This is a genomic window from Oceanispirochaeta sp. M1, assembly GCF_003346715.1.
In the GTDB taxonomy this organism is placed as follows: Bacteria; Spirochaetota; Spirochaetia; order DSM-2461; family DSM-2461; genus Oceanispirochaeta.
The window spans coordinates 230,686-288,356 of sequence record NZ_QQPQ01000001.1 but is presented as its reverse complement, the minus strand read 5'-3'; the positions used below and the strand labels follow the sequence as shown (position 1 = coordinate 288,356).

Sequence of the window (57,671 nt, the reverse complement as noted above, 5' to 3'; positions counted from 1 at the left end):
CTTAAAATCTTTCAATTATGAAGGAATTTAAGAGGCTGTGGGGCAGAAGGGTTCTTACCGATTCCCTTGAACTCCCTGGTATTCAGCAGTTGAGGAAAAGTAGTAAAAAATAGAGGTAGAATCTCATTGTCCCTATGGAGCAGAAGAGATTCTGCCTCATACTGAATCTTTTCCCTGGCAGCCCCCTCAGGGAGAAGCTCTGCTTCAAGTATCAATTTATCAAAATCATTATTTCCTGAACCCGGATATCTGAAAAGACTCCCTGTCAGAAACAGGGATAGAAAGCTGTGGGGATCATTGTACTGAGCAGTCCAGCCGCCCAGAGCGATATCATATTCCCCACGGTCTCTTGCCTGGAGAAAATCCAGCCAGTCCATAGACCTGCCCTCGACTGGTATACCGCTCTTCTCGTACCAGAGAGCTATCAGATACTCTGCAACTTTCCGGTGCCCCTCTTCTACCGGATAAATAAAAATCAGGGGACTCTCCTTCCCTGCAGCTTCAAATTCCTCCTCAGGCTCCACAGGCCATCTGAGAGAACTGGCTTCTTTCTTATAAAAAGAGCCTGGAATGAGTGAATAGGCTGGCTGCTGCGGCCCCCTGAGCAGATCCTGTACCAGAAGCTCTGTATCCACAACTTCAACCAGCTCTCTCCTCAATCCAGAATTACCCAGGGGAGAGTGCATCCTGTTCAGTATATAAAAATAGGATGTCCTCCCTGAGGGAGCCGAAAAATCATACCTGTATTCCAGTTCAGAGAGTTTCTGCACAGGGAATACATAAGATGTTAACCATTGAGCCTTAGCGGCAGTATAGAGAGACAGGGCCTCTTCTGAGGAACACTCAGTAAATTTCAGGGTCTCAGGCCCTCTGTTCTCGTGATAATTTTTCCGTTTTGTGAGAAGAAAACTCTTATCATCAGAAAAGGAAGGCTTAAGAGTATATGCCGATGAGGAAGGTATTGTTGCCAGCAACTGGGGGCTGTAGTTTTCTAATTCAAAAAAAGAGGAAGGATAAAGAAAGAAAGAGGGTTCACAAAGCAGGCGGAGAGCGAAGGGGTACGGTCTGTTGAACTCAATCTCCAGAGTATTATCAGACAGAACACGAAGAGCTTCAGACCCCTTATCTTTAATAAATAAGGAGATAAAAGGTTTAGCTGTTTTCTCTTCCAGCTCCAGCATTCTAAGCCATGAAGTTCTGAAATCTTCAGCAGTGACAGGAGTGCCATCACTCCAGAGTACTGTTTTCAGCCTGAATCTTATAACCTGCCCCTCCTCAAGAAACTCCCAGTCCTCTGCAAGAGCGGTTTCAATCTCACAGCTCTCCGGGTTCTCCACTACAAGCCCTTCAAACAATTGATAAAACACCATCATTTCAGGATCATCCCTGCCGGGAAAAAACTCTGTTTCTTCAGGTATTTCGGATATAAGGATTGAGAATTGAGGAATATTGACAGTAGTTTCAGATTTCTGAGAAAGCTTATCCTCTGCTCCATCTCTCTGCCCCTTTGAGAAAAGAGATAAGGTGAGCAGCATAAAAACCGGAATTAACAATTGTATTCGCTGATATTTCATAGATATATAATAGACTTCCCTGTGTGAAATCTCCAATGGATTTGTACCTTTATATCAAATTGAACTGCCTACCCCCAACAGAAGAGAGTTATACTGTTTTCCACTTGATAAAAGTGATAAAATGGGAGCATTATAATCTTATATGAACATATCCATAGATCAATTTCAAAAAATGGTGTCTTTTCTTCAGAGTAATCTGAAAGGAGACTTTGAAGCTCGTCCTGATAATGTATATATGGAAGGCGTGAAAATAAACCGGGATACAATCGGTGACTTAGTAGAAAAGCTGATGAAACCGGGCAGTGCAATCAGAGGTTCAGAGAACCTCAAACAGTTGAGTGAGTATTCCCTCAAGGGAAAATCCTGCCTCCTCCTTTTAGAACATTATAGTAATTTTGATTATCCGGCTCTCTTCAGACTTATTGAAAAAACTGAAGGCCTAGGCCCGGAGGTTGCCGAACGCCTGCTGCCCATACAGGGGATGAAACTGTCAGCATCAGGTGGTCTGACCGCAGCGTTTACTAATTCCTATACAACCATTGTTATCTATCCCAGCCGAAGCATTGATTCCGAGACTGATCCTGAGAAACTGGCTGAAATCAAAAAAGTCAGCCTGCCTATCAACCATGCTGCCATGAGAGAAATGACTCATAGAAAGTATCACAGCAATATTGTGGTCGTCTTTCCGGCAGGAACCAGATATAGACCATGGGACCCGGAGTCAAAAAAAGGTGTCAGGGAAATTCATTCCTACCTTAAAGCCTTTGACTATGTTTCTTTTGTCAGCATCAACGGGAACCTATTGATTCCCAATAGAGAGAACAACATGGAAAAAGATACTCTGCACGAAGATATCATCCTTTTCAGCGTATCAGAACCTGTAAGGGGAAAAGATTTCCGTAAGGAAAAAATAGCCGAAACTCCGGCAGGCCGGGACCCTAAACAATACGTAGTAGATCAGGTGATGGCTGTACTTGAAAGAAACAATCTCAAGACAGAAGAATACAGAAAAACCCTGCTTTAAAACCTGGATTCAGGATATATTCTGCTGCTCATAGAACCACTGCTCCAGATTGAGCAGCAGACAGGGTCCAATGGCTTTAAATCCCCGCCTTTCCAATGTTTTTCCAAGGACTTCCCCTTCGGGAGGAAGGATGAGAAGGAGAGTCTCTACCCTGTTGTGATAGCAGTGATCCAGTAGATAATCCAGCAGACCTGCTGCAATCCCCGCACCACGATATTCAGGAAGAACATACAGACAGTCCAGAGCAGCATAGATCTTATCCTTTTCAGTATCCAGATAAATAGAAATAAATCCGCAACTGCTACCCTCTGGACTCATGGCCTTTACGGCAAGATCGGCACTCCGCTGAGGATGATAATGGTGTCGGAGAAGCATAGTTTTAAGCCCTTCAGGACTCTCCTTGTAAAGTTCTTCCCGGAAAGATACCCGGACCTGCTCAAACATCTCATCATCCGCTGAAAAAAGTTCCATAGAAAACTCATCCAGAAACAGGTCATCCGTCTCTTCAGGTTCTTCACCAAGAGACTCAATACCCCAGTAATCACAAAGATCGGAATACCAGTTCCGAACCCTTTTTTTCATCTCACGGTCTTTATGCAGAAACCAGGCGTTCTCAAGGTCATCGCGTTCTTTCAGTACATTCTTGAATCCTCTGAAAACTCCTCTTCCCGAATTCAGTATTTCATGGAGACGTTCCCTGTAAATCGGATTTTTCAGAGTCCCTGCGAAGCTATCCATCAGATGATAACCGTCGCTTGGTGTCCAGTCAGGAACAGGGAGAAGAAAGTCTTTGCGGGACTCATCCGCCGAAGACCTGGTGGACAATATAAGAGTCTCAGTATCCAGGAGAAAGGATTCCTTCTGGTTCTCCATGGCAAAAATGATCTGATCAATAAGCTCCGATGTCAGTTTGAACTGTTCAGCCACGTTTTTTTCTCCATACCTTCAGTTCTTTTGCCAGATTTTCTCTGGGAATAAACCATTTTTCACCGCTTTTTCTGTCTTTCAATTCAAGCTCATTATTCTCTAAATACCGCCGGCCTACAACTATACGCAGAGGAATACCCAGAATATCAGCATCCCGGAATTTAACCCCGATAGATTCAACCCTGTCATCAATGATGACATCCTTTTCTCCCAGTTCCAAAGCAAGTTCATCCACTGCCTTAGAAATTCTCATGGAGTGGCCTATACCCATAATATAAAAAGTATAGGGAGCCAGTTCCAGGGGCCAGATCAGACCTCGGTCATCCCGGTTATTCTCGGCAATGCAGGCCATCAGGCGGCCAAGTCCCATCCCGTAAGCCCCCATATACGGATATGATTTCCGCCCTTTGTCATTTTCGAAGGAAAAGCCCATCCGTCTGGTATAAAAGTCATCAAGTTTGAAAATATTGCCCATCTCAATGGCCTTATGAGATTCGAGGGGCTTACCGCAGTCAAAGCAGAGATCTCCCGGATTCAACTGGGCGATATCCGCGCTGGGAGGAATATCAAAGTCTCTGCCGAAATTAGCATTAATATAATGAAAGCCCTCCTGATTTACCCCCATTACAAGATTGGGAGTGTTCACCACAGCATCATCTACAATGACTCTTACTCCTTCAGGGAGTGCTACCGGGGACATATAGCCCGGAATAAGATTGTATTTTTTCAGAGTCTCATCTCCCGCAGGTTTCCCGACAGAAAAACCGAGAATGGCATTCAGTTTATCCAGGGAGATATCATAATCCCCCAGGACAACCGCCATGACAGGCCCCTCTTCGGATTCATAGACTCTGGGTTTGATCAGCTTTGAAAATGGAAGATTAAACTGACGGGACAGACATTCCAGATCGAAACAGCCTTTTGTCTCCACCCGGGATAATCCCATTGGGATTTCCGGTGTACTGCTTTTCACACCCACAGCCACCGAGCGGTTTGCCCTGTATCCGCATGAGGGGCAGACCATAACATAATCCCGTCCCTGTTCATGGAGATATAAAAACTCATAAGCCTTTGAGCCGCCCATAATCCCGACACCCGATTCTGCAGGGATAACCGGCAAAGAACATTTTTCAAAAATACGGACATAGGCATTGAATATTTTCGGAAAAAAGTTATTTAGATCGACCTGGCTGCGATGAAAGGAATAAGCATCTTTCATAACAAATTCCTTCACTCTCACAAGTCCCAGACGTGTACGGGATTCATCGCGGAACTTACTCTGAAATTGATATATAAATAGCGGGAAGTCCCTGTAGGAAGTGACCGCAGATCTTGCAAGTTCAACGGCGGCCTCTTCATGGGTAGGAGAGAGAACCAGTGTCCTCCCCTTTTTATCCTTAAAAGTGACAAGAGGATTATCCTTCATCCTGCTTCGGCCCGACTTATTCCAGATAGCAATAGGATTCACAAGGGGAGCCAGGAACTCTTCCCCTCCCAGATCCTGCATTTCTTCGGCAATAAGGGTTTTCAGGTTTTCCATCACCTTTTTCCCTAAGGGGAGGTAAGAGATCAGGCCCTGCCCCAGAACGTGTACAAAACCGGCGCGCAGCAGAAGGGAATAACCTTCAAGTGTCACATTTGACTGCTGCCTGACCGAACCTGCTCTGCTTGTCTTTCCTATGAGTCTGGAATATTTCATTTAAGTATTTTAGTGCGCATGGTTCATAGAGGTCAAGGAAAGTATTCAATTAGCATTGACAACCCAACTTAGTTTATCATAATTTTAATCATATAAATTTTAGCACTGCAGATTTGACTTTTAATCCTGCAGTCACCATATTTTAATAAAGGAAAGAGGTTTTCACCGGTCTATAATTATACCGGGTTGAAAAATACCAAGCCCTTTTCAAGTCAAGGAGACACATATGGACACGATTGAATATGTTGAGGCCCGTGAAATTCTCGATTCAAGAGGAAACCCCACACTGGAAGTAGATGTAATGCTGGGAGACGGCTCATTCGGTAGAGCGGCTGTCCCTTCAGGAGCCTCCACAGGAATTCATGAAGCTGTTGAACTGAGAGACGGTGATAAAAAACGATACCTTGGTAAGGGAGTTCTGAAAGCTGTTGAAAATGTGAATACAGTTATTGCAGACGCAGTTATCGGACTGAGTGCCCTGAACCAGGTAGATGTAGATAAAACAATGATTGAGCTGGATGGTACAGATAATAAGGCTAAACTTGGTGCCAATGCGATTCTAGGAGTCTCCATGGCAACAGCCCGTGCCGCCGCACAGCATCTTGAAATAGACCTGTTCAAATATCTTGGAACATTCCATGCCAACGTACTGCCCGTACCTATGGCAAATATTATCAACGGCGGAAGCCATGCGGATAACTCCGTAGACTTCCAGGAATTTATGGTTATGCCCGTGGGTGCCGATTCAATCCGGGAAGCAGTTCGCTGGATCGCAGAAATTTTTCACAATCTGAAGGCTCTTCTCAAAGAAGCCGGTCTCTCCACAGCAGTTGGTGATGAAGGTGGTTTTGCACCGAACTTTAAATCAAACGAAGAAGCCCTGACATTTATCATGAAGGCTATTGAGAAAGCAGGTCTTAAACCCGGAAAAGAAGTAATGATTGCTCTGGACCCCGCATCTTCCGAATTCTCTGAAAAACAGGCTGACGGTTCCTATATCTACGAACTGAAATGGTCTACAGGTGAAAAGCTGACCAGCACACAGATGGCCGACTTCTGGGCAGACTGGAGTGAGCGCTACCCCATTATTTCTATCGAAGACGGTATGAATGAAGATGACTGGGACGGTTGGAAGGTTCTTACCGATAAAATTGGAGACAAGGTTCAGCTTGTGGGAGACGACCTGTTCGTTACCAATACTGTCAGATTGAAAGAAGGTATTGATAGAGGTATCGCTAACTCGATCCTGATCAAAGTAAACCAGATCGGAACACTGACAGAAACCTACGAAGCAGTAGAGATGGCTAAAAGAGCCGGATACACAGCAATCATTTCACACCGTTCCGGAGAAACCTCCGATACAACGATTGCAGACCTGGTAGTTGCCCTTGAAACCGGACAGATTAAGACCGGTTCCATGAGCCGCTCAGACAGAGTTGCAAAATACAATCAGCTCATGCGGATTGAAGATGACCTGGAAGGACGCTCCACCTATGCAGGCTGGGATGCTTTCTACAGTATTAAAAGATAGTTAACAGGGAAGCAATACCTTGTAAAACTAATAAGAGCCCGGAGCAATCCGGGCTTTTTTACGATCAGCTCCAATGAAGAAGACGTTCCAGGATTCTCTCTTCCTCTTCATCAGAATCTGCACCGACCCAGAGACAAATCCCCTCGGGTCTGACAGCTGCCATAAAATCTTCAAGTTCACTTACAGCGACATCGGCAATAACCGGCATACCCGCATCCTGCAGCTTCTTGAAAAACGGTACCCATTGCATGATCGGCTGATCATCCCCCACTCCCTGAACCCACTGTATGGCATCAATCTCCGGTACAGTCAGAATGGAATCAATATGATTGGCAACACCTCTTCCATCCAGATGAAAGATATTGGTATCCATGGTCTTCACTTCTTTCTGAAGAATGGGGAGGCAGTATTCATCAAAGAGTTCGTTTCCGATAAGGGCTGAAAAGTCATTACTGGGAATATGAAGTTTACCTGCCGACGGGATTCCCATCCAGTTGGCAGAGGGCTGCCCGGCAGCACTGAGGATATTATGGAAATGATCAAAGATATCCTGAAACCCCTCTGTTCCCAGACGGATCATCTGCTTCAGTAGATCAGGATCGAGGTAAAAATCCATACAGACCTTGTCATTTCCTCTCCATGATGCCAGAAAATCCATCCCCGGATGGAGGTCTGTGTAGCCAACAATGAATTTACCATCACATTGCTGAAGAGCATAATCTGTCATCTCTTCTATCTTTTTTAAATATAGATTCTCTTTATCAAATTTTATCTTTGAAAGATCCTCTGCTGTCTCTATCTTTGGATGTGTCCATGAAGTCACTTCTCCGAATTCAAGGTCCTGACCATAGAATGCCTGAAAAATATCCGGCCCCAAATTAGGATCAAAAATAGGAAATGTCTCTCCCCTGAAAGTCTTTCCTTCAATACTCTTAACAAAGGAATCTACCTGATACTCGCTGTCAAACCAGCGATCTTTCAGACTGGGCCATGACTTACCAACCACAGATTCATTATCAAACTGGGCATTATGCCGATGGAATCGGACCGGAACCCTGTCGATAATCCGGTTTTCATACCAGGCTTCTATCCTCTGCATTGATTTTTCAAAATCGGGCTTTCCTTCCAGCTGAAAATCAGACCAGTTTCCTTTTTTCATTATTGATTCCTCTCTATCTCGTTTGCGTTCATTTGCACGCACATAGAATACAACAGCCTTTTCATACGGTCAAGAATAAAAGAATCCAAAATTATATAAAAAAATCTGATCTGGAAAACTGTTCTGGTTTAAGTTCTTTGAAATATATTTCGGTTGGAGTCACAAAGCAATCATTTTTCAGCTTGTGATTATTCATGAGAATACTGTACATCAGTTTGAAGGCATAAGCTCCCTGAAGCTCAGGATTCTGTCCTATAAGAGCATCACAGAATCCGTCATCCAGAGCTTTAGAAAGCTCTTCATTAAAGTCAAAACCGACAAGTGGAATCCGATTGTCGGATCCCATGGATTCAATTGCATGGACCGCACCTAAAGTAGCGGCTGCAGTAAGAGAAAGGACCGCCCTGAGATCCCTGTCTGAAGCAAAGGCATCTTTCACAAGCTCTGCGGCCATCCCAATATCATCATCACAGTAGACCACTGTCTTATTCTGTCCTGTGCTTATATCCTGTAGAACATCCACTGCACCCTGCACCCTCTGGTCATGAGCCCATAATCCTTTATATCCACTGAGAACAAGCAGTTTTCCTTCAGAGCAGAATTTGTGAATAAGTTCACCCCCTAAACGGCCGCTCTGATAAAGATCCTGACCGATAAAACAGCTTCTCTTAGTTCCTGGAAGATCAGTATTAATGGTGAGATAAGGGATTTTTGCAGATCCGGGGAGAGTAATTGAGGGATCAAAATGACCGGAAGGAACAAGAAGGACGCCCTTCAGATCATCTTCCTGCACTGAAGATTTCAATATATCTAGAAAACCGTCTGAATTTTCAGGATTATAATCAATAATTTTCAGCTCAAGCAAAGAATCATTCTGCTCTTTCAGAGCAGAAAACAAGCCTGTTTTCATCATGTCATAAAAAAATGAGGGACTCTCAGGGAAAAGAGCCAGAATCTGAATCTTCTTTTTCAAAGTTGTAAAACGGGTTATTTTATCATCGATATAACCCATTGCTGAGGCTTTATCAAGAATTTCTCTGCGGGTTTTTTCACTGATACGTCCCCGGCTGTGAATAGCCCGGTCCACAGTCCCTCTGGAAATTCCAAGTGCATCGGCTATATTCTGAAGAGTAATTCGACTGTTTTTTTTGGAAGACACTCAGATATTATACAATCAGCTGAAAAGACCGGCAAGCGGCTATGATGGAGTATTCAGTCCTGCCCCTGAGTCAGGGGTAGATAGACCAGAAAAGATGTATTCTCACCGGGGATACTTTCGGCAGTAATTTTACCATTGTAAGATTCGGCAATATGCTGACAGATAGATAGTCCCAATCCGGTATTTGTCTTAGTCATTTTTGTACTGTAAAAAGGAGAAAATATTTGATCAAGAATCTCACCGGGGATGCCGTGACCATTATCAATGAAACTGATCACAGCCTGTGGAACACCCTCAGCCGATTGACATAGAGATGTCCTGACAATAATCTTCCCCCCCTTAAGAACTGCCTCAAGAGCATTACTCAGAAGGTTTAGAAATAATTGCTTCAGCTTATTCTCATGTGCATCAAGCAGGATCTGCCCCGAACGGTAATCTTTCTCAAGAGTGATTTTTCTCTCTTTGAATTTATGTCCCATCAGTATGCTTACTTCATCAAGGAGCAGATGCAGATCCAGAGACTTGATAGGGCGAACCCCTACACGTGAAAAAGAGAGCAGACTGCTGATGATCTCTACAATTCTAGTCAGTTCCGACTGAATATGCTGAACACAGTCCTGAGAATTTTCAGGAAGCTCATCCAGCTGCATCAGGTCAAGATAATTCTGAATAATTCCCAGAGGATTATTCACTTCATGAGCCACACCGGCCGCCATTTCGGCTGTAGAAACAAACTTTTCGGCCTGTTGCAGATACTCTTTCGTCTCATAGTCAGAAGAAATATCTTCCAGAAAAACCAGCATTCCATGCCTGGAGTCCCCTTCTTCTCCCAAAGGACTGACCCTGATCTTAAGCAGTTTATTCCTGACAAATTTCAATTTTTGCCACAGACCGGCTTTCCGTTCAACAATAACCTTCTCAATTTCATCCAGCTTCTCAAGTTGAAGATCCCTGAAATACTCATTTAAGGGCTGCCCTTTGATTTCTACTGGATCACATTCCAGTATTCTTGACGCTGCTGTATTAAGATCCTGAATCTCATCATTAGGAGATATTATAATAAGGCCTTGAGGTATATCGTTAATGATTCTCTGATCATAACGGGACATAAGAAGAACCTCATGATCAACCTGAGTAGGACTCTCATCACGATCAATGGCAAAACTGAAGGCAAGGTTTACCAGTCTGGTTCTGTCAACACGGCTCACCTCTTCCGTTCCGCGTCTATGACCGTCCTTAAGAATTGTTACTCTGTCAGAGATTCTGAATATCTCATCAATATTGGAACTGACATAAATTATTCCCTTGTTCTGGGCCCGGCACATCCTGAGCATCCGATATATATGCTGCTGCTCCTCTGGAGTTGTTTTTTGGGCAATTTCATCCAGAATCAGGATTTTTGCCTCCTGAGCCAGAACACGGAGAAACGACAATACCTGCCGTCTGGCAGGAGATAGGGCCGTAACCCTTGTCATGGGATCTTCGTCAAATCCATAAATGTCAAAAAGCTCCTGACAATGTTTTAACAACTCCTTTCTTCGTCTGCTGAATATAAATTGGGGAAAGCGTCCCAGATATACATTGTCAAAAAGGGTTCCTGAAGGGATAAGAGTTTCACTCTGATAAACCATGCCTATTCCCTGCTGGACAGAAGCAGAAGGATTAAAACCATAGAAGCTCTGCCCATTGACACGAATACTGCCTCCCTGAAGTAGAAGAGAACCGCTTAATATTTTTACAAGACTTGTTTTTCCTGAGCCGTGATCGCCGGTTAATGCATGGATCTCGCCAGGGTAAAGGTCAAAATCGATCCCTTTCAGTGCAGGGACATGTCCATAATTAAAACGGATATTCCGCATCTCAAGCAGCGGGGAATCCATCAGACCTCAATATCCAGTTTTTTCATTTTGTTATACAGGGTTCTTCTGGTAATCCCCAGATAATCCGCAGCCCTGCTCCTGTTCCCCCCGGTCTTATCAAGGGCATCCAGTATGATATCTCTTGATATACTGTTAGAGGCAGTCTTCAGAAATACGGTTTTATCAGTCGCGGAATAATTTTTGTACTGCTCTGGTAAAAACTCTGTACTGATGATCTCTTCATCACAGAAAATAACCATTCTCTCAATTGTATTCTTCAGCTCACGAATATTTCCCGGCCAGTCATGCTTTAAAAACAGGACTTCTGTCTCCTGATCAAAGCCTGAAATATTCTTCCCGTATTTTTGATTAAAATCAGACAGAAACAACCTGGTCAGAGGAAGAATATCTTCCTTCCTGGATCTCAGGGCAGGCAGTTCAATCTGAATGACAGACAGGCGGTAAAAAAGGTCTTCCCTGAAGAGTCCCTCGCGGATTCTGTCTTTAAGCTTTCTATTGGTAGCCGCAACAATACGTCCTTCCATCCTGCGGGTCTTATGCGAACCGATACGTTCAAACTCTTTCTCCTGAAGAACCCGTAGTAATTTTGCCTGGGTTTTCAGACTGATCTCTCCTATTTCATCAAGAAAAAGGGTTCCTTCCCCCACAACTTCAAACTTTCCGGATCTTGCTTCTACCGCATCCGTAAAAGCTCCTTTCTCATGGCCGAAAAGTTCTGACTCAAGAAGAGTTTCAGGTATGGCTGCACAGTTGAGTTTGATAAAGGGTTTATCAAAACGGGAACATTCAGCATGTATCATAGAGGCCGCCAGCTCCTTTCCTGTTCCCGACTCTCCTGTGATCAGAACCGGAGCATCCGTGGGAGCTGCTTTTTTCAGTAAATTAATTTTTTCCTGCATTGAAGGATTAAAGGTCAAAATTGACGAATCACTGCCATCATATCGGGAGTTCTGCCATTTTTGATTCTTTAAACTGCTCTTCATAACTGTTTTAGGTAGAAGACGATCAATTTCAACTGCCATTTCTGAAAAACGGACAGGTTTTTCAAAGAAGTTTACAGCTCCGTAACGCATGGCCTTAACAACATTATCAACCGAGGCATACCCTGATACCATAATAATAGGAAGTTCGGAGTATTCAGTTCTGATCAGGCGGATAAGATCTATCCCGGACATACCGGGCATCTTTAAATCTGTGATCACAAGAGAGACTTTTTCGACCTTCAGGATTCCCATAACTTTTTCAGATTCTGTAGTAAATATTGGAGAATAGCCCCTGGCTTTAAGAAGCTTGGATAGACTGATACAGAGCTGTGCTTCATCATCAACAATCAGGATCTTGGCAATCATATATTCGATAGTACAGGGTATGTATAGAATATTACAAGATAAAAAGACAATATCATAAACAGAAGGATGGAAGTGGGAACATATTTTCCCACTTCACTGGGAAATGTGTGTAGTATTTTCCCATATCTTTCCCATTTTCCACTTTTGTAATATTTTCTGAATATTTGTATAATTTTATCTATTACAACGAATTAAAGTAAAACTATGTTCATGAAAGTTACATTGGCACGCATTTTGTGTAAGCAGTGGTAAATACTTAAGAGGAGTTTCTATTATGAAAAAAGGCTTAATTGCAGCCCTGTGTCTTACAGTTTTTCTAAGCGGATTTGCATTTGCGAACGGTGCTCAGGAAGCTGGATCGGATGAAGTGAAAATCGGTTTTCTGGTGAAAATGCCCGAAGAACCCTGGTTTCAGAATGAGTGGAAATTTGCCCAGGAAGCTGCCGCAAAATACGGATTTAAGGTTCTGGAAATCGGAACACCCGATGGAGAGAAAGTTCTTTCTGCAATCGACAACATCGCAGCTCAGGGAGCTCAGGGATTTGTAATCTGTACCCCCGATGTAAAACTGGGACCCGCTATTATGGCAAAAGCAAAAGCCAACGGTCTTAAGGTGATGACAGTTGATGACCGCCTTGTCGGTGCTGACGGATCTCCCATGGAAGAAGTACCTCATATGGGAATTTCTGCATACGAAATTGGTAAACAGGTAGGATATACTCTTAAAGGTCAGATGGATGCCAGAGGCTGGAAACAGGAAGACACTGGTTTTCTCAGAATCAGCTTTAACGAGCTTCCCACTGCAGTAGATAGAACAACTGGTATGACTGATGCTCTTATCGAAAAAGGTTTTGATGAAGCTAATATCTACGAATCTCCCGAAAAGACAACAGATACTGAAGGTGGATTCAACGCTGCAAGTATCACAATCACAAAGAATCCCCAGATCAAACATTGGTTGATCGGTGGACTGAATGACGAAGCTGGAATGGGTGGAACAAGAGCCTGTGAAGGTAACGGATTTGCAGCAGAAGACATCTGTGCAGTTGGTATAGGCGGTTCTGGAACAGCTACTGCGGAATTTGCAAAATCTGAAGTTACAGGTTTTTACGCAACTGCTCTGATCAGTCCTAAAAGACATGGTTATGAAACATCAGAATTGGTTTACAAATGGATTACAGAGGGAACAACTCCTCCTGCAACAACATGGACAACAGCAGTCATGATGGACAGAGATAATTACAAGGCAAAACTAAAAGAAAACGGACTGGATTAATTCTAATCTGATATAAAAAACCTCCTTCCACAGACAATGTGGGGGGAGGCTTTTAATACAAAAAAAGAGAAAAGAAATGACAGCATATTTAGAATTCAAATCTGTTTCAAAACAGTTTCCCGGAGTCAAGGCTCTGGACGATGTTTCATTCTCTGTTCAGTCTGGTGAAGTTCACGGGCTGATTGGTGAAAATGGAGCTGGAAAATCTACTCTCCTTAAAATCCTGAGCGGTGCCTACTTTCCCAGTGAAGGATCAGTCTATATAAACAGCCAGGCCATGGATTTTCAGGGAACAAAAGATGCCCTTGATGCGGGAGTTGCCATTATATATCAGGAACTGAATCTGGTCCCTGAAATGACTGTTGCCGAAAATCTTCTTCTGGGACATTTCCCACGGAAGAAAAGCGGATTCATCGACTTTAAAAAAATGAAAGAAATCGCCGGTAAAGAGCTCAGCTATATACTGGAAGAAATAAACCCTGATCAAAAAATCAAAAACCTGTCCATCGGACAGAGACAGATGATAGAAATTGCCAAGGCTCTTCTGCACAATGCGGATATTATCGCCTTTGATGAACCTACAAGTTCCTTATCTGATAAAGAGACAATCAGACTGTTTGAAATTATCAGAAATCTTCAAAAAGCAGGAAAAGCAATCATCTATGTGTCTCACAGAATGGAAGAGATTTTTAAGATCTGTTCCACTGTAACCGTATTCAGAGATGGTAAGAAAATTGAAACATTCACAGATATGAGCAAAGTGAATCATGATATTCTGGTAAGCCGCATGGTCGGCCGGGATATCAAAGATGTATACAGCTATAGAAGTAGAGAACAGGGCGAAACTATACTTGAAGTGAATGACATTATGGGTCCCGGAATATCAAAACCGGCCAGTTTCTCACTCAAAAAAGGTGAGATCCTTGGATTTTTCGGTCTTGTGGGAGCCGGTCGTTCAGAACTTATGAGACTGCTCTATGGTGCTGAAAAACATAGCAGCGGGACCTTTTATCTGGAGAATGAGCAGGTAAAAGTTAATTCGCCCAAGGCTGCCATAGAGAGAGGAATGTTCTTCTGTCCTGAAGACCGAAAGGATGATGGTATCATCCCTATCAGATCGGTTAATGAAAATATAAACATTTCTGTACGCCGTCACAGCATGAAGGCAGGGTTCTTTCTTGATAAGAAAAAAGAGAGAGAAACAACTGATTCATTTATCAATAAACTACAGATAAAGACTCCAAACAGAGAGAAAGATGTGGGCAGCCTCTCAGGTGGAAATCAGCAGAAGGTTATTCTGGCACGCTGGCTGGCGGAAGATGTAAAAATCCTGATTATGGATGAACCCACAAGAGGGATTGATGTTGGAACAAAAAACGAGATTTATCAACTGATGTACCAGCTTACTGAAGAGGGGAAATCCATAATATGTGTTTCCAGTGATCTGCCTGAAGTTATGGGAGTATCCGACAGACTCATAGTTATGAGGGACGGAGAACTTGTGACATCATTTGAAAGAGATGAATTCTCAGAAGAGAAGATTCTCAGCAAGGCTCTGCCGGATAAGGCAGAGGAATAAAAAAGGAAGAGGAAACTATGGAAAATACAAAAGCCATGAAGCCGGAACAACACGCTCTTAAAATGATCCGGAATCTGTGGGAAAACTCAGGAATGCTGGTCATCTTCATTCTTCTATTTATTGCACTGTCAATATTTGTACCCTATTTCTTCACATGGAGAAATATGATCGGTCTGGGCCTTTCAGTCTCTATGGTTGGAATGGTTGCCTGTACAATGCTTTTCTGTCTGGCATCCGGAGACTTTGACCTCTCTGTTGAAAATATTGTTGCCTTCTCAGGTGTTACAGCCGCTGTTGTAATCAATGCTACAGGCAGTATTTTTGCCGGTGTTCTGGCAGGAGTTCTCGGGGGCGGCCTTATCGGACTGCTCAATGGAACAATCATTGCCAAAGCCGGCATAAATGCATTGATAACGACCCTGGCAATGGCTCAAATTGTGCGTGGTATGGCCTTTATCGTCTCGGGAGGAAGTGCAGTAGGTATCTCTGATATGCGCTTTTTTGCTCTGGGGAACGGCCAATTCCTGGGACTGCCCAATCCGATCTGGATAACAATCATCTGTTTTGTCGTATTCGGTGTTCTTCTGAACAATACATCCTATGGTAAAAATACTCTGGCCATGGGAGGCAATATGGAAGCAACACGTCTTGCGGGTGTTGCTGTAAACAAGATAAAAATCATGATTTTTACCATTCAGGGAATGATGGCCGGATTTGCGGGAGTCGTTCTGGCATCAAGAATGACAAGCGGACAGCCAAACACATCTATAGGATTCTCTCTGGATGTAATTTCCGCCTGTGTCCTGGGTGGTGTATCACTCTCAGGTGGTGTCGCTCCTATTCAGGGTGCCATAGTAGGTGTACTGATTATGGGTACGGTTCAGAACTCAATGAACCTGATGAGTATACCCACCTTCTATCAGTATGTAGTCAGGGGTCTAATCCTCCTTATTGCCGTACTCATAGACAGATTCAAACAGTCCAATTCAAAAAACTGATAATGATGTGATTTGAAATTAGAGCCGGGTTAACACCCGGCTTTTTTTGAACATAGTGATACATACAGGAGTGTAGATTCAATGAATAATCTCAACAGACTCAGCCTGTCCCTCCAGGGGCAGGAAACCGACAGAATCATGACCTATGACCTATTAGACAATACAGAAGTTCTAAAAGTCTATGGAGGCTATAAGGAAGATAAAAGCTACAGCTCTGAAGAACTTATGGAAATCAATGTTAAAGCTTTTAAGGGAATAGGACTGGATATTACCAGGGGAACCCATGATCCTGTTGAACACTGGATGCGCCACAAGGTTGATAACTGGATTCGCTTTATGGGAGTAGATCCCTCCCACTGGAGCGTGGAACAGGGAGGCGATACGGCCTGGATTTCTGAACGCCCCTTCGACGATCTTGCCGGGCTTGAAAAAAACATGCCCTCTATCCCCAAGTTTGAAGATATCCGGGAATGGTATGATCCTTTCATCAAGAGGGCCACAAATCTGTTCAATTCCTATGACAGAGTTTTGATTGGCGGAGTAGAAGGCCCGTTGTGTGATGCCTATACCTATGTGGATCTGGAGCTGTTCTCACTGGTCCTCTATGACGCCCCTGAACTGATAAATCATATTATGGACTGTACTACAGCCTATTCCAGAGCCATAGCCAAAGTCTACAGCGAGAATGATACGGTACCACTTCAATTTATGGGGGAAGATATTGCAGGCTCCACAGGGCCAATCTTCTCACCTGTTATGATTGAAGAGCTCTGTCTGGAACGCTGGCGTTCCATTGCCGAACCGGTGAGAAGCCGGGATGGTTCTTTTCTGTTTCATACAGACGGACGCTATGGTCCTCTCCTTGATCTCATCCTGGGAAAAGCAAAATTTAACGCAGATGGTCTGAATCCCATCGAGCGTTGTGGATGCAATGATATATTTGAAATACATCAGGCCTGGCCCGATAAGTATCTTTTCGGAAATGTCTGCTGCGAGGAGACCCTTCCCTTCGGGAATGCCTTTGATGTGGAAGATGAAACTCTGGAACTGATCGAAAAGATTGGAGTCGACAGGAAAATATTTATCGGCTCCTCCAGTGAGGTCCATGAGATGATTCCACTGCTGAATATTGAAACCATGTACAACACGGTTCATGAATATGGAAGCTACCCGATCGATGTGGATCGTATCAGAGGGAGAAGAAATAAAATATCAGGAAAAAGAGAATTCAGAAAAGACCATGCTCTCTAAAAATATCCGGAGTCTTATTTCATTATTTTCAGCCTTAGAATTAAGTATTTAAACTTTTAAACTGTAACTGAGTTCCCATTCCCTGATCTCTCCTGCCTTCCAGAGTGCCGGAATACCGAAATCTTCTGAACGTGAAGGACTGTCAAAGGGAGAGGTCGCCGGTTCAGGAGCAATATTATGCTGCCCTCCGAACCCGCCCTTATTGATCCAGAAACCAAGCCAGGGAAGAATTATGGCCGGATAAGACATGGTCATCTGCCCCCTGCTGTCACTGATAACAACTTTCCCCTCAGAAACAGGATCACTGCCGTAGAATTTATAGGCACTCCCCTCTTTCAATGTACCGGGCATCAGCAGTTTACCAGCATGGGGAACCTCTCCCCCGATTCCCCATTCGGTTCTGCTGAGATAGGGTCCCAGCTCTCCACCGTCACCCGCCTGTATGATGGAACTGCAGTCCCAGGGGACGATAATTTCTGTTTCGGGCAGAAAGGAGAACAGGGGATGGGGAGTCCACAAGGCTGGAAAATCCGTATCCGACAGATTGATAACAGTATAACGGCAGATAATTGAATCATCAGACAGTAGAGTATTCCTGACAAAACGATAAGGCAGGAGTTTCCCGTCAAATCTCATCTCAAGAGAATCATCACTCTGTGAAAGAATATCCCACTCACGGCTCCAGAGTTCTCCATGATCAGGTAAATCCACTTCTGAGCCGTTCTTCTGCCGTGATGTTTCTGGAAGAATGGTTGGAAACATCTCATCACTGCCGAAGGCCACTTCCTTTGTAAATGAACCATCAGATGCCAATTTGATATCCTCTGATTCGGATTGAAACAACCATTCACTACCATTTCTTTTATTGAACATGGAGAGGATCTTTCCGCCGAAAGGACTGATCACAACCTGGATAGTCTCGTTTTCAAGTTTAATTTTCTTCATGATCATTTTATTTCTCCTCTACTGCTGCTGATTCATTATTTCTGTAAATAGATTGATTAACCTTCTCTCTGTACTGTGTGGGAGAGAGTCCCATTATTTTCTTAAAAACCCTTGAAAAGTAATATCGATCTTTATAGGCACTTTGATACGCCACTTCCTGTATATCCATATCTGAGATTTCCAGAAGACGACATGATTTCTGCACCCTCATCCTGCTGTAATATTCAATAGGAGAATATCCCTTCGCCTTTTTAAATACATCTGAAAAATGAGGAACAGAGAGTCCCAGAAATGAAGCCATATCATCAAGAGAAAGAGTTTGTCTTTCTTCCAGAGATTTTCTCATTTTCTGTATTATCTTATCGATTCGCCTCAGATTTAATGAACTGATATCCCTGTGAAAATCACGGTTGCCATACAGAAGAGTTGTAAGAATACTACATGCAAGCTGTCCGCTTTGCAGCATGGTTTCCCGTGAGTAACCATCACTCATAGATTCAAGAAGGTATTGGAACAATTGACTGAGCTGTTCCACTGTTCTGCTGCTAAGGGGAATTAATCCCTTATGCCCATCAAGAATTGAGGTATAGGAGTCCAGAAGATCCCCTTTTATATGCATCCAGTACAGACTCCAGGGCTGTGTGTCAGAGGAACCATAGATATGAGGAACTCCAGGTTTTATATAACAAGCCTGTTTTTGTCCAATGAGAAGGGTTGAATCCTGATCAATATGGATAAAACCCTGCCCCTCCAGACAGTATAGAAGAATCCCTTCTTCTATACCCCGGCTTCTGTTTTTCTGATGCCCCGCAGCCCGGGGGAAAAAACCTGCATCTGTCACTATCAGGTTCCGAATCAAAACGGACAGGGAATTACTGCCTGTCACATCCGGAGGAATCACATATAATTCCTGATCTCTGAATCCGTCTTCTTTCCTGATATATTTCAATAATCTATTCCTGACAACTGTATCAGGTCAATTATAGCATGGATCAATCATTCATTAATCATAAAATAATCCATCTGAAGTAAAAATATTCTATTTTTAATTATATCAAATTAAACTAAAATTCTTCAAACGCATCTGTTCCCCGATCCTGTGTATTTAAATTTTCACTTAGGGATATTGGGATTTCCTTTCTGATATGTTTCTCAACCGGCGCTCTTTTTTCGATGGCGAGGTGAGGAGATTCCTTTGTCATTTCCTTAGATTCTACACGAAAGAAAGAAATGATCTGTTTCATTGATGATGCCTGTGAATACAGCTCTTCCGACATTGATGCCAGCTCTTCTGAAGATGTGGCATTCTGCTGAACAACAGTATCAAGCTGAACAATGGCTGAACTGATCTGCTCTGCACCATGATTCTGTTCTTGACTGGATATTGTTATTTCTTCAATAAGTTCGGCTGTTTTTTTCATGGCAGGTACGATCTGTTCTATTTTTTGCTGCGCTGCAACGGCTCTTTGAACACTATTTTGTGTTATATCAGTAATATCCTTGGCGGCAGCACCACTTGACTCAGCCAATTTACGGACTTCTGTAGCCACAACCGCAAACCCCTTTCCTGCCTCACCCGCTCTCGCGGCTTCAATCGCAGCATTAAGAGCAAGCATATTGGTGCTTCGGGCAATCTCTTCAATAACAATTATTTTTTCGGCAATAGTTTTCATTGCCTCAACTGTATCTTTAACGGCGTCATTACCTTCCTGTGAATCATCAGATACTTTTTTTGCCATTAAATTAGATTGTTGAGAATTATCTGTGTTCTGCTGTATGTTTGAGCTCAGCTCCTCAATAGAAGCCGAGACTTCTTCCATATTGGAAGCCTGTTCACTGGTTCCCGAAGAAATTTCCTGGGCGGATGATGAGATCTGCTGACTGCCGATTGCAACTTGATCTGCTGCCGATATTATGCTGTCAACGATACTTGAAAGCTGAACTGACATCTCCTTCATTGACGCATATACCCCGATGAGTTTCCTGTCGGGAAAGTCTATTCGAAGGTCACCCTTGGATATCCTGTCTGTCACTTCGGCAATTTCATAGGGCTCACCGCCAAGCTGCCGGGTTATTGATCTTGTCAGAAAAACGGCAATGAAGATACCAATAACAGCTGCGATGACAGACAGAAGAATCGCCAGTAATTTGTTTGCTTTTGTCACTGCCAGAATTGCCTCGGAAACACCATCTCTGACCTTCAGACCGCTGGCCATAACAGCAAGAGATGTCTCTCTTAACTTTATTTGAATGTCATGCTGTTCTATCTCCAGCGCCCTGTATTCAGTAACATTCGTCCTGTAGATATTGATATTATCAAGACTCTCTTCCAATACTCTGACAGCATCGGGATCAGTAAATATAGTCCGAGCTTTTTCTAGTGATTTAAGTACACTTAGACTCTCGGCATCCCAGGATTTTGCAATCTCAATCTTATCTTCCGCCACAGTCGATATCCGATATTTATATGCTTCGGTACTGAACCTGTTTGTGGCATTTCTGATTTCCTGGAGCATAAATATATTGTTCACAGGGTCTATGGGGATCATATTTGCCGATCGCCTGTGATTCAGATTGTCCTTGGAGGAGGATATTAGATTTTTTACCTCAGACAGGATCGATTCGGCGGCTACCACTCGAATAGAGGCGATACTGTCTATTTCGTTTTGTATTCGTAGAAAATCATTATTGAGAGATTCATACTCAAGCATATCTTTAATCAGATCTTGAATATTTATCTTATTTTTATCACTGAGCATCATATTTTGTGCCTGCCCTGCCTGATTGATCACATTCTGAGCTTCTTCCAGTGACTGAGCCATATAGCTCTCATCTTTATAGAGGATATAACGTAGTGATCCTGCAAGAGCATCCTGTGTATCCACCAGACATCTATTTGTCAGGGCATTGATCTCATTCTGATAGTTTATCTTATTTATACCATTAATACCGACCAAGCCGACTATATCAGCAATTATGATCAGTACTATAAAACCTACCGTCAATTGGGTTCTAACCTTTATTTTCCGGGCCATTTGTAACTCCTTATATCAACTTTAAAATCAACATAATTAATCGCCTTGAGAGTTACCATAGAAAACCCGGAAGTAACAGTTACCTCCGTTTTTCGTATATACATATCAACAGAACTCTTATTAAATTGAAAAAATTGAAAAAATCTTAAAAAAAAACTGATTTTAAACAGATCGTAAACGACAGTCATGGAACAGGAGCGAATAGCATGGATGAAAATCTGGAGATACTGAAACAATATTTGACTTTTACAGTGGATAAAGAGAATTATGCCCTTGCTGTAGTTCATGTAAGAGAGGTTCTTGAATTCCAGCAGGTCACAAGAGTCCCCCGCATGCCGGGGTTTATGCGGGGAATAATCAACCTGAGGGGGAAAGTTGTTCCTGTCATTGATCTTAAAACAAAATTTGATCTTGGTGAGACAGATACAAGCAGAAATGCCAGTGTAATAGTAACAGAGCTGATGCTGGGAAATGATCAGATCATCATAGGCCTCCTCACAGATGCAGTCAGCGAAGTATTGGAAATCGAAGATAATGAAATAGAACCGCCTCCCTGTATCGGTACAGCAATTGAGACTTCATTTATCAAGGGGATCGGAAAAAAAGATGGACACTTTTTCACTATTCTGAGTATTGAAAAAGTCTTAACTGGAAATGAACTATCTGAGTTGAAGAGTGATGAATCTTTTTCAGATGTCTCACAATAAACAGAAAATCAGCAAACTATGAAAATCAGCAAACTATGAAAATCAGCAAACTATGAAAATCAGCAAACTATGAAAATCAGCAAACTATGAAAATCAGCAAACTATGAAAATCAGTAAACTATGAAAACCAGGAAAAAGATAAAAGAGAGCTATTTAAATTATTTCAGCCCTGTCATCGGGGCAGCTGGAGTATTCTCAATACTTACTCTGATTATTGATTATGAGAATTACAGATCCAGCTATGGATTCATTGTGATTATCAATGCTCTTATTCTGCTCTTCATAATCATTGCATATATTATGAGACCTCATATCTCGAGGAAAATCAGAGAGTTGATTTTAATCATCACCGGTCTTTTAATCTCACTGGATTTTTATATGACCTACCTGGTAATTGAAAATAAAAAAATTGATCCGGGTACATACCTTTCTAATCTTATCATCATGATAATTTCCATTTTTTTAATTATTTCCATCGTTTCAATTATAAGAATAGGTCGGATGAATACCCGATTAGAAAGAACGAATAGAATCACGGGGCTGGGAAATATCAGCTGGATATCCGAACATGTAAACACAAGCATCCAGGAAGGGGTGGACTCCGGGATACTGCTGCTTATAGATATTAAAAATTTTCGAATAATAAATTCGATATTCGGCAGAGAGTACGGCAACACCTTAATTCAGATTGTATCTGACTTTTTATCTACAGTAATAGATGAAAACCATTCACTTGCCCACATAGGAGGCATTGAATTCTGTCTGTGGATCAAAAACGAAGATAAGAACAAAATAGAAACTAAATTGAAGAATATGAAGTTGTATTTTAAAAAAGGAATTTACAAGGACGGCAAAAATGTAAATCTTTTTATTCACAGCGCAGGAGTGATCTATCCCGACCATGGACTTGATTTCAACCAGTTATTCTCACGAGCAAATATGGCTATGGAAAAAACCCAGATCAAAGAATATAACACTCATGTCTTCTATAATCCTGAAATCGAAAAAGAATTAACATCGGAAAATATCTTATCCTATGAGATTCAACAATCCATGGAAAAGGGTGAATTTTATATATGTTATCAGGAAAAGTATGATATGGAGGGAACAAAGGTTTTAGGCCTTGAGGCTCTTGCCCGATGTCATTCATCCATATTAGGTTCTTTATCTCCCGACATTTTCATCCCCATCATTCATAAAATGAACCTGACGATTCCCTTTACTGACATGATAATTGAGTATGTTCTTGCTGATATGAATAAAATTGACAGGCAATATGACAGTAATGTTCAGGTCTCAATAAATATTCCTCCCCTATATTTTCAATCTTCTGTTTTTTTAGATTTTATCAGGAAGATTCTTGACATCACCGGGGTCAATCCCAAACGTTTAATATTTGAGATTACGGAAGATATCTTTATTGACGGCTATGAATCTTTTATTAAAATATTGAATGAACTGCAGATTCTGGGTATAAAGATATCTCTAGATGATTTCGGCACCGGTTATTCTTCATTTTCATATATACAGAATCTACCCATTAATGAACTCAAAATTGATAAATCATTTATTGATCATATCTGTGATGATGAAAAAAGCTTTATTCTTGTAAAGGCAATTTGCGACATTGCCCATGCAAATAATTATATTGTGGTTGCCGAAGGAGTAGAGCATGAAGATCAGCTGCGGCTTTTAAAAAAGACTTCATGTGATCTTATACAGGGATTTATTTATTCTAAACCAGCGAGAATCAAAGGGAATGATAATGATGGACCTCAATAGTAGAAGAAAAAGACGAAAGCTCTTTTATACGGCCAGTATCTTTATTCTTATTATTCAGACACTGTGCTTTTCGGTGATATATATATTAGGAATTAAAGATGAATACAATCAGAGGATTAAACAGGTCAGTGCTGGTATTCTGGAGCAAAAAAGAAGCAGGGCCGAATTTGTTGTTAAAGCTAAAATTGCAGAAATCATACATTTAGAGGCATTATTAAAAACACATTTTGATATCACGGCACAGGCATTAATCGATAGAATGTCTTATCTCATTAAGGCTGATAAGCTTAATGAAGTCCTGGCCGAAGGCCCGCTGTGGCTCCCTTTTGGGAAATTAGATTATCAAATAATAGATCTGGAATCCCGATTGATCCTTGCAAGCTCCCTTTCCAACGATGATAAGAGTATCATTCGGAGTGTCACCATTGCTAAAAAGGCAATTGTTTCAGACAGATATGAAATAAAGGTTTTTCTATTATCTGAAAATTTCTATAATTACTTTTTAAAAGAAGTTCGTTCATTCATTTATGATACGGCTTTACCAGAGGATAATAATCTTTGGCTTGATCAAATTCTCAACTATGAGGGTGGTCAAAGTTGTTCACTTCGACTGGTACACCCAGAGATACCTGATATCGAAGGCTCTACTATATCAATATTGACAAACGGTCATGAAGGAAACTTGCAGAGTCTGGTTGAACTGGAAAATTTAAAACATCATGGTGAAGCCTTTACCGACTATAATATAAAAGATCCAGTATCAGAAGAAATTATCAGGAAGCTCAGTTATGCAAAAGTCTATGAGAAATACAACTGGGTGATCTCTACCGGAATCAATCTTGATGAACTGGATAATTATGTAAAAAGTGAAAAGAATCAATTAAAAGACTTATATAGAATAAAGATTTTTCATTTTTTATTCATCTTATTTATTTCACTCCTCCTGGTTATTGTTCTACTTTATTTTTTTGAGAAGAAAGTATCAGAACGCATTAAGGGAGACAACCTTCAGCTGCGGGAAGAAAAAAAGAAGCTATCGAAAGCCTATGATCAGATGAAAGAGCTGGCATTTGTGGATAGCCTGACTGGTCTTTCCAACCGGAGAGCAATGTTTCAGAGATTAGAGGAAGAAAGCTCTCGATACAAAAGAGATAAACAGGATTTTTGCATCATAATGGCAGATATAGATAAATTTAAAAACATCAATGATGCTTATGGTCATGATGCCGGAGATTACATCTTGCAGGAACTGGCAAAAGTATTGAAAGAAAATATCAGATTGGAAGACCGGGCTGCCCGCTGGGGTGGGGAGGAGTTTCTAATTTTTATCAATTCCGCTAATTGTGCTGAGGGTGTCCTGGTTTCTGAAAAATTACGGAAGGCTGTTGAAGAAAAGAGATTCATCTATGACGGCATAGTGATTAAGGTAACAATGACCTTCGGTGTCTCATCTTCGAGAGATGCAAAAGGCTTTGTAGACCAAATCAATATAGCAGATCAACACTTATACATAGGAAAGCGCTCAACCAGAAATTGTGTTGTTTCATAAAAAATTAATAAATGATTTGACAGAAAGAAATTCTTAGTATTGCTTTAAGCATCAAAGTTATATAATTTTAATATTAATATATGGATATATATCAAAAAAGAATTATAAATGAATATCTGTCGAGAATACTGTCACATCCTCTTTTTTGTAGATCAAGCAGGATGAAAGAGTTATTGTCATATATTATTGCGAATTCAGTTTCAGCTGAGGCTCATGATATAAAGGAATTGACTCTCGCCATAGATGTATTCGGCATGAATCCTACTTTTGATACTTCTGATAATTCAATCATCAGAGTCGCTGTATATAAGCTGAAAAATAAATTAAAGACCTATTATGAAACAGATGGAAAAACAGATGCGGTCAAGATAAAAATCCCCAGGGGAAGATATATTGCCGACTTTGATTTCACCCGAATCAAAGAAGCAGCATCAACTGAAGAATTGGCTCCCGAACAAGTGATACAGGTTCAAAAAATACCCTTTATTCGTTTTCCCTTTATTCAATTACACTTTGATCCCCTGAACAAATCGATTTTTCATGACCAGATCTGTAGTAGGCGAGGAAACGCCTTTAACAGATCCATTCTTAATCATTTAAATTATTATCCTACTATTGAAATATGCAATGACATCAAAAAATGCGATTATGACCTGAAGATCTTTTATATTGAAGAATATGAAGAACTAACCATCTTCCTTACCTTAGAAGATCTGATATCCAGAGTTATTATCTGGAACAGGGAAATTAGATTCAAATCATATACTTATTCATTTATTGAATGGATGGACAAGAATACACAGGAGCTGACACAGCAGATTGGAGGTAGTCTTGGATTTCTATTCAGATACAACGTTGAACGCAGTGACAATGAAAAATCTCTCTATCAACAAATTCTGTCAGGTTTTCTCAGGCCCATATACACTTTGGACCCTGATGATTTAAACAATGCAATCAATAATACGTCTTCCCTTGGGAATTCTGGACTCAAGGATCACGGAATAATGGGGGGATTGTCCCATCTTTATTCTCTGAAATATCTGTTTGATAATCAGTTAAATTCAGATTATCTGCGTCAATCCCGGGATTTGTACAAACAGACCCTTCTGTATGAACCCAAGAATCTGTTTGCACTGTTAAGCATGACAAGGCAGCATTACCTTAGAAACGATACTTCTAAACTGAAGGAAGACACAGAACAGATCCTTAAAGTCTATGGGATTTCCAGCATAGTTTCACCCTATGCGGCTTATTACAATGCAATGGCTTCCGGAGAATGGGATAAGCAGATGTCATTAATAAAACAGATTATAAAGAAGAATCCTTATCATCCAAAATCTTTACATACACTCCTGTTTCTTTATGAGATACGGAGAGGCAACCTTGATGGGGCTTTATGTGAATTCAGAAAGATGCCCTATTCAAGTGGACTTCCCTTCCAGATACTGACCATCGCTCTATTTGCAAAATTAGATAGAATGGAGGATGTGCATAGTATCCTTTGCAGAAATAAAGTTGATAATCCGGATTTTGAACTGAATACAGATCGTTATCTGTCACTCATTAAAGGTGACACACAGTTATTCAAATCTATTGAACAGGGATTAAAGAAGGTTTCAAATTTAGAATCCCGGCATTGATATGAGACAGTCTCTTATATCAATGGCCCGGATCACTGCTGCTGAAAACAAAAACCCGGGGATATTCCCCGTAAATAAATCATAAGATAATCCATCCATCGTTAAGATTATCCATTTTAGAATTCCCCGGATCAACTTAAAATAGTTTGAGTATCGAATTGGAATGGAGAATTCAAAAATGAAAACAGAAGTCCGCGAAGAAAAAACAATCATCCCCACCTACCCTGTAGGCCCCAAAGAAAAAAATCCCCTGTTTCTGGAAAAACGAGTGTACCAGGGCTCCAGCGGTTCTGTGTATCCCTACCCTGTAATTGAATCGGTAGGAAGAGAAAAAAGTGATAAAGAATGGAAGGCTCTGATCCTCGAAAATAAATACCTGAAAATCATGATACTCCCTGAACTCGGGGGCCGCGTTCAAATGGCCTTTGATAAAACAAATGACAGCCATTTTGTATATTACAATCAGGTAATAAAACCTGCACTGGTAGGACTTACAGGTCCCTGGATCTCAGGGGGTATTGAGTTCAACTGGCCTCAGCACCATCGCCCGGGAACCTATGATCCTACGGACCACAGAATATGTGAAAATGAAGATGGCAGCGCCACAGTCTGGATCGGAGAAATAGAGAGGATGAGCCGTACCCGCGTTACCACAGCCTTCACTCTCCAGCCCGGAAAGGCAGTACTTGAAATTGAAGCCAGACTCTACAACGGCTCATCCTCTCCCAAAACATTTTTATGGTGGGCCAATCCGGCAGTGAGTGTAGGAGACGATTACCAGTCTATTTTCCCACCGGATGTTCATGCCGTTATGGATCACGGTAAAAGAGATGTATCCACCTTCCCCATTGCCACAGGCACCTATTACAAAATGGACTATTCCGAAGGTGTTGATATAAGCCGGTACAAAAATATCCCTGTCCCCACAAGTTATATGGCCTATCACTCTGACTACGATTTCATGGGCTGTTATGACCATGCAAAAAAGACCGGAATGCTTCATATTGCCAATCACCATCTGGTCCCCGGAAAGAAACAGTGGACCTGGGGTAACGGCGACTTCGGAAAGGCCTGGGATAGAAACCTGACCGATGAAGACGGTCCCTATATTGAGCTGATGACAGGAGCCTTTACGGACAACCAACCCGACTTCAGCTGGCTGCAGCCGGGAGAAGAGAAAGTCTTCCGACAGAATTTCCTTCCCTATAAGGATCTCCCCACTGTCAGCAATGCTTCAACAGAAGCCGCCCTTTCACTGGAAATCGGTGAAGCAGCAATTACCACAGGAGTCTATGTCACATCAGTGCGCCGGGATCTGAACCTCCAACTGTACTGCAGGGATGAACTGATCTGGTCAGAAAAGATGAATATGAATCCTGAAGTTTCAGAATCAAGAACTGTCAAGAGACCCGAAGGATCTGCTGAGGCAGATTTTATCCTTATCCTGAAATCCGGAAATGAAGAGATTCTGAAGGCATGGAAAGAGTGCGGTGAGGCAGATGATATACCGGAGCCTGCATCAGATCCCGGCATGCCTTCTGAAATACAGTCTGTTGAGGAGCTTTATCTTACAGGACTTCATCTGGAACAGTACAGGCATGCCACCCGAAATCCGGAAGACTACTATCTGGAAGGCCTGAAAAGAGATCCCCGAGAGAGCCGTATTCTTACGGCCATGGGAAAAAGAACCTTGGATAAAGGGGATTTCAAGGGAGCCGAAGAGTATTTCAACAAGGCTTTTTCAAGACTCACCCGGCGTAATCCAAATCCTTATGACGGAGAAGCCCTGTATCATCTTGGCTGGACACTGCGTTATCTGGGAAATGATGAGAAAGCATATGAAAAGTTTTACAAGGCATGCTGGAATGGTGCCTGGCAGGGCGCAGCCTATACAGAACTGGCCAAAATATCATGCAGCAGGGGTAATCTGAATCAGGCTCTCCTTGAAACGGATCGTGCACTTGCTGCAGGGGCTCATAACAGAAAAGCCCTCCATTTGAAATCTATCATCCTCAGACTTTCAGGAAAAATCGAAGCTGCCGCAACAGTCCTGGAAGATCTCCTTAAGATTGATCCCCTTGACAATGGAGCATGGTATGAAAAGTATCTCCTGGCCGCACAGGATGCAGAATCTGAAGAGCAGTTCAAAGATGTGATAAGAGAGAACGAACAGTCATGCCTTGAACTGGCACTGGACTACATGCTTTGTGGAGAATATGCACAGGCAGTGACTATCCTTAAAGCCGCCGGGGCGGAATCAGAGGGCTCATACGCCCTTCTCAGATATTACACGGCCTACTGCATCAAAAGAATCTCCGAATCATCTGGCAATGCAGCTGTTGACAACTCAGAGTATTACAGATGGCTTGAGCTGGCGTCTGAGGCTTCACCCGATTATTGTTTCCCCAACCGCTGTGAGACTGTCATGATCCTTGAAGAACTCAGAAAAGATGCTCCCGGTGATGGATATATACCCTACTACCTTGGAAATTTCTATTACTACAGACGTTCCTATAAGAAGGCGATAACACTTTGGAAAGAGGGGGCTGACAAAAAACCTGAGTTCCCGACGGTCAAAAGGAATCTGGCCCTGGCCGCCTACAATAAAGATGGGAACCCTGCCCATGCCGGAAAGTTGCTGGAAGATGCATTTCTGCTGAATATCACTGATGCCCGGATCATGTTTGAGCTGGATCAGTACTATAAGAAAGAGGGCCGCTCCATAGACTTCCGCCTTGAGTTCCTTGATCAGTATCCTGACAATGTTGAAAAACGGGATGATCTCACCATAGAGAAGATTACTCTCCTAAATCTGACTGGACAGTTTGATGAGGCTTTGAACCTATTGACCAGTCGCCAGTTTCAGCCATGGGAAGGGGGTGAAGGTAAAGTCTCGGCTCAGTATGTCAGAGCACTGATTTTAAAAGCCCTGTATAAAATGAACGATTCAAAACACAAGGAAGCAGAAGAGCTGCTGCATCAGGCAGGAATCTATCCCGACAACCTGGGAGAGGGAAAACTCGATACGGTAACAGAGAACGAACTGGACTATTTCCGGGGAGAAGCCCTCAGGGCACAGGAAAAAAATAAAGAGGCGGAAGAGTATTACAAATCCGCCACCCGGGGGGAACAGATTCCTGGTTCAGCGATGTATTACAACGACCAATCAGCAGAACTGATCTACTATCAGGGACTTTCATGGATAAGACTGGGTGAGGATGAAAAAGGGAAGGAAAGATTCAAAACATTGATAGACTGGGCAGAGACCCATAAGGATGATGAGCCTGTCATTGATTATTTTGCTGTTTCACTGCCGGATCTCCTGATCTTTGAAGAAGACCTGACACTCCGTAATAAAACCTACTGTTCCTACCTGAAGGCATTAGGACTCTACGGCCTGGGACTGAAAAAGGAAGCTCTGGATGAGTTGACTGAGGTTCTGGGAGTCAATCCTGTTTATCCGGGAGCTTCCTTCTTTAAAGAGCTGTGGGAGTCGAAAACTAATCTGTGTCTATCCCTATAGTGCTTTATTGAGTTTTCTAAGCTCATCCATCATGGCTTCCTGATTTTCCCATGGAACTTCAGGCTCAAGGACATGGGTGGGACCTACAACGATCCCGCCCTTTTCACCGCAGATATCAACAAGATTCCTGACGGCAGCCCGGACATCCTCCTCACTGCCGAAGGGGAAGGTTGTCTGTGTTCCGATTCCGCCCCAGAAAGAGATCTGATCACCGTATTGATCATGAATCTTTTTAAAATCCATACACTCAGGCTGTATGGGGTTGAGAATATCCACACCTATTTCAATCAGATCAGGAATAAAGGGCTCAATAAAGCCGCATGAATGATAGAACACAAGAATATCCGGTTTTATAGCCTTAGTGGCAGCAATGACCTCCGCCAGTCTTGGCTTGAGCCATTTCCGCCAAAGTTCAGGACTCATCATTACCGTACTCTGCATACCCACATCATCCCCGAAGGCAACAATATCATAACCGGCACGTGCAAAGCTTGTTGATGCCTCTATGGAGTGGGCAGTGACCCTGTCCAACAGACAGACTGCCCGCTCATCATCCATCATCATGTCCATCATCAGATCATTCATTCCGCGGATAAGCCAGGCTCTCTCCCAGATAGTCTGCTCCATCCAGCCGAAAGCGGCAAAGCCGTCCCGGCGGCAATCAGCGGTAAAATCACACCACTTCTCTTCAGATCCCTCTTTAAGAGATGGGAGCTTATATTCCTGAATCTGTTGGAGGCTTGTATTCTCACCTTCAAGAGGACTGTGAAAATGAACCATATGAAAGGCCTCTTCCGACCCCGGTGACATGCCGATTCCAAAATCATCAACCTTAAACCCTTCGGGTATATCCATAAAATCAAAGAGCTGCATCCCATCACCTTCATACCCTGGAATGTATTCCCGCTGGGTGACTCTGTGTGAAAGATCATAATACTCTGGAATACTCTTATCCGTAATTCTCTGATGGAATTCTTCTTCCTTAGGAGGAGTGAACTCCATATCACAGGGAATCTCTTCAAATCCCCGACGTCTCAATGTTCTGAGCATATTTTCTCTTTTATTCATGCTGATCTCCTGAATATCAATATTTATGAAACCTATTTGATTAACTTTAAACCCGTTTTATGGTAATTAAAATCGAATTAATGCTATAAAATGTAGACAATTTGATTATAAAAGGCAGATATGGAAAAAACACAATCAGCCGGACGCATGGCCGGACTGGACATACTGGCGGCGGGAAGAAGAACACAGAATGTCAAAAGCAGACTTAAACACTGGAGAACTCTCAATGCGTTTGCACTGGTTTATATCTGTGAAGGGAGCGGCAGCTTTGAATCGAACGAAACTGCTGAAGTAAATGTCAAAGCAGGTGACTGTTTCTTTCTGTTCCCGGGTGTCAGCCACTTCTACGGCCCCCCCGGACAGACAATATGGAAGGAGATATGGGTTCTTTTCAGGGGAAATCTTGCGGAATATATGCTGAAGGAAAATACATTGAACCCTTCTTTTCCTGTTACAAGCCTTCATGCCACCAGACGTAGTGAATTTCAAAGAAACCTGGAAAGTCTGGTCGAACTGTACAGAAACAAAGCAAATGAGTTCCGACTCCGAAGTACCGCCCTCCTCTACAATTGTCTACTGCAGTCGACCCTGCCCCTGGACAGTCCCCCCCCCATATCAGGAGATTCTATTCTCCTTGATGAAATGAAATTGATACTCCGCCGACATATGGGAAGCAGCAGAAAGATTCCAGGCTATTTTCATAATTCCAGGTATTCCTATAATACCCTGCGTATGGAATTTCAGAGATTGACAGGAGAATCTCCAGGTCAGTATCTGAGGGAACTTAGAATGCAGCATGCCGAAGAACAGCTGCTGTGGAGTGGTCTGAGTATTACAGATATTTGTATGGGACTGGGTTTTACGGATTCCCGCTATTTTTCAAGAGCCTTTAAAAAACATGCGGGGAGTTCTCCCAGGGAATTCAGACAACGTTATCATCTGATAAGATAAGATTAATATGTCACATTAAAATCAATAAGACTTTCATCAAAGGGAGCTGGTATTTCCACTGTACTCTCCACCCTGGCCGATGGCGGCCCTTTCTTAAGCCAGCTGCGAAAATCATCAAGCCCCTCGGAAGAACCCTGTATATGGACAAGAACAGAACCATCCGGCTCATTCCTTACCCAGCCGCAGAGTCCACGGCGACGCCCCTGTCGGCAGGTGTAGTAGCGAAACCCCACACCCTGAACACGGCCTTTGACTTTTATACGGATCACTTCATCCATGAAATTATAACTTTATTTCTCCAGAACGCCGGCAAGAGCCGCTTCCAGATCAGAATAATCGTAGGGTTTGTAGAATACTTTGAAGGGAATAGGGAATTCGGGTCTCAGGAAACCGCTGGTGATAAAAATATCCTTATCACTACAGTAATGATCAAGAAACTTCACCCAGTAGTCACCACCCAGAATATCCATGCGGTAGTCGGTTACAATAATCTGAATATCAGGATTGTCCAGCAGCTGTTTAATCGCCCCAACACCGTCGGAGGCGACACAAACCTTATAACCTTTTCTCAGAAGATAATCTCGTAAAGTAAGTCTGATGGCGTCTTCATCTTCAACAACGAGAACAGCCTTGTTATCTGCCATGTATGTCTCCTAGTTCTGCCAGCTCAAGGCCTGAGGGCCTGAGAGTACACGAGTTTACAGATCATATTATAGACAGAATTACACTTTGTTGTCACGATCTAGTTTATTTTTAATGGAAGAATAGGAAAAGCCGCGGCGCTGAAGTCTCTTAATCAGCTTTTCAACACTTATGACACTGCGGGATGTAAGCTTTTCAATCAGACGTTCAAGACCTGCGTCCACATCCTCGTCACTCACATTTTCAGTAATACAGCTCCTGGCCGTATCGGCAGGAACACCCCGTTTCTGAAGCCCCGCAAGTAGAGAATCCCGCCCCTCGGGGTGTATTCTCATCCTATCCCTGAGCCAGAGGGATGCAAAACGTGTATCATCCAGAAATCCCAAATCAGCGAGATCGGCCACGATTCGTTTCGCAACAGCAGGAGAGTAATCCCGCTGCATCAGCTTCTGCGCCATACGCCCTGAAGAATCCTCTCTCAGAGCCAGACGGGAGGCGGCCCACTCCTTTCCCCTCACATAAGAATCTTGTACCCTGAGGAGAGCTATATCCTCTTCAGTGAGGATATAGCCGGGAACCCAGCTTTCGTTCAGAGCTAAGGGCATAAAAAAAGAGGAGCCGTCTGATAAAGAGACCGTAACAGTCTCTTTTCCAGAGCCCCTCTTCTGCAGAGATGCAATAAAAATATTAACGCTTTGAGAACTGGAACTTTCTACGAGCTCCTCTCTGTCCATATTTCTTTCTCTCTACCATTCTGGAGTCTCTTGTGAGGAATCCATTAGACTTCAATGTAGGTCTGTTGGTTTCATCAAGATCAAGAAGTGCTCTGGAGATACCATGACGACAGGCTCCTGCCTGACCGGTGATACCACCACCTCTTACTGTAATCAGAATGTCATACTTTTCAGCTGCATCAATGACAACAAGGGGTTCCTTGATCATTGTTACCTGCTGCTCAATGGGGAAAAAATCAGAAATTGATTTTCCATTGACTACTATTTCACCTTTTCCCTGTCTTAAATAGACGCGGGCGGTTGCTGTTTTTCTTCTTCCGGTACCGTGTGCAAGATTTTTAATCACTGTTCCTCTCCCTACATCTCAATCTTTACAGGCTGCTGTGCCGCATGGGGATGAACCGCACCGGCATACACTTTGACATTGGAAAGAAGCTTGTTTCCAAGGGTTCCTTTCGGAAGCATCCCCTTGATAGCCTTTTCCATGGGAGCGGTGGGCTTTCTGGAAACCAATTTTTCATAGTTTTCAGTTTTCAGTCCACCAAGGTATCCTGAGTGACGATAATACATCTTGTCCGCTTTCTTATTACCAGAAAGAGTTGCTTCAGTAGCATTGACAACGATCACGTAATCTCCCACTTCCTGGTGGGGAGTATAGAACGGCTTGTTCTTTCCTCTCAAAATGTCCGCTGCCTTCACAGCGACACGACCAAGAGGCTGTCCGGCTGCATCAATGATGAACCATTTTCGCTCTAATTCGAGCGGCTTTACAAATATTGTTTTCATTCTTTTCTTCTGCCTTATTAAAGGGTCTTTTATATAGTCGTAACGGGTTCGCAATTTTCACATAATGGCATAATCTTGTCAATACGGAATTTGATATAATAAAAGAGTTTAGAGAATTTTTATTTAAGGGGATTATGGACGGGGAGAAGCTGATTTACGGCTGCTTCAGTTCTCCCTTATAGAATTTCATAAATATATCCTGAGATGAAAATGCAAAATCAGAAGCGTCGGTTTCTGTAGATATAGAAGCCCAGTCCGAGGGCATAGAAAAGATATGGGAGCAGCTGAAGAACACCCAGCCAGAGGGGAATTTTACCCGTAGGGTCGGCTGTAAATGGGAGGATTCCCAGAGTGGAGAGAATTTCAATAATCAGGACAACAAAAGAGACCAGCACTCCCGTAATAATAAAGAGCCAGGACTCTTCTCTTGTGCGGGACCAGACCCAGATAGCAAGAAATGATGCAATAAAACTTACAGCTGCACGTCCTATGAGCAAAGATGCGGGGCTCATTGAGCAGTTCCTCCCGAAAAGATCTTCTTAAGGAGACCCAGGTCTCCGCTGCTCAGTTCCTGTGGAATTATACAGGGTATTTCTCTGGAAGGCGCCAGCAGGAGTCCTTCCTTCAAAGCAGACTGAAACATTATATCATAATCTTCCGCACTGCCCTGCCAAAAACAATAGGAACCTGTCTGTTTCCAGCCCTCAGTCATTGAAAATAGTGCAGGAGATCCGGCGGACTGTCCTTCCAGATGATTATTCAATGACCATATACAGCGGTTCAGAGCTGCAGCTATAAGGGGAGACGGCAGATCTCCTGGAGGAAGCTCCTTTTCAGATGAAACAATGATTCTTCCGGCATCCAGACCTGGAAGTGGAATCAATAATTCTACTGTTGACGCTTTTAAAGGCCAGGGAAGTCCCGGTCTCCAGAGCACAAAGGAAGCCCCCTCATTCTCAAGGACATCCACAGGCTTCCCTAGTTTTTCTGCTTCTGCTGATCCACATCTATAATAGGCGGTGTTATCAGAGTCGGCACCCAGAGTCTTACAGAGAATTTTTACTGCTTTAATCATCTTTACTTCTTCCGGTGAGGGAAAGGGAGCATAGACTCCCCGGCTGAGTGTATTTTTAAACTGAAGAGAAACGCCATCGGGTCTGTGCCCCAGCCAGGCTCTTCCGCCGTCCTGAAACAGGTCCAGGATACGTCTGCCTGATGCATCGTAGAGATGATAGCCCCGGGCCCTGCGGATTACCGGGAGGAGTCTCAGATTTGTCTGTTCCGCTATTGTCATGACTATGCCTCTTTATACTGCAGTTTCTCTAGCTCAGGGCCTAACGGCCGATTTTTTCCAATTGATAACCCGAAAACTCAGGTAAGAATGTCATTGAATGTCCGGTTTCAAAGGCTACCTGAATAACCAGATGTCCTCCGTTTTCCATATTCCTGATGACCTCGCCTACTCCGTAGTCTTCGTGGTAGATTCTTGTCCCGGGAGGATAGTCGGATTCGGGAACTCCGGCGGCTGAGGGGGGGTCACCTATGGTCTCAATATGATCTTCGGGAAGTTCTTTCAGGAAACGACTGGGAGAGGCCTGTTCTGTCCGGCCGTAGAGCATGCGTCTCCTGCAGGATGTCAGATAGAGCTCTTTCCGGGCACGGGTGATGCTCACATAGAAGAGACGCCTCTCTTCCTCAATTTCCTCTTCATCATCAGATTCTGCACCCCGTGGAAAAAGACCGTCTTCCAGTCCGGTAATAAAGACCCGGTCAAATTCAAGCCCTTTGGTATTGTGCATTGTAATCAGGGTGACCCTGTTGATATCGTGTTCTTCCTCTTCGAGAGAAGCCTGATCCAGTTCAATCAGTTCAAGGAATTCAGCCAGTCCTTCGGGATTGGAGGGATAGTCACTGGCAGCGGAGACAAGCTCTTCAAGGTTTTTAACCCTCTGGGTACTCTCCACCTTATCCTGTTCTCTGTAATGATCAAAGAGTCCTGATTCGGAGATCAGCTCTTTAAGAAACTGCCCCAGATTCTCCTGGGAAGGCATGAGATCCTTCATCTTCTCAAAAAGCTCAATCAAAGATACAACACCTTTGGCGGCCTTTCCCCTGATTCTAGTTCTGGCAGAAGTCAAGGCCTCTTCCAGATTAACAGATAAAAGGGCTGTTCCGTCTCCCTTGAGAATTTTATTCAAAGAGACTGCGCCGATGCCGCGGCTTGGTTTATTGATAAGTCTGCGGAAAGCTATCTCATCCGCCGGATTGCTCAGGAATCCCAGATAGGCCAGTGAGTCTTTGACCTCTTCACGGCTGTAGAAACTTGTGGTTCCCACCAGACGGTAGCTGATATGATGCTTTCTGAATACAGACTCGAATATACGTGATTGTGCATTTGTCCTGTAAAGGATTGCTGAATTTGACAAGTTGCCGTCGGCCAGCTGCCGGGCACAGAACTCGGCTTCTTCATTCTGATCTGCCAGATAGGAGAGCTGAGGTTTAATCCCCTCTTCCTGCCGTGTCCAGAGATTCTTACCAAGGCGTCCTTCGTTATGAGCCACCACATGGGAAGCCACTGCGAGTATATGCCCGGTGGATCGGTAATTCTCTTCGAGTTTGATAACCTTGGTTCCTGGAAAATGATTCTGAAATCCTAGAATATTCTCTACCTCTGCACCTCTGAAACGGTAGATTGACTGATCGTCATCACCGACAACACAGAGCCAGGTACCCGGAGCGACAAGCTCCTGTAACAGTTGAAACTGAGCTTTATTGGAGTCCTGATACTCGTCTACCAGAACTACCTGAAAACGCTGCTGCAGCCTGGTCTTCACCTCGGGATTTTCAGCAAGAAGCTTTCTGGAAAGGTAGATAAGGTCTCCAAAGTCGGCATTACCGATCTGTCTGAGACGCTCTTCATACTCTTTATAATGCCGGGGAAAATCATGATCTGCCGAAATATGTGACAGATTATCCTCAGGACTGAGACACTCATCCTTGGCCCTGGAAATATTTCGGGCAATAAGGCGCAGCTCATTCCGGGGGAGGTGTTCAAAAAGGGTCTTTAAAAGACCTATTGTATCGTCATCATCATAAATACTGAAACTGCTCTTCAGTCCGAGAGGAGCACCGTTGCGTCGCAGCAGCCAGGCTCCGAAGGAGTGAAAGGTTCGGATCATGGCACCTTCGGCGGAAGGAACGAGACTCTCTACCCTCTCCCTCATTTCGGCGGCAGCCTTGTTTGTAAAGGTGACCGCCAGAATAGACCAGGGATTGAATCCCAGTTTCTCAACAAGGTAGGCAATTCTTGTGGTGATAACCCGGGTTTTCCCCGAGCCCGCACCTGCCAGAATCAGCAGGGGTTCTTTTTCATGAAGAACGGCCTCTTTCTGCTCGTTATTGAGAGCCGAAAGCCACTGGGGTTCTTTCACTGGGGGTTAACCAGAACGGCTTCAAGATCTACACCGTTTCTTTTGATTATTCGTGCCCTGACAATATCTCCAGCCTCCAGACCTTCAGCTCTGAGAACAACCAGACCATCCACCTCGGGAGCCTGGAAGTAGGAACGGCTCAGATAAAGGACTTCACCCTCCACCTTCTCCTCAATAATGAGAGTGAGCTCTTTGCCCACAAAACGCTCCATCTGTTCTTCTGTGATCTGCTGCTGCAGGTCTTCCAGTTCAGATCTCTGTTTACCAGACTTTTTAGCCGCCAGTTTTGTTCCCAGGCGGCCTCTGTAATTATAGGCCTCGGTTCCTTCCTCTCTCGAGTAGGTAAAGAATCCGACCCAGTCCAGATGAGCTTCAATAAGAAACCCTCTGAGTTCAGCAAAAGACTTTTTCGTCTCACCAGGAAACCCGCACATTATGGATGAGCGGATAACACCATGGGGAAAATCAGTTCTAAGAGTCTCAATCAGCTTTAGATAGGTCTCCCTGTCACCTTTCCTTCCCATTCTTGAAAGAATGGACTTATCAGCATGCTGAAAAGGGATATCAAAATAGGGGAGAAAGCGGGAATCATCCTTTAGCAGCTGGAGAATCTCCATGGGAAAATGATCAGGATGAATATAGAGCAGACGAAGCCAGAAATCACCTTTCATAGTGGAGATCTGCTTTAAAAGCTCAATGAGTACACGTTTTCCCTTATCCAGTCCGTAATTAGCCAGATCCTGAGCCACCATATTGATCTCAAAGACACCTTTATTCAGAAGAGTTTTAATCTCTTCCAGAATATCGTCCATGCTTCGGCTCTGCAGATCTCCCTTGATCAGAGGAATAGCACAGAAATTACATCTGTTATTACAACCTTCTGAGATTTTAACAAAGGCCGAGCCCTTGAAGTTAAAAAAATCCTTACGCTCGGGAACCGTCAGGTCCGCCTTGGGCATATATACGGGTTTTTCACCACCCAGAATTCCCGGAATCATATCTGCAATTTTTACAGGAGCCTTATTTCCGAATACACCGTCCAGCTCAGGGATCATATGAAGGAGTTCCTCATTATATCTCTCAGCAAAACAGCCGGCCGCCAGAACCTTGCGGTCGGGGTATGCCTTTCTGTAATCAAAAATAGTCTGTATGGATTCTTCTTTGGCGGACTGTATGAATCCGCATGTATTGACGATCAACAACTCAGCCCTGTCCGGACTGTCACAATACTCCCATCCAGCCTGTTTAAGGGCCGCTATGATGGTTTCTGCATCAACCTGATTTTTAGAACAACCTAGATTCTCTACATAAAAGGTTTTATTGGACAGGGAAGAGGACGAGGTTGTATTTTCCTTCATCATTCTTCACCCACTGTATAAATTTTACTGCTACTTCACCGGCTTTACCGGGAACCACATTAACACCTGAAATTTTTATAATAACCGCGGCTCCAGAAGATAGACCTAATAAAAGGGATTCGGAAACATCCAGACGGATTCGGTCTCCATCACGGTAGAATTTTTCAACAACTTCACCATTATCAGCCTGATAACGGAACAGACAATAACCGCTGAAAAGGGCATTGAGGGTAAAATCCTCGGGAACGATTCTGTTTTCAAGAAGGATTTTATCTCTGCCTTCTCGAGTCGGAAGCGCCGCAGGAGCTTCAGTCTGACTCTCCACTGCTTCTCTGACAACAGTCACATCGGTTCGCTGAACTGTCAGCAGGGCACCGCCCTCACCGATAGAACTCAGTCTGAAACCGATAACGGGAATACCTTCTCCACCGGGGAGAATCTTCTCGTCTCCTGCCGACAGAACCAGTTCACTTCCACCGCCGACCGGACGAATGGACAGTTTATTCCCCTTCAGAGCAACAGACATATGGAGCTCACCGCTTTCATAAGAGATAAGAATCTCATCATCAGTCAGCAGGTTCCACTGAGCTTCACTCTTATCCAGACGGTACTGAACAGCATCACGGGCAGGAACAGGTTCCTCTGCTACAGGTCTGTCTTTAATAAAAGACTTGTAGCCGAACCAGCCTCCGCCAATCACAAGAATTGCCAGAAAGATGATAATCACCACCATTCTGACAGGAACATTGTGATGATTTGTCTGCCCTACCAGCTCTTCAAGAGGGGCAGGTTCTTCACTGATCTTATAGTTTCTATAAAGGGCAACGGATTTCTCCGTATCAAGGCCCAGATATTCTGAATAATTTCTTAAAAAACCGAGGAGGTAAGTCTCCGCAGGGAAAATATCAAAATCTTCCTCTTCCAGAGCAGTCAGATACTCTCTCGAGATATTGCTGTCCTGTGAGATCTGTTTTATAGATGCCCCTTTGGTTTCGCGGGCTTCTCTTAGTGTTTCACCGATGGATTTCATATGGCCTCAGTTTTCCGGTTCAAAAAGAAAGTTCTCAATAGAATTCCCTTCAGGCGGACTTTTGTAATCAAAACGGGCATCAGGGATGTCCTTGTTAGTCTGTAGATTTGTAAAGTCAAAAATAATACTTTCCATTGAAGTTGTTACACCTTCAATCCGCCTGATCAGATTATTCTGGCCTATGGCTATATAAAGTTCTCTGAATCCCTCACTGGAAGAACGCCAGTGTAGTTTCAGTTTGACGACCATCTCTTCAGAACCTTCGTCCAGAGGAACAGGATCAGGATCGGTAACATAACCGATACTGTAGTTCCGTTTCATCAATTCAAGTCCCTGGGAATTTGCCATTCCAGCCAATGTGGAATCAGAGCGGTTCTTAAGGGGTTGAACAAAGGAGACCCTGTACTCAGGAATATAGAGTTCAAGGTTCTCATCATTCACATTAAGAACCTGCCCTTCGGGGACAGAAAAATCAAGCCTCATTTTATTGGGATTCTTATAGGAAATATGGGCAACCTGCTCCATATCTCCACGGGTGATAACAAGATCACCCTCATAATCACGGATACTTCCGTAATAGTCAGATATTCTATCAAAATATTTTTCAGCCGTTTCCTGGGCTGCTATGAAACCTGCTCCTATTATAAGCAGAAAAAGCCCGATAATTATTCTTCTCATACACTGTAATATACCCCGATGAGACGGGGAGCTGTCAAGGTAAGAGGCATTTCTCACAGAGAACTGTACTGCTCTTCCCATATCTGCGATGAAACCTTAAGATATCAGCCATAAAAGACCTAAAAACCGGAGGATTACTGTGGAAAATATACAGATACTTGATTTAGGCGGTTCAATAGTTGCCCCCGAGGTGATCAAAACCGATTTTCTGAAAAAAATGAGAGACTTCCTGAAGGGATGGCTTAATGAAGATAAGAGTAGAAAGCTGATCCTTATAATCGGAGGAGGTGCTCCTGCCAGAAAATATCAGACAGCTTATAAAGAGACAGATTCCTCTGCTTCCGAATCCGAACTGGACTGGATAGGTATCATGGCCACAAGACTGAATGCACAGCTGATGAAAGCCCTTATGGGATCCGATTGCCAGGACCCTGTTGTCACTGATCCTACAAAGGTAAAAAGCATGACAGGAAGAGTTCTGGTAGCAGCCGGATGGAAACCCGGATTCTCCACTGATTACGATGCAGTACTTCTTGCAGAGAACTTCAAGGCTTCAACAATACTGAATCTTTCAAACATAAAAAAAGTGTATTCCGCTGATCCCAACCTTGATCCCGCAGCCCTTCCTCTGGACAGTCTGAGCTGGGAAGAATATCAGAAGATGTGCGGCCATACCTGGACACCCGGAAAGAATACTCCCTTTGACCCCGTGGCGACTAAAAAGGCCAGAGAAATGAAACTCAAGGTAATTGCCGCCGACGGCAGAGACCTGGAGAATCTGAAAAACATATTCTACGGCAAAGATTTTACCGGAACAATCATAGGTCCGGAATAAGAATCAGAGAGACTGAGTCCACTCTGATTCATCTCATATCACTCTCCCAGAAATCCGTCTTTCCAATGCCAGAGCGCCCTGGAAAGATCGGATGAAAAGGGGTTAGTCCTATTGAAATCCGGAAGCCAATCGCTGCCGGTAATCCACTCCTGAATAAATCCATCCTCAAGATCATAACGGTGCAGCATATCAATAACACGGTCATACTCGGTTTCAGAAAGATAGCGTGAGGGGCTGGGGTCAGGATAATCGGGACTGACAACCGGGGTATACTGGCTCATAATCGAGAGCAGAGCACGGCCCTTGAGATTTTTACTGAACCACCGAAGAACCTCTTCTGTAGAATCCAGCTCTCCCGGCAGTACAAGATGCCGTACAAGCACCCCCCGCTTCATGACTCCCTTCTCATCAAAGGAGAGGGGGCGCTGTTTCACCATCTCCCGTATTGCAGGCTCTACAATGGAAGGATATTTCTTAAAATTATAATACTCAGCTGCGGTATCACTGCTGAGGGTCTTCAGATCGGGAAGAAAAATATCTACATGAGGAAAGACTGCCCCCAGGGCTTCTGCACTTTCCTGCCCCGATGAATTCCAGACTATGGGAAAGCCCTCTTTCCGCAGAACAGGAAGAACCCTACTCAGTGAAGGGATGAAATGAGAAGGTGTAACCAGATTCAGGTTCTCAGCCCCCTCCCCCTTCAATCTGCGTGCAATGACAAGGAATTCCTCATCATCTATCTCCCGGCCCATTCCCTGTCTGCTTATCTGATAGTTCTGACAAAAGGGACAGCCCAGAGTACAGCCGCTGAAAAAGACCGTACCGCTTCCACCCTTCCCCACAATGGGCGGTTCCTCACCGAAATGGAGCCCGGCCCAGGCCAGTTTTATTTTGTCACTGCTTCCACAATAAGCTATTTCTTCAGTCCTGTTGACTCCGCATTCACGTCCGCATAAACGGCAATTCTCATATTCCATATGATCCATAGCCTTATTTCATATAAGAACAGGCTTATGGTCAACAGCAGAAAGTACTGATAAAAATCTGTTTTTTTTTCAAAAGCGGAGTAACAGTTTCTCTTTACGCCTTTGTTATATGAATGATAGACTATTAATGCATTTCACATATTTACAGTTTTTATGAAAACCAGGAAGGGAATATCCCTTTTATCGACGCGGACAGAGTACGGAATGCCCCTATACCGACTCTGTCCGATTTTTATCAGGAACAAGATAAATCAGAAATGGATAATTCAATAAAGTTACTGAACATCAACGATAAAGAGTGCATGGGAGCCGGTGGAAAAGCCGCAGGACTTCATCGACTGATACAGGCCTCCCTGAATGTCCCCCCAGCTTATGTACTCACTGCTGATCCCGGCATCACAGAAGCATCCCTTATCAGAGAGGCGTGGAACGCACTGAACAGCAAAACTGTGGCGGCCCGTTCATCAGCCAGCGATGAAGATGGAAGGAACTGGTCCGCCGCCGGGCAGTATGAATCAATACTGGACATAGACTCGGTGGAGATGCTGATTGAGGCGGTTGAAACCTGTAGGGCATCACTGAATAACAGCCGTGCATCACATTACAGAGAATCACATGGAGCGAACGGGGAAGGTCCCCGTATGAATGTGGTTATACAGAAGATGATCGCCCCCCGTTTCGCAGGAGTAATCTTTACAGATGCCCCCCTGAATTCCGGAAAAGATGAGATGATACTGGAATCAGTACAGGGCGGGGGTGAAGAACTGGTCAGCGGCCGAAGGGCTGCCGTCCGGATACAGCTGAACAAAAAAGGTGATATCCTCAGTATTGATAATCCAGAGACACAGGAGTATCCCTGTGTAGAAATGATCCGTCAGATTGCGGGGGAAGCCCTTCTATTTGCAGAAAAAGAGAACTGCCCCCAGGATATGGAGTGGTGCATCGACAAAGAGGGGATATTCTACTGGCTCCAGTCCAGACCCATAACAACTGAAGATCTACCCTCCCTGAAGGAATTCGATTACACAGTGCGCTCCAGGGATGAGATCTTCACCCGCTGTAATATCGGAGAGATGATTCCCGGCGCCGTGACACCCCTCACCAGGGACTGTTTTGCACCAGGCATAGAGCACGCCATGCGGGTCCTCTATAAATCCAGCGGAGGGATTCATAAGGGTAATAAGGACAGACCCTTTGTGGTATCCTTTTCCAATCATCTTATTTTCAATTTCACCTCAATCTACGGTATGGCAGGGCGTATTGCGGGAGCCAGTAAAGAAAACATTGAGATGAATATTCTGGGAAAAACCATTGATGACCCCCTCCCCCATCCGGTGGCTCCTATGCCTCAGCAGGTCTTCAATGCCCTTAAATATTTCTCAACCATGGGAAAGCATAAAAAGTATCTGAAGCAGCTGAGTAAACTTCAGGATTCAGTGCTTTTCAGCAAAGATAGTAATCCTCAAAGAGCAATAGAGGAATGGATTTCAAAACTGCCTCTCATGAATAAGGGATATGCCCTTCACATGCTGATCAGTGCACATTCCGGCTTTGCCAACTCACTGCTCACAAATATTCTGAAAAAGAGTAATCCCGAACTGGAAGTGAATGACTCCCTTCTCTCCCATCTGTTAAGCCGGGTGGAAGGTGTTGAGAGTGCTCAGGCTGTAGCCGATCTGGAGACCATCTGTGAAGAACTTTATAAATCAGGCGGAAGCAGAGATTTTTCCAGCTCCTGGGATGATGAGGCCGCCCGGAAATGGTTTGAGTCTTCCGAAGAAAAAGCGGCTGAACTGTACAGGGCCTTTATACTGCGCCATGGTCACCGCTGCATCCGGGAGGCGGAGTTCCGTTCACGGGGCTGGGAGGAGGAACCCGGGCAGATTATCTCCAATCTCCGGGAGATGGTGAAAATAAGAGAAGCTGGGGCGGAGAAGCAGAAACTGCCCCCCTTTCCTCTGGAGAATTTCCTTTCAGGCTTTCCAGAAGGATCTGCCAGAAAATCTGCAGCCTGGGCTCTGAAAAAAAGCCGCATGGCAGTCAGGGAACGGGAGATGTCCAAGTCACACAGTATCCGTATCCAGTATTTCTTTAAAAGGGAGATACGCAGAATTGCCGCTCTCATGTCCGAAGCAGGAATTATCCCTGATGAAGACCTGATCTATTTTTTCACACAGAACGAGTTGAAAATCCTCTTTACGAAAAATCCTCAGGTTCTGATCAAAAAAGCCGAAATAAGACGCCGGCTTTTGAAGGAACAGGCATTGTATGAACTCCCCGAGATATGGAGAGGAGAAGTTCTCCAGGCAACAGTGAAAGAAGATCTGGATACTTCAAAACTGCTTACAGGAACACCCGTGAGTGTGGGAAGAATAAGAGGCAGGGTACGCATTGTAAAAACCGCTACCGATGCAAGCCGACTGAAACAGGGAGAGATTATGGTTGCCCCGCTGACAGATATCGGATGGACCCCCTTCTACAGTATTGCAGCTGGTATGATAACCGAGATAGGCAGTGCCCTGTCCCACGGGTCAGTCATCGCCAGGGAGTATGGACTCCCTCTTGTTACCAATATAAATTCTGCTACACAGCTCTTTAAAGATGGAACAGAGATTGAAATTGACGGGAGAGAAGGTACTGTCAGAATACTGGATGCCCTCTGAATCATCATGTGGTCTGCCGTTCAACCAGAACAGGAGTGATGGTCATCTCTTCAGGATATTCAGGAGGAGGGTTCATCCTGCTTCGGTTCACAAGATAATCCGCAATAGCCCTGGCCTTTGCCGGAATGAACTGCTTCATGGTGGTCAGATTCAGTGAAGCGGCCATTCTGATATCATCAAAACCCATGAGTGCCAGATCATCGGGGATGGCGATTTTATTCTTATGACAGTATTCAATCCCCCCGATGGCCATTGTATCTGAGGTGTAGAACAGAGCCTCACAGTCATGATCCTTCAGGATCCGTCGAGTGGCACCCGCGCCGCCGGCTATGGTCAGACTGCTCTCTTCCTCGGGAATGTCCTGTCTGGGGATTCCAAGCTCATCCAGTTTCCTGTAAAAGCCTGTAAGACGATCATCCTGAAAACTCACAGTCTCCCCGCTCCAACGGACAACCCCTATCTTCCTATATCCCTTGTTCCACAGATGCCCTGCGGCATCATAGCCGCCAAGATAGTTATTATTCATCACAGAAAATGTATGTGAACATCGGGAATGAACCGCCCCGAAAGGGAGCCCCCTCTCCTTGAGATAGCTTTGTGCCCGTTCATCAATATCCATAGTAATAATGACAGCCATATCTGCCAGAGTGACCCAGCTGTTATCATGACTGAGAAATGCGGACAGATCAGCCTCGTCCTGTGTATGAACCAGAAGAGGATAAATATTATAGGGATGAAGTTCTTTTTCCAGGGCAATGATAAAATCCGTAGTGAAATCACTATTCAGAACAGGGACTACAATAGCCAGAATTCTTGGTTTATCTTTCTTCAAACTGGGAAATCCGGGCTGATAATCCAGTTCACGCATTACACGGTATACCCTCTCACGGGTGGCAGCATTTACATGTTCAGGATCATTGAGCACCCTGCTGACTGTGGTAATACTGACTTCCGACAGTCTTGCTATATCCTTCAGATTTATCTTTCCCATGCCTCAGCTTAGTGCTCCACCCTGAAAGCTGTCAACATCTATGAAAATATTTTCACTATATTTTTCATATCTTTTCATAAAGAATTTCCTTTTTGAAGTAGATCAGATTGAACTAAGCCTTTTTCGGACTTAATATGCATTTATATTAATGATCCATGATCATGAATTTATAAAATAAGGAAGATAAACGAATGAACAAAAAGATCGTCTTAATCGGCGCCGGAAGCGCTCAGTTCGGCCTGGGTACTCTGGGAGATATATTCTGCAGTTCAATACTCAAAAAATCCGAAATAACCCTTCTGGATATCAATCCCGAAGCTCTTAAGAAGGTTGATGATACGGCTCAGGCCTTTATCAAGAAAGAGAACCTGGATTTTACGGTAAACAGCACAACAGATAGAAAAAAAGCTTTTAAGGGAGCCGATTTCATAATAATATCCATCGAGGTTGGTGACCGTTTCAAACTCTGGGAAGAAGACTGGAAAACCCCTCTTCAGTACGGCATCAGCCAGGTATACGGTGAGAACGGAGGAGCCGGAGGAGTATTTCATGCTCTGAGGATAATTCCCCCGATTCTGGAGATATGCCGGGATTCAATGGAGATCTGTCCCGATGCCCATCTCTTCTGTTATTCCAACCCCATGACAGCCATCACAACCACCGTACACAGAGCCTTCCCGGGAATTAAATTCACCGGACTCTGTCATGAAATAGCATCTCTGGAGCGATACCTGCCCGCTATTATGGACATGCCCTTTGAGCAGATGGACCTGACATCAGGAGGACTTAATCATTTCAGCTGTCTTCTGAAAGCAAAAGATAAGAAAACAGGCCGGGATATCTATCCTGAGATAATGGAGAAAGCCCCCGCCTTCTTTGAAGGGGAACCCGGATACAGCGATATGTGGGATCATTATAAAGAGACGGGAGAACTGGTTCACACAGAGGGCGCTACGGGACGTGCCGACCTTGGTATAGAGCGAAGTGCATACTCCTGGGCTGATAGAAAATTATTTAAGTTCATCATGGAAAGCTATGGCCTTCTCCCCATCACCGGGGACAGCCATTTTGGAGAATACCTGAGCTGGGCCTGGGAAATAGCCGACCATAGGGGAATCATCGATTTCTTCGATTTCTATAAAGTGAGCCTGGGAGAGATGGCAGACCCCGATATTCACCTTGAAGTCAGAGAGAGAATTGTAGCCATCATGGAAGCCATTACAACAGACAGCGGCGCTCTGGAGTCGGCTGTAAATGTCCCCAATAACGGACTGATTGCCGACCTCCCTTCCTGGATTGCCGTAGAAGTTCCCGGAACCATAGATGCTCAGGGTGTAAAAGGGAATCCCCTGGGAGAACTGCCCAAGGGGTTTACTGCTCTTCTGAGAAACTATACAGGAACATACGACCTGACAGCGGAAGCAATACTTAAGGAGAATAAGGATTATGTAGTCCAGGCTCTCCTGGCCAATCCTGTAGTGAACAAGGCTCTCCCTCTTAAGGATCTTGTAGATAGGATGATCAGCCAGCAGGGACGCTGGCTCTCCTATCTTAAATAACTCCTGGATGTGAATTCGGCAGACTCTCAGGAATCGAGAAGGGCATTCCAGAGCTTGCTTGCATAGAATATGGGCTGATGGTCATCGGCTATCAGCCCCATTCCTTCATGCAGCTCCTTGAGATGATTCTTCCATTCATCCCAGCTTAACTGCAGATGGTGGTCAATCTTATTCCACACGGCCCTGGACTTGTCCTTATCAAAAAGATCTGTCCAGCTGCTGCTTATCTCTTTTTCCCTGGCATCCTGTTCTTCTTTTGTCTGAAGCCTTTTAGTTTTATGCTCCTCCAGACTGAAGTTTGGACGCTCTTTCAGGATTTCTCCCTTATGGCTGATAAATATCAGCTGCCCGGGGTCTTTAAAGTTAAAATCAAGTGCGGGTATATCCAGAGGCACCATGGGAACGGGATCACGTCCGTGCTCCACCCGCCAGAAAGGACGGTGATCAATCAGATCAACAAAATCCTGATCACCCACACGGGGAGAACCATAGATATAAAGACCGGCGGCCTCGGGCATTCTGGCAAAACAGAGGGTAGCCAGAGCGCCCCCCAGACTGTGGCCGCAGATCCACATGGGTCTTCTCTTTTTTTCTGCTGTCACCTCGACAAGAAATTGATGGAGCCCTTCCGGACCGTCCCAGATCTCTTCAAGTCCCGAAAGAAAACCCTTATGAACTTTTCCGCCCAATTCAAAATCAACAGGCATTGTATCAAGATCTGTCTTAATTTCATGAAGGGCTGAAGAGCTCTTGAGCTCGGTTCCTCTGAAGGAGACAATCACAGCCTTACGATTCCAACTGACCATGCATTCGGTCCCTTTCCCCTGAAAGAAACGGAAATTATCAAACTTCGCCAGCCTGTAGGCCATCCGGGCAAAACCTGGATGGCAGTATGCCAGAAGTGCACACTCCGCAAACCACCAGGCATTGACCGGAGAGTATTCACTGTCACGGAAGCGGGGAGAATGGGAACCCGGTTTTTCAAAGTAGGAATAATCCATATCCGGTGGAATCACATCATAATGACGTGGATCGGGTATTGTTTTTTTCAGAGTGTTCAACGACATTGAGATCCTCTCTAATTAGTTTTCAGGGAAGCTGCCGGTAATCAGGGAAGGGGCCAGCGTTCCTGAAAAGATTTCATATATCTATCCATCTCATCCAGTCGACGGATTGCCAGAATCTCATTTTTGATAATCTGTGTGTCTTCAAGAGAAAATTGAAGCAGTCTCTGTTTAACAGCATCAATCCTTGAGGGAGCTACACTGAGTTTTTTTATCCCCATTCCCACAAGTACGGGGATCAGAAAAGGGTCGGATGCGATATCACCGCATACAGAAATCTGGTCTCTCTTATCCCCTGCATCCTCAACTATGGTTGCAAGAACCTTCAGCACCGTTGGATGATGGCTTCTATAGAGATGGCTTAAATTTTCATTTGTCCGGTCCACTGCCAGAAGATACATGGTCAGGTCATTGGAACCGATAGATAGAAAATCACTGTGTTCAGAGAGCTCGCTTACAGCCATGGCTGCAGAAGGGAGTTCGACCATGGCGCCTATGCGAGGGCTTGAATTGAAAGCCTCTCCGCGCTCCTTAAGCTGACCGATGCATAAGTCCAGCTCCTCACGGGCCTGAAGCAGTTCTTCAACTCCTGAAACCATGGGAAACATGATTCCCAGATCGGCTCCTTCCCCGGCACGGAGCATGGCACGGAGCTGATCATGAAACATCTCCAGATTTGCCAGGGAAAAACGTATCCCCCTCACACCAAGAAAAGGATTGCTTTCGGCTTCACTGCGGCCCTGCAGCAGTTTATCTCCTCCGATATCTGCGGTTCTGAGAGTCACAGGCTTACCCTTCTGACTCATAACAATGGAGCGGTAGAGTCTGAACTGCTGCTCTTCTGAAAGAAAATCATTCTTCAGAATAAAAGGGAACTCGCTCCGATAGAGACCGATTCCTTCGGCGCCCTCCTGGACAGCGTCCTCCGCATCCTTGAGAATATTGATATTGGCATGTACAGATACAGGATTGCCGTCAGACAGATGACCCTTCAGAATGTAGGACCCCGGAATCTGTCCGTGATGCTCATCCTGTTCAAGGATTTCCTTTCTGATTTTTTCATCGGGTCTCACATAAAGAAAGCCCTTTGTGGCATCCAGAAGAAGGGGAAGACCTTCGGGTATATTCAGCAGCGATTTATCATCGGTGATCAGAACAGGTATGGAGAGAGATCTGGCGAGAATGGAGATATGGGCCGTAACACCCGCACCTCTCAGAACAATCCCTGCGACCCCTTCCACCGCAAGACGAAAAAGGTCGGAAGGGTAAATATGCCTGGAAAGGACTATCTGATCATTGTAGGTAAAGCCCTCTTTGTCGGGTCTGGCCATATTAGAAAGAATACGATAACCCAGATCTCTCACGTCCTGGGCTTTTTCCGCCAGCCTGGCCTCAGTCATTGAGGCAAAACGATCCGCATACAACTGTATGACATCCTTAACGGCCTTTGCTGCCGGACTGCCGTCCCGGATATCCTGTCTAATCTTTTCAAGAAAACTGCTGTCCTTCAGCATATAAAGCTGTGCTGTAAAGATAAGAGAGATCATCTCCGTATCCGTGAAGGAGGCACTCTTCTCTATGCGTTCCAGTTGAGTAGATGAGAGCTCAAGAGCCTTCTCAAAAAGCTCCATTTCCGTATCCTGTGACCCCGTATAGGCAATGGTATCGGCTACGCTGTCAATATCAGACCAGATAGGCAGTGCGGTCCCGAATGCATGACCGGCAGACGCCTTCAGCCCCTTGATGATTCTTGATTTCGGCACTGGAATTGAAGCCCCTTCCTCGGGGGGAAACATAAAGGCTGTAGCTTCAACGAGCATATCACCCAGCAGGGAAGCAGCCCGTTTCAGGTCTGATTTATCTTCAGGTTTAAAGATCCCCGCATCGGGATGAGCCATCATCAGAACACCCAGTTTTTCGGGTCCTCTCACAATGGGAATCAGTAACTTTGATCGGAATGGATTTTCATCACTGATCTCATAGCTATGGATTCTGACAGAGTCATCCCGGAATGCCCGGCCCAGCTCATTGTCATCAAGGGAAAAACGCATGGGCCTTTTCTTCTTGCTGCAGCGCAGGGTATCCCAATAATCTCCGCTATCGTATCCAACCCGGAATACCAGTTCACGGGAGTTTTCATCATAGACAAACACAGCCCCCAGAGAAGCTCCGGCCTGATCCATTAATTGGGAAATGGCCTCTTTAAGAAAACCATCCATCTCAAGATCTGTTTCAAACAGAGAAACCCTATTACTTATGCTCGACAGAGCGTTACTATACTTCTTCACAGTACTAATATAATAATCTATGCCCCAAGGTTCAAATTTATAGACAATAAGAGTGAAAGAGTTTACAACTAGATTCTCGGGAGTAATGTGATGAAAAAAGATCTACTGAAAAAAGTAGGAAAAATGTTTGTTTGCGGTTTTGAAGGCATCGAGTTTTCAGATCATGCCAGGTTCTGCAGTACGGACCTTCTTGCCGGAAACTGGATACTCTTTTCAAGAAATGTAGAATCCGGAACTCAGCTTACAGAACTGAATAAAGAGCTGCGTCTCAGAACTCTGGAAAACAACGGTTTTGAACCCTTTATTACTATCGACCAGGAGGGTGGAATCGTAAGCCGTCTCCACGGGAATATGAATTACTATCCCGGTGCAATGGCATGTGCCGCCGCCGGTCTGGATTCCATAGAGCAGACAGCCCGGATCATGGCGTCTCATCTTAAGCAGATGGGAATCAATATGAACCTGGCTCCTGTGGCTGATATCAACAGTAATCCGAAAAATCCCATAGTGGGCCCCCGGAGCTACGGAGATAATCCCCTACAGGTGACAGAAGCGGCGCTGACAGCAGCAAAGGCAATTATTGATGCAGGGATCATTCCTGTCCTCAAACATTTCCCCGGACATGGAGATACCTCAACCGACTCCCACCTGGAACTTCCTCTCCTCCCCTACAGTTTTGACCAGCTGGAACAGAGGGAACTGATACCTTTTATCAGAGGGATTGAAGAGGATATGCCTGCCATTATGGTGGCTCATATGAATATACCCGCCCTTGATGACAGCGGCCTTCCCTCTTCACTCTCAAAAAAGATTATAACAGGACTGCTCAGAGAATCTCTGGGCTTTGAAGGTCTGGTTCTGACAGACTGTCTTGAAATGAACGGAATACGTTCACATTACAAAACAGCAGATGCCGTAAGAAAAAGTTTAGACGCCGGTGCGGATATGCTGTTTATCTCCCATACTCCCGAAGAACAGGAGGAAGGAATAAAGGCTATCTACGATGATCTGGTTTCGGGAAAAATAACCGAATCAAGGATAAACCGTTCCATCAGCAGAATGGAAACATACAGAAAGAAATATTGCGCTGCTGCGCCTCAGTCTGATGATGGAAAAAATATTCAGGTTTCCGGATTTACATCCTGGCCGGCGGAGGATCTTTCAGTATTAAGAGAGACAAGCCGGAAGAGCCTTACCCTTGTAAAGAATGATGCATTCTTTTCAGAAACAGGACTGCAGGACGATCCCCGTCTTCTTATCCTCCACCTGAGACGCCCGGAGCAGTTTATCGGTGAAAATACAGTATCAGGCGGCGAGGCTGTGGGGATACTGAAACAGGCATTTCCCAAAGCCGGCTACCGTAAGATAAAGCCTGAAGAGATAGGAAAAGAACTGGCAGAAGAGGCGGTAAAAGCCGAAAAGTGGGATAGGATTCTTGTTCTCTGTTCTGATCTTTTCCTCCATAAGGAGGCCATGATTTTTTTAAAGAGACTCCTAAAATCAGATACAAAAACTGCCGTAGCGGTAATGAGAACACCCTATGAAGCCGGCGAATTTACAGATGCCGATGCCCTGATTCTCTGTTATGAAGATACAATGCCGGCCTATATCAGCCTTACTGAGTTTTTGACGGGTGATTTTAAGGCAGAAGGTGTCTGCCCTGTAAAGATTCCGGGATTATAAAGTCAGGGCCCCACAAACTGGCTGTAATGTTCTACAGCCTGTGATGCGGTCATATCAGGAAAAGAGTTCTTCATATAGTGCCAGTGTTCAGAAATACTCAGATACAGTTCCAGTTTGGTCTTGTGACCGAATTTAGACTGGTACCTGGGCAGCTCCGCAATCCGGCTAATAGGTTCCCAAACCTCCATAAACCATGACTCAACAGCATCAAGCCAGGGGATGTCCTTATTGCTCTCCTTACAGAGCAGATAGCGATGCACTTCAATATGATTAAGCAAAGACTTCCGCTCATGGTCCTTCAGGGTTTTAAGATCAAACCAGCGTTTTTCAAGCAATATCTCTTCAATGATTTCATGACTCATATCCAGATTATCGAATATTTGAAATAGATTTACCAGTCCCCCGGAATCCAATATATTGCTCAAAGAATATTTATACCGTAATATTAATTAAATCTTCTTTTCCAGACAAAGAAATCATGGAGTCCTGCAATCAGCGCTGCCACTGAATCTATGAACAATGATGCCCGGACTCTGGCAAATGTAGGTAAAAAGAACACTGAAAACCTCCTTAATATGGAATCAGAACTGCAGATGCTCCATTAACTTTCTGTACAGAGAGCAAAGGAATGCGTATAATTGCAGATAATGAATGATAATACGACTCCCCTTCAAACGGGGAAAAAACAAGTCCTGACCCTTGCGGGGTCCAGGGGCAGATTCCGGGTACTGAAAAAAGATGATAAGGAAATTCTGATTCCGGCCTATGAGGTTCCGGAAAACAGCAAAACCGGAGACAGTCTGGAAGTTTTTGTTTTCCTTGATGGAAGAGACGGACTGAAAGGAACCACCGCTGAAGCAAAAGCACAGATCGGTGATTTTGCCTCTCTGGAAGTAAAGTCTGTCACAGATTTCGGTGTATTTCTGGACTGGGGAATTAAAAAGGATCTATTTGTTCCCAAAGCACTTCTTAGAAAAGACCTTGAAGAGGGAGAGGATGCTATTGTCTGTCTCATCCCCGATTTTGACGGTTTAGGTGTCATCGGATCCTGCCAGATTGATGAATTCCTGGACGGTGACAGCAGCAGTCTAAAAGAGATGCAGAAGGTTGATCTTCTGGTATTCGGTGTATCCGAAATGGGATACAGGGTTATTGTAGACAACCGCTGCAAGGGGCTCCTCTATAGAAATGAGGTATTTGAAGATCTTAAAATCGGAGAAAAAAGAACGGGATATATCAAGAAGATCCGCGAAGACGGACTGATCGATGCCTCTCTCCAGCCCATAGGTTACAAAGCCGCCAGCCAGGACTCAAGTCCCCAGGTTATGGAGGCACTGAAGGCCGCAGGCGGTTTTCTCCCTCTTCATGATAAAAGTGATCCCGATCTTATCCGCAAAGAACTTCATATGAGCAAGAAGAATTTCAAGAAGGCTGTGGGCCTCCTCTATAGAGAGAAGAAAATTCTGATTGAAGAAAATGGGATAAGACTCACGGACTGAGCCTCTTTTGTTCACTGACGATACGAAAGCCCACTTGCCCCAAAGGCTGGTGGGTTTTATTTTACATCTCTAATATATTAGGAAATAGGTATTCATTGACCGAAAATATCATTTCCAATAGTATTGGAAACGGAGACACATGAATGAGTGCTTATATTTTCAAACGAATGGGTATGATGATCCTTACCCTGCTTCTTATTGCCGTTCTGGTTTTTTTCCTAATGCATGCCATACCCGGAGGGCCTTTTACAGCCCAGAGAGAACTTCCGCCGGAAGTTGAAAAAGCATTAATTGAAAAATACAATCTTGATGACAGCCTGATGGAACAACTTTTCCATTATCTTGGTGGTTTGCTGAAGGGTGACCTTGGACCTTCTTTTAAATACCCCGGGATGAGGGTAAATGATTTTATCCGTGAAGGATTTCCCGTATCTGCCCGACTAGGTCTGATAACCATACTGTTTGTACTGGCAGCTTCAATTCCCATGGGCATTGTTGCCGCCTTGAAGAATGGAAAATGGCAGGATGTTGTATCTATGATCATTGCAACAATAGGGGTGACCATCCCCTCATTCGTTATAGCTACCCTGCTGATGTATATATTCAGCCATAAACTCGGATGGCTCCCGGCCTTCGGATTTGATAAGCCATCGGGATATATTCTTCCTGTTGTCGCATTGGGAGGATATTCCATGTCCTTCCTGGCACGGCTTATGAGATCAAGCCTGCTGGAAGTTCTGGGGCAGGATTATATAAGAACAGCAAGAGCAAAGGGCTTAAGCGAATACAAGGTAGTTGTCAACCATGCCTTGAGAAATGCAATGATCCCAGTGATCACAGTACTGGGTCCGACTATTGCAGCCCTGCTGACTGGCTCCTTTGTAATTGAAAAAATATTTGCACTCCCTGGAATGGGAAAGCATTTTGTCACCAGCATCACTAATCGGGACTACACAACCATTCTTGGAATAACGATTTTCTATGCAACATTTCTTGTTGTCATGGTTTTCCTGGTTGATATATTTTACGTTCTGATTGATCCCCGAATTAAATACGAGTAAAGGGAAAGCATAAATTATGACACAAAGCTCAGTTGAAGAATCCCTATGGGATGATTACGAATACAACAAGGATAAAAGTGAAGCCCTGAGTCTGAAGCATAGATCCTATGCCAGTGATGTGTGGTTCAGATTCCGGCATAAACCGGCATCTCTCACGGGTTTGATTATTATTCTGATTGTTATCCTATTTGCAGTTTTCGGTCCCTTTTTGACTAATCACAGTTATGAAAAACAGGAACTCTCTTTTGTAAATATCCCCCCCAGCCTCAACATTTATGAGATGGGTGATGATTACATCTATATAAGTAAAAATCTTAAGCCGATCCATGTCGCAAAAAATGGCTATCTGATCAAATCGCTGCCTAGAATAAAAGAAGATTTGTCTAAAAAGAGGACAAGTTACGATTTCGACGGACAGACCATATATGTAGACTACAGCGAAAAACCCATAAGACTGATTGACAGCAGCAGCAATGCCATCAGCAGTACTCGGAAAATACATAACAGAACCTATCTGCTGGGCAGTGATAAACTTGGAAGAGATCTTCTGACCAGGTTAATGATAGGAGCTCGGATTTCACTACTGGTTGCTTTTGTTGCAGCATTAACCAATCTTGTAATCGGTATACTCTATGGCGGTATTTCTGCCTATATCGGGGGGAATACAGATAATATAATGATGAGAATTGTCGATATAATTTCAACAATCCCTCTCACCCTCTACGTTATTCTTATTATGGTGGTCCTCCCGGGAGACTCAGGGATACTGAGCATTATAATAGCCCTCGGTTCTGTCTACTGGGTAAATATGGCCAGAGTGGTCAGAGGTCAGATTCTTACCCTGAAAGAGCAGGATTATGTCCATGGTGCCAGAATAATGGGAACATCAACCTGGAATATACTGACAAAACATCTCATTCCCAACGCCATGGGATCAATCATTGTAACAGTGACAATGCTCATTCCCTCAGCAATATTCATCGAAGCCTTTCTGAGCTTTATCGGTTTGGGAGTATCACCACCCATGGCCAGCTGGGGCACAATGTGTAATGACGCCCTGGAAGCATTACGAACCAATCCATACCAATTATTCACTCCATCTCTAGCCATATGTATTACCATGTTCGGTTTTAATTTTATCGGAGATGGTCTCAGGGATGCCCTCGATCCCAAACTCAAAGGGAGATAAGAAAATGAGCCAACTATTGAGGGTAAACAACCTCCACACTTCCTTTTTTACTCAGGATGGAGAAGTCAAAGCGGTAAAAGGGGTTAACTTCCATCTGAACAAGGGAGAAACCATGGGGATTGTCGGAGAATCAGGCAGTGGAAAGTCTGTAACATCTCTTTCGATTCTTAAATTACTACCTCCTTCAGGTCGAATCATCGACGGAGAGATACTGCTGAATGATGTTAATCTGGTAGAGGCCGACAACGGCGTGATGAGAGAAGTACGGGGCGCCAAGGTTGCCATGATATTCCAGGACCCCATGTCATCACTCAATCCTCTCATTCCTGTGGGAAAACAGGTTGAGGAGATGATTACAACACATGAGACTCATCCCAGGGATGAATTGAAAAAAATGGTTCTTGAACTATTTAAAAAAGTCCAGATTCCCGATCCTGAAAAAAGATATAAGAGCTACCCCCATGAGTTCTCCGGTGGTATGCGCCAGAGAGTCATGATTGCCATGGCCCTGGCATGTAAACCATCGGTACTGATTGCAGATGAGCCTACAACTGCTCTTGATGTTACAATTCAGGATCAGATACTCAA

Annotated in this window: 47 protein-coding genes (1 of these 47 running past the window's edge); 20 read left to right on the top strand and 27 right to left on the bottom strand. The window is 44.0% G+C overall.

The genetic code is table 11. The features are described 5' to 3' along the window. Positions 1-11: 11 nt before the first annotated feature. On the bottom strand, positions 12-1,574 hold the full coding sequence (locus DV872_RS01165; RefSeq protein ID WP_114627994.1) for an ABC transporter substrate-binding protein: 1,563 nt from the start codon (positions 1,572-1,574) through the stop codon (positions 12-14). A gap of 142 nt (positions 1,575-1,716) precedes the next feature. Between DV872_RS01165 and DV872_RS01160 the strand changes: the two genes are divergently transcribed. Then, a complete protein-coding gene (locus DV872_RS01160; protein ID WP_114627993.1) occupies positions 1,717-2,598 on the top strand; it encodes a 1-acyl-sn-glycerol-3-phosphate acyltransferase in 882 nt (293 codons plus the stop codon). A gap of 9 nt (positions 2,599-2,607) precedes the next feature. On the opposite strand, the gene DV872_RS01155 is transcribed toward DV872_RS01160, so the two are convergent. Together DV872_RS01155 and proS are read right to left on the bottom strand one after the other, a co-directional pair. Beyond that, on the bottom strand, positions 2,608-3,525 hold the full coding sequence (locus DV872_RS01155; RefSeq protein ID WP_114627992.1) for an N-acetyltransferase: 918 nt from the start codon (positions 3,523-3,525) through the stop codon (positions 2,608-2,610). Beyond that, positions 3,518-5,224, bottom strand: coding sequence for a proline--tRNA ligase (gene proS / locus DV872_RS01150; protein WP_114627991.1), 1,707 nt, complete (start codon positions 5,222-5,224; stop codon positions 3,518-3,520). The genes DV872_RS01155 and proS overlap by 8 nt, the downstream gene beginning before the upstream one ends. A 226-nt stretch (positions 5,225-5,450) precedes the next feature. On the opposite strand from proS, the gene eno reads away from it, so the two are divergent. Continuing rightward, positions 5,451-6,755: a phosphopyruvate hydratase gene (eno, locus tag DV872_RS01145; protein ID WP_114627990.1), complete on the top strand. Its 1,305-nt coding sequence runs from the start codon at positions 5,451-5,453 to the stop codon at positions 6,753-6,755. Between the two features lie 64 nt (positions 6,756-6,819). Here eno and DV872_RS01140 read toward each other — a convergent pair whose 3' ends face one another. The 4 genes from DV872_RS01140 to DV872_RS01125 all read right to left on the bottom strand — a co-directional run bounded on the left by DV872_RS01140 (position 6,820) and on the right by DV872_RS01125 (position 12,302). Continuing rightward, positions 6,820-7,914 carry a hypothetical protein gene (locus DV872_RS01140; protein ID WP_114627989.1) on the bottom strand — a complete coding sequence of 365 codons (1,095 nt, stop codon included), beginning with the start codon at positions 7,912-7,914 and terminating at the stop codon, positions 6,820-6,822. Positions 7,915-8,005: 91 nt separating this feature from the next. Continuing rightward, positions 8,006-9,073: a LacI family DNA-binding transcriptional regulator gene (locus DV872_RS01135; protein WP_114627988.1), complete on the bottom strand. Its 1,068-nt coding sequence runs from the start codon at positions 9,071-9,073 to the stop codon at positions 8,006-8,008. Positions 9,074-9,126: 53 nt separating this feature from the next. Beyond that, the gene (locus DV872_RS01130; RefSeq protein WP_114627987.1) at positions 9,127-10,953 is read right to left on the bottom strand and encodes an ATP-binding cassette domain-containing protein; all 1,827 of its coding nucleotides are present in this window, start codon (positions 10,951-10,953) and stop codon (positions 9,127-9,129) included. Then, positions 10,953-12,302 (bottom strand): sigma-54 dependent transcriptional regulator, encoded by a 1,350-nt coding sequence (locus DV872_RS01125; protein ID WP_114627986.1) that lies wholly within the window; start codon positions 12,300-12,302, stop codon positions 10,953-10,955. Before DV872_RS01125 ends, DV872_RS01130 begins: the two co-directional genes overlap by 1 nt. Positions 12,303-12,576: 274 nt before the next feature. Here DV872_RS01125 and DV872_RS01120 point away from each other — a divergent pair, with 274 nt between their 5' ends. The 4 genes from DV872_RS01120 to DV872_RS01105 all read left to right on the top strand — a co-directional run bounded on the left by DV872_RS01120 (position 12,577) and on the right by DV872_RS01105 (position 17,406). Next, entirely contained in the window at positions 12,577-13,578 is a 1,002-nt protein-coding gene (locus DV872_RS01120; protein WP_114627985.1) for an arabinose ABC transporter substrate-binding protein, read from the top strand. A gap of 76 nt (positions 13,579-13,654) precedes the next feature. Continuing rightward, positions 13,655-15,157, top strand: coding sequence for an L-arabinose ABC transporter ATP-binding protein AraG (araG, locus tag DV872_RS01115; protein ID WP_114627984.1), 1,503 nt, complete (start codon positions 13,655-13,657; stop codon positions 15,155-15,157). A 17-nt stretch (positions 15,158-15,174) separates the two neighbouring features. Then, on the top strand, positions 15,175-16,155 hold the full coding sequence (gene araH / locus DV872_RS01110) for an L-arabinose ABC transporter permease AraH (RefSeq protein ID WP_114627983.1): 981 nt from the start codon (positions 15,175-15,177) through the stop codon (positions 16,153-16,155). Positions 16,156-16,236: 81 nt separating this feature from the next. Continuing rightward, positions 16,237-17,406 carry a uroporphyrinogen decarboxylase family protein gene (locus tag DV872_RS01105; RefSeq protein WP_114627982.1) on the top strand — a complete coding sequence of 390 codons (1,170 nt, stop codon included), beginning with the start codon at positions 16,237-16,239 and terminating at the stop codon, positions 17,404-17,406. 48 nt (positions 17,407-17,454) lie between these two features. On the opposite strand, the gene DV872_RS01100 is transcribed toward DV872_RS01105, so the two are convergent. The 3 genes from DV872_RS01100 to DV872_RS01090 form a co-directional block, all read right to left on the bottom strand. Further along, positions 17,455-18,351, bottom strand: a complete 897-nt coding sequence (locus DV872_RS01100) for a hypothetical protein (protein ID WP_158546772.1) — start codon at positions 18,349-18,351, stop codon at positions 17,455-17,457. 7 nt (positions 18,352-18,358) lie between these two features. After that, positions 18,359-19,300 carry an AraC family transcriptional regulator gene (locus DV872_RS01095; protein WP_114627980.1) on the bottom strand — a complete coding sequence of 314 codons (942 nt, stop codon included), beginning with the start codon at positions 19,298-19,300 and terminating at the stop codon, positions 18,359-18,361. Between the two features lie 115 nt (positions 19,301-19,415). Beyond that, positions 19,416-21,386: a methyl-accepting chemotaxis protein gene (locus tag DV872_RS01090; protein ID WP_114627979.1), complete on the bottom strand. Its 1,971-nt coding sequence runs from the start codon at positions 21,384-21,386 to the stop codon at positions 19,416-19,418. A gap of 206 nt (positions 21,387-21,592) precedes the next feature. On the opposite strand from DV872_RS01090, the gene DV872_RS01085 reads away from it, so the two are divergent. From DV872_RS01085 to DV872_RS01065, 5 genes are all read left to right on the top strand, one after another. Next, the gene (locus DV872_RS01085) at positions 21,593-22,093 is read left to right on the top strand and encodes a chemotaxis protein CheW (protein ID WP_114627978.1); all 501 of its coding nucleotides are present in this window, start codon (positions 21,593-21,595) and stop codon (positions 22,091-22,093) included. A 120-nt stretch (positions 22,094-22,213) separates the two neighbouring features. Next, entirely contained in the window at positions 22,214-23,875 is a 1,662-nt protein-coding gene (locus DV872_RS01080) for a bifunctional diguanylate cyclase/phosphodiesterase (protein ID WP_114627977.1), read from the top strand. Next, positions 23,853-25,424: a diguanylate cyclase gene (locus tag DV872_RS01075; protein ID WP_114627976.1), complete on the top strand. Its 1,572-nt coding sequence runs from the start codon at positions 23,853-23,855 to the stop codon at positions 25,422-25,424. The genes DV872_RS01080 and DV872_RS01075 overlap by 23 nt, the downstream gene beginning before the upstream one ends. A gap of 173 nt (positions 25,425-25,597) precedes the next feature. Continuing rightward, positions 25,598-27,064 (top strand): M48 family metallopeptidase, encoded by a 1,467-nt coding sequence (locus DV872_RS01070; RefSeq protein ID WP_114627975.1) that lies wholly within the window; start codon positions 25,598-25,600, stop codon positions 27,062-27,064. A gap of 178 nt (positions 27,065-27,242) precedes the next feature. Beyond that, a complete protein-coding gene (locus tag DV872_RS01065; RefSeq protein ID WP_171832032.1) occupies positions 27,243-30,587 on the top strand; it encodes a DUF5107 domain-containing protein in 3,345 nt (1,114 codons plus the stop codon). Here DV872_RS01065 and DV872_RS01060 read toward each other — a convergent pair. Next, the gene (locus DV872_RS01060) at positions 30,582-31,655 is read right to left on the bottom strand and encodes a uroporphyrinogen decarboxylase family protein (RefSeq protein WP_114627973.1); all 1,074 of its coding nucleotides are present in this window, start codon (positions 31,653-31,655) and stop codon (positions 30,582-30,584) included. The two genes, DV872_RS01065 and DV872_RS01060, sit on opposite strands and share 6 nt — an antisense overlap. 120 nt (positions 31,656-31,775) lie before the next feature. Here DV872_RS01060 and DV872_RS01055 point away from each other — a divergent pair, with 120 nt between their 5' ends. Further along, complete coding sequence (locus DV872_RS01055; RefSeq protein ID WP_114627972.1) at positions 31,776-32,606, top strand: AraC family transcriptional regulator; 831 nt, start codon at positions 31,776-31,778, stop codon at positions 32,604-32,606. A gap of 2 nt (positions 32,607-32,608) precedes the next feature. Here the strand turns inward: DV872_RS01055 and DV872_RS01050 are convergent, their stop codons facing one another. The 11 genes from DV872_RS01050 to DV872_RS01000 all read right to left on the bottom strand — a co-directional run bounded on the left by DV872_RS01050 (position 32,609) and on the right by DV872_RS01000 (position 41,265). Next, positions 32,609-32,884, bottom strand: a complete 276-nt coding sequence (locus DV872_RS01050) for an acylphosphatase (RefSeq protein WP_114627971.1) — start codon at positions 32,882-32,884, stop codon at positions 32,609-32,611. A 12-nt stretch (positions 32,885-32,896) separates the two neighbouring features. Next, positions 32,897-33,250 carry a response regulator gene (locus DV872_RS01045; protein WP_114627970.1) on the bottom strand — a complete coding sequence of 118 codons (354 nt, stop codon included), beginning with the start codon at positions 33,248-33,250 and terminating at the stop codon, positions 32,897-32,899. A 78-nt stretch (positions 33,251-33,328) separates the two neighbouring features. Next, the gene (locus DV872_RS01040; RefSeq protein ID WP_114627969.1) at positions 33,329-33,982 is read right to left on the bottom strand and encodes a regulatory protein RecX; all 654 of its coding nucleotides are present in this window, start codon (positions 33,980-33,982) and stop codon (positions 33,329-33,331) included. Then, positions 33,936-34,325: a 30S ribosomal protein S9 gene (gene rpsI / locus DV872_RS01035; protein WP_114628012.1), complete on the bottom strand. Its 390-nt coding sequence runs from the start codon at positions 34,323-34,325 to the stop codon at positions 33,936-33,938. Before rpsI ends, DV872_RS01040 begins: the two co-directional genes overlap by 47 nt. Before the next feature lie 14 nt (positions 34,326-34,339). Continuing rightward, positions 34,340-34,768: a 50S ribosomal protein L13 gene (gene rplM, locus DV872_RS01030; protein ID WP_114627968.1), complete on the bottom strand. Its 429-nt coding sequence runs from the start codon at positions 34,766-34,768 to the stop codon at positions 34,340-34,342. Between the two features lie 218 nt (positions 34,769-34,986). Further along, positions 34,987-35,280 carry a hypothetical protein gene (locus DV872_RS01025; RefSeq protein ID WP_114627967.1) on the bottom strand — a complete coding sequence of 98 codons (294 nt, stop codon included), beginning with the start codon at positions 35,278-35,280 and terminating at the stop codon, positions 34,987-34,989. Beyond that, the gene (locus tag DV872_RS01020; protein WP_114627966.1) at positions 35,277-36,062 is read right to left on the bottom strand and encodes an aminotransferase class III-fold pyridoxal phosphate-dependent enzyme; all 786 of its coding nucleotides are present in this window, start codon (positions 36,060-36,062) and stop codon (positions 35,277-35,279) included. The genes DV872_RS01025 and DV872_RS01020 overlap by 4 nt, the downstream gene beginning before the upstream one ends. A gap of 40 nt (positions 36,063-36,102) precedes the next feature. Continuing rightward, positions 36,103-38,199, bottom strand: a complete 2,097-nt coding sequence (locus DV872_RS01015) for an ATP-dependent helicase (RefSeq protein ID WP_114627965.1) — start codon at positions 38,197-38,199, stop codon at positions 36,103-36,105. Then, positions 38,196-39,557 carry a 30S ribosomal protein S12 methylthiotransferase RimO gene (gene rimO, locus DV872_RS01010; RefSeq protein ID WP_114627964.1) on the bottom strand — a complete coding sequence of 454 codons (1,362 nt, stop codon included), beginning with the start codon at positions 39,555-39,557 and terminating at the stop codon, positions 38,196-38,198. Before rimO ends, DV872_RS01015 begins: the two co-directional genes overlap by 4 nt. Further along, positions 39,517-40,587 (bottom strand): RodZ family helix-turn-helix domain-containing protein, encoded by a 1,071-nt coding sequence (locus DV872_RS01005; protein WP_114627963.1) that lies wholly within the window; start codon positions 40,585-40,587, stop codon positions 39,517-39,519. The genes rimO and DV872_RS01005 overlap by 41 nt, the downstream gene beginning before the upstream one ends. A 6-nt stretch (positions 40,588-40,593) precedes the next feature. Next, complete coding sequence (locus tag DV872_RS01000) at positions 40,594-41,265, bottom strand: outer-membrane lipoprotein carrier protein LolA (RefSeq protein WP_158546771.1); 672 nt, start codon at positions 41,263-41,265, stop codon at positions 40,594-40,596. 139 nt (positions 41,266-41,404) lie between these two features. Here DV872_RS01000 and pyrH point away from each other — a divergent pair, with 139 nt between their 5' ends. After that, entirely contained in the window at positions 41,405-42,100 is a 696-nt protein-coding gene (gene pyrH / locus DV872_RS00995; protein ID WP_114627961.1) for a UMP kinase, read from the top strand. Between the two features lie 38 nt (positions 42,101-42,138). On the opposite strand, the gene DV872_RS00990 is transcribed toward pyrH, so the two are convergent. Beyond that, positions 42,139-43,086, bottom strand: coding sequence for a radical SAM protein (locus DV872_RS00990; protein ID WP_114627960.1), 948 nt, complete (start codon positions 43,084-43,086; stop codon positions 42,139-42,141). Positions 43,087-43,343: 257 nt separating this feature from the next. Here DV872_RS00990 and DV872_RS00985 point away from each other — a divergent pair, with 257 nt between their 5' ends. Next, complete coding sequence (locus tag DV872_RS00985; protein ID WP_114627959.1) at positions 43,344-45,749, top strand: PEP/pyruvate-binding domain-containing protein; 2,406 nt, start codon at positions 43,344-43,346, stop codon at positions 45,747-45,749. 4 nt (positions 45,750-45,753) lie between these two features. Here the strand turns inward: DV872_RS00985 and DV872_RS00980 are convergent, their stop codons facing one another. Further along, positions 45,754-46,740 (bottom strand): LacI family DNA-binding transcriptional regulator, encoded by a 987-nt coding sequence (locus DV872_RS00980; RefSeq protein WP_114627958.1) that lies wholly within the window; start codon positions 46,738-46,740, stop codon positions 45,754-45,756. Positions 46,741-46,931: 191 nt separating this feature from the next. Here DV872_RS00980 and DV872_RS00975 point away from each other — a divergent pair, with 191 nt between their 5' ends. After that, positions 46,932-48,299, top strand: a complete 1,368-nt coding sequence (locus tag DV872_RS00975) for an alpha-glucosidase (protein WP_114627957.1) — start codon at positions 46,932-46,934, stop codon at positions 48,297-48,299. A 26-nt stretch (positions 48,300-48,325) separates the two neighbouring features. On the opposite strand, the gene DV872_RS00970 is transcribed toward DV872_RS00975, so the two are convergent. Both DV872_RS00970 and ptsP read right to left on the bottom strand, forming a co-directional pair. Beyond that, positions 48,326-49,366, bottom strand: coding sequence for a lipase family protein (locus DV872_RS00970; protein WP_114627956.1), 1,041 nt, complete (start codon positions 49,364-49,366; stop codon positions 48,326-48,328). Positions 49,367-49,407: 41 nt separating this feature from the next. Continuing rightward, positions 49,408-51,651: a phosphoenolpyruvate--protein phosphotransferase gene (ptsP, locus tag DV872_RS00965; protein ID WP_147283084.1), complete on the bottom strand. Its 2,244-nt coding sequence runs from the start codon at positions 51,649-51,651 to the stop codon at positions 49,408-49,410. Positions 51,652-51,741: 90 nt separating this feature from the next. Between ptsP and DV872_RS00960 the strand changes: the two genes are divergently transcribed. After that, positions 51,742-53,334 (top strand): glycoside hydrolase family 3 protein, encoded by a 1,593-nt coding sequence (locus DV872_RS00960; RefSeq protein ID WP_114627954.1) that lies wholly within the window; start codon positions 51,742-51,744, stop codon positions 53,332-53,334. Between the two features lie 2 nt (positions 53,335-53,336). Here DV872_RS00960 and DV872_RS00955 read toward each other — a convergent pair whose 3' ends face one another. After that, positions 53,337-53,759 carry a hypothetical protein gene (locus DV872_RS00955; RefSeq protein WP_147283083.1) on the bottom strand — a complete coding sequence of 141 codons (423 nt, stop codon included), beginning with the start codon at positions 53,757-53,759 and terminating at the stop codon, positions 53,337-53,339. Between the two features lie 222 nt (positions 53,760-53,981). Here DV872_RS00955 and DV872_RS00950 point away from each other — a divergent pair, with 222 nt between their 5' ends. The 4 genes from DV872_RS00950 to DV872_RS00935 form a co-directional block, all read left to right on the top strand. After that, entirely contained in the window at positions 53,982-54,833 is an 852-nt protein-coding gene (locus DV872_RS00950; RefSeq protein ID WP_147283082.1) for a S1 RNA-binding domain-containing protein, read from the top strand. A gap of 143 nt (positions 54,834-54,976) precedes the next feature. After that, positions 54,977-55,894 carry an ABC transporter permease gene (locus tag DV872_RS00945; protein WP_114627951.1) on the top strand — a complete coding sequence of 306 codons (918 nt, stop codon included), beginning with the start codon at positions 54,977-54,979 and terminating at the stop codon, positions 55,892-55,894. 16 nt (positions 55,895-55,910) lie between these two features. After that, entirely contained in the window at positions 55,911-57,083 is a 1,173-nt protein-coding gene (locus DV872_RS00940; RefSeq protein ID WP_114627950.1) for an ABC transporter permease, read from the top strand. A gap of 4 nt (positions 57,084-57,087) precedes the next feature. Then, positions 57,088-57,671 carry the 5' portion of an ABC transporter ATP-binding protein gene (locus DV872_RS00935; protein WP_114627949.1) on the top strand. Its footprint extends 436 nt past the window's final position, so 584 of the gene's 1,020 nt are visible here — the first part of the coding sequence; its start codon is at positions 57,088-57,090; its stop codon lies off the right edge, out of view.

Excerpts from the sequence above, each read along its gene's own strand:
- DV872_RS01050 (WP_114627971.1), bottom strand. The coding sequence starts at position 32,884 with ATGGATGAAGTGATCCGTATAAAAGTCAAAGGCCGTGTTCAGGGTGTG.
- DV872_RS01085 (WP_114627978.1), top strand. The coding sequence starts at position 21,593 with ATGGATGAAAATCTGGAGATACTGAAACAATATTTGACTTTTACAGTG.
- eno (WP_114627990.1), top strand. The coding sequence starts at position 5,451 with ATGGACACGATTGAATATGTTGAGGCCCGTGAAATTCTCGATTCAAGA.
- DV872_RS01020 (WP_114627966.1), bottom strand. The coding sequence starts at position 36,062 with ATGACAATAGCGGAACAGACAAATCTGAGACTCCTCCCGGTAATCCGC.
- DV872_RS00990 (WP_114627960.1), bottom strand. The coding sequence starts at position 43,086 with ATGGATCATATGGAATATGAGAATTGCCGTTTATGCGGACGTGAATGC.
- DV872_RS00975 (WP_114627957.1), top strand. The coding sequence starts at position 46,932 with ATGAACAAAAAGATCGTCTTAATCGGCGCCGGAAGCGCTCAGTTCGGC.
- DV872_RS01000 (WP_158546771.1), bottom strand. The coding sequence starts at position 41,265 with ATGAGAAGAATAATTATCGGGCTTTTTCTGCTTATAATAGGAGCAGGT.
- proS (WP_114627991.1), bottom strand. The coding sequence starts at position 5,224 with ATGAAATATTCCAGACTCATAGGAAAGACAAGCAGAGCAGGTTCGGTC.
- DV872_RS01025 (WP_114627967.1), bottom strand. The coding sequence starts at position 35,280 with ATGAGCCCCGCATCTTTGCTCATAGGACGTGCAGCTGTAAGTTTTATT.
- DV872_RS01080 (WP_114627977.1), top strand. The coding sequence starts at position 22,214 with ATGAAAACCAGGAAAAAGATAAAAGAGAGCTATTTAAATTATTTCAGC.
- DV872_RS00970 (WP_114627956.1), bottom strand. The coding sequence starts at position 49,366 with ATGTCGTTGAACACTCTGAAAAAAACAATACCCGATCCACGTCATTAT.
- DV872_RS01120 (WP_114627985.1), top strand. The coding sequence starts at position 12,577 with ATGAAAAAAGGCTTAATTGCAGCCCTGTGTCTTACAGTTTTTCTAAGC.
- DV872_RS00960 (WP_114627954.1), top strand. The coding sequence starts at position 51,742 with ATGAAAAAAGATCTACTGAAAAAAGTAGGAAAAATGTTTGTTTGCGGT.
- DV872_RS00945 (WP_114627951.1), top strand. The coding sequence starts at position 54,977 with ATGAGTGCTTATATTTTCAAACGAATGGGTATGATGATCCTTACCCTG.
- araH (WP_114627983.1), top strand. The coding sequence starts at position 15,175 with ATGGAAAATACAAAAGCCATGAAGCCGGAACAACACGCTCTTAAAATG.
- DV872_RS01040 (WP_114627969.1), bottom strand. The coding sequence starts at position 33,982 with ATGGACAGAGAGGAGCTCGTAGAAAGTTCCAGTTCTCAAAGCGTTAAT.
- DV872_RS00980 (WP_114627958.1), bottom strand. The coding sequence starts at position 46,740 with ATGGGAAAGATAAATCTGAAGGATATAGCAAGACTGTCGGAAGTCAGT.
- DV872_RS00950 (WP_147283082.1), top strand. The coding sequence starts at position 53,982 with ATGAATGATAATACGACTCCCCTTCAAACGGGGAAAAAACAAGTCCTG.
- rplM (WP_114627968.1), bottom strand. The coding sequence starts at position 34,768 with ATGAAAACAATATTTGTAAAGCCGCTCGAATTAGAGCGAAAATGGTTC.
- DV872_RS01160 (WP_114627993.1), top strand. The coding sequence starts at position 1,717 with ATGAACATATCCATAGATCAATTTCAAAAAATGGTGTCTTTTCTTCAG.
- DV872_RS01140 (WP_114627989.1), bottom strand. The coding sequence starts at position 7,914 with ATGAAAAAAGGAAACTGGTCTGATTTTCAGCTGGAAGGAAAGCCCGAT.
- DV872_RS01075 (WP_114627976.1), top strand. The coding sequence starts at position 23,853 with ATGATAATGATGGACCTCAATAGTAGAAGAAAAAGACGAAAGCTCTTT.
- DV872_RS01105 (WP_114627982.1), top strand. The coding sequence starts at position 16,237 with ATGAATAATCTCAACAGACTCAGCCTGTCCCTCCAGGGGCAGGAAACC.
- DV872_RS01100 (WP_158546772.1), bottom strand. The coding sequence starts at position 18,351 with ATGAAGAAAATTAAACTTGAAAACGAGACTATCCAGGTTGTGATCAGT.
- DV872_RS01125 (WP_114627986.1), bottom strand. The coding sequence starts at position 12,302 with ATGATTGCCAAGATCCTGATTGTTGATGATGAAGCACAGCTCTGTATC.
- DV872_RS00940 (WP_114627950.1), top strand. The coding sequence starts at position 55,911 with ATGACACAAAGCTCAGTTGAAGAATCCCTATGGGATGATTACGAATAC.
- DV872_RS01060 (WP_114627973.1), bottom strand. The coding sequence starts at position 31,655 with ATGAATAAAAGAGAAAATATGCTCAGAACATTGAGACGTCGGGGATTT.
- araG (WP_114627984.1), top strand. The coding sequence starts at position 13,655 with ATGACAGCATATTTAGAATTCAAATCTGTTTCAAAACAGTTTCCCGGA.
- DV872_RS01130 (WP_114627987.1), bottom strand. The coding sequence starts at position 10,953 with ATGGATTCCCCGCTGCTTGAGATGCGGAATATCCGTTTTAATTATGGA.
- DV872_RS01055 (WP_114627972.1), top strand. The coding sequence starts at position 31,776 with ATGGAAAAAACACAATCAGCCGGACGCATGGCCGGACTGGACATACTG.
- DV872_RS01045 (WP_114627970.1), bottom strand. The coding sequence starts at position 33,250 with ATGGCAGATAACAAGGCTGTTCTCGTTGTTGAAGATGAAGACGCCATC.
- DV872_RS00985 (WP_114627959.1), top strand. The coding sequence starts at position 43,344 with ATGGATAATTCAATAAAGTTACTGAACATCAACGATAAAGAGTGCATG.
- DV872_RS01165 (WP_114627994.1), bottom strand. The coding sequence starts at position 1,574 with ATGAAATATCAGCGAATACAATTGTTAATTCCGGTTTTTATGCTGCTC.
- DV872_RS01090 (WP_114627979.1), bottom strand. The coding sequence starts at position 21,386 with ATGGCCCGGAAAATAAAGGTTAGAACCCAATTGACGGTAGGTTTTATA.
- DV872_RS01005 (WP_114627963.1), bottom strand. The coding sequence starts at position 40,587 with ATGAAATCCATCGGTGAAACACTAAGAGAAGCCCGCGAAACCAAAGGG.
- rimO (WP_114627964.1), bottom strand. The coding sequence starts at position 39,557 with ATGAAGGAAAATACAACCTCGTCCTCTTCCCTGTCCAATAAAACCTTT.
- DV872_RS01065 (WP_171832032.1), top strand. The coding sequence starts at position 27,243 with ATGAAAACAGAAGTCCGCGAAGAAAAAACAATCATCCCCACCTACCCT.